This window comes from Finegoldia dalianensis, from assembly GCF_046255015.1.
GTDB classification, from domain to species: Bacteria; Bacillota; Clostridia; order Tissierellales; family Peptoniphilaceae; genus Finegoldia; species Finegoldia magna.
This window is the reverse complement of the sequence record NZ_JBDLBQ010000001.1, coordinates 403,701-461,371: the sequence shown is the minus strand read 5'-3', so window position 1 is coordinate 461,371 and position 57,671 is coordinate 403,701. Positions and strand designations below refer to the sequence as shown.

Below are 57,671 nucleotides of genomic sequence, written 5' to 3'. Positions count from 1 at the left end.
TGGGAGCTAAATTTCTGTAAATATCATCTACAGTTGGATGAATATGATGATTTTCCAAATAATCTAAAATTACAATTCTTTGATATGTAGGTTTAATACCATTGTCTAGTAATTTTGTTCTTAAATAATTTCCATTGTTTTCCATAATAATTTCCTTTCAAATAACGCTTTTTATTATATCAGCTAGAAGATATACAAGTCAAACCACTTGAAATATATTTGACTTCAATGTAGAATATATAGGATAAAAAATCAAAGGAGTGTTTTATGAAAAGAATTATTGGAGTAGACGAAAAAGTATCTCCAAAGATGCTAATACCTCTAAGTATTCAACATACTTTCGCTATGTTTGGAGCGAGTGTATTGGTGCCTATAGTTTTGGGGATTAATCCTAGTATTGTTTTATTGATGAACGGTATAGGTACACTGTTATTTATTTTGATAACAAAAAGAAAAGCACCGGCGTATTTGGGAAGTAGTTTTGCCTTCTTAGGACCTGCAACCATAATAATTGGACAATCGGGATTTCGTTATGCACAGGGAGCTTTCGTTGCAATAGGACTTATGGGATGTATTTTAGCATACATAATTTATAAATTTGGAACGGATTGGATTGATGTTGTTTTGCCACCTGCTGCTATGGGAAGTGTTGTAAGTTTGATAGGATTTGAACTCGCACAAGCAACTGTTTCTGGTGGTAAGATCGGTGCAAATATTATGACGGATACAAGAACTACAAACGATCTTATAGTTTTCTTGGTCACATTGTCAGTAGCAATCTTAGGTTCTGTTTTATTCAAAAAATTCTTAGCTACAATACCGATATTAATCGCAATTATAACAGGTTATATTGTAAGTGTAACATTAAAAATGGTCGATTTTACACCGGTAATGCAAGCATCATTATTTACATTGCCTAAATTTCAACTTCCAATATTTGACCTAAAATCTATAATCACAATGTTGCCTGTAATTTTGGTAATAACAAGTGAACACATTTCACACCAAGTAGTTACAAGTAATATCATAGGAAGAGATTTATTAAAAGAACCTGGCCTTCATAGATCGATTTTTGCAGACAACTTTTCAACTGCATTATCTGGTTTTATAGGAGGAGTTCCAACTACAACTTACGGTGAAAATATCGGCGTAATGGCAATTACTAAAGTTTATTCAGTTTATGTAATTGCGGGAGCAGCTTGTATATCAATTTTAATGGCTTTTATTGGACCATTATCAGCACTTATTTCATCAATACCAGGAAATGTAATAGGTGGAGTAACATTCTTACTTTACGGTATGATTGGAACAAGTGGTATCAGATTATTAGTAGACCAAAAAGTAGATTACTCACAATCTAAAAACTTAATATTAACTTCTGTAATATTTGTAACTGGACTTTCAGGATTGAAAATAAACTTCTTGGGAGTATCATTATCAGGAATGGTTCTAGCATCAGTTGTTGCAGTAGTATTGAGCTTATTATTCTATGTATTTGATAGATTGGGAATAATGAATGATTAGTAAGTATAATTAGTGGACTTTTCTTAGTTCACTAATTTTTTTATTGAAAAATTGCATTCGTATCATTTTTTCGCAAGTTTATGTATAATTTTAGTATGAAGGTTTTAATTATAGAAGACGATAAAATAATTTTAAATTCACTTAAAAAATATTTAGAAAATTGGGAATACGAAGTGTTCACAAATTCTGGAATAGATATTATGGAGGATGTCAAGAATATAAAACCAGATATAATATTGATGGATATTATACTTCCTAGTTTTAACGGATATTTTTGGTGCGAAAAAATACGAAAAACAACTGATATTCCAATAATTTTCATATCTTCAAAATCAGAGGATTTGGATATAATAATGGGAATGCAGATGGGAGCTGACGATTATATTACTAAGCCATTTAATTTTGATGTATTAATGGTTAAAATCAACGCCGTAATGAAAAGATATTACGGAAACAACATCATCAAAAGCGTTTTGGAGTTTAATGAAGTCATGCTTTTTGTGAATGAATTCAGATTAGAATTCGATGACAATGAAATTAACCTTACAAAAACAGAAATGTTAATTTTAAAATCGCTATTTGAAGCTAAAGGTGAAATAGTCACTAGGGAAAAATTGATGGATAAATGTTGGCAAAATGATTTTTTCATAGATGATAATACTTTAGCTGTGAATATCAATAGAATAAGAAAAAAATTAAACAAACTTGGCTTGGACGATTTCTTGTTGACTAAGAAATATTCAGGATACTATTTAAATGATGGAAGAAATTAAAATGGATAAATTAGTGTGCTTTTTGAAGAAAAATCTCAATTCTATTTTGTTTTTTGTGTCAATAAATGCTATTTATTTTATGGTTGTTTATTTGAACAATGTAGACCTAAAAGTGTTTTTACAAGGTTTTGAAATCTGTTTGATAGTATTTTTAATTTATTTGGTGATTAAATACTTAGATTTTGAAAAGGAATTGTCAAAAGATGAGAAAATAGAAGATTTGGAAATTCAAATTGAAAATATTAGAAATCAGTATATTTCTTGGCAAAAAGATATCCAAGAATATTTTTCTATGTGGGTACATCAGATTAAAACACCGATAACTTGCTTGGAAATTCTGACAGATGATAATAAAGAAATGAAGATGCAACTAAAATCAATCGACAACTACACGAATATGGCTATAAATTATTTGAAGTTAAATTTGCACGAAAAAGACATGGATATAAGCGTTGTAGATGTGGATAATTTACTGAATATTTTGGTCAAAAAATACTCACTTTTGTTTATAAACTCACATATTAGCTTGGATTTTAGAAAACACGACATAAAATGCATTACAGATAGCAAATGGTTAAGTGTTTTATTGGAACAAATCCTCTCTAATGCGATTAAATATTCTGAAAATTCACAAATTATCATAGATTCATTCAAAAAAGATAATTCAGTTGTGATTTTAATTGAAGACAAGGGAATAGGGATTCCAGAAGAAGATATCAATAGAATTTTTGATAAAGGATATTCGGGATTTAATGGAAGATTGAAACAAAAATCAAGTGGTTTGGGTTTGTATTTGGCGAAATCTATCGCAGATAAACTAGATATTAGATTGAAAGTCGACTCTGTTGTAGGTCAGGGTAGTAAATTTTATATTATTGTGAATAACTAATCTTACAATTTTGTAAGATTGAATGATTTTTGTTAGTTTAGATAAATGCTACTTTTTCTAAATTCATTTAACATATAGTTATGGAGGGTGTTATGAATATTTTAGAATTAAACAACGTAAGAAAAGTATACAAAACGAAAAATGTTGAAACAGTAGCATTAAAAGATGTGAATTTTTCTGTAGAAAAGAATGAATTTATAGCGATAATGGGAGAATCAGGCTCTGGTAAAACAACTTTACTTAATGTAATATCAACATTAGATAAGCAAACTAATGGAAAGGTTGTGTTAAATGGCAAGGATATATCCATTTTAAAAGAATCGGAAGTTGCAAAGTTCAGAAGGGAAAAGCTGGGATTTGTATTTCAAGATTTTAATTTATTGGATATTTTCTCAAACAAAGACAATATATTTTTGCCGATGGTGCTTTCAGATTATAAGCCAAAAGAAATGGAGAAAAGATTATCTGAAATTCAAGGTTTGTTAGGAATTGAATCTTTTGTGGGCAAATATCCTTATGAGGTTAGTGGTGGACAAAAACAAAGAATTGCTATTGCAAGAGCTTTGATTACAAAACCAGATTTGATATTGGCTGATGAGCCAACAGGTGCATTGGATTCAAAATCATCAGATATGATACTTGATTTATTCACAAAAATTAATAAATTAGGACAAACTATATTGATGGTAACTCATTCTGTGAAGGCAGCCTCGTTTTCAGATAGGGTAATATTCATAAAAGATGGTGTCGTGTTCCATGAAATATACAAGGGAAATAGCGACAACAATGAATTTATGGAGAGAATAAATGAATCCTTGACAGTGTTAAATAATCGAGGTGTAGATAATGAATTCTAAATTATCTACAAAGTTTGCCATTAAAAATTTAAAAGCAAACAAAATCGTAAATATTCCATATATTTTGTCAACGAGTATTATGGTGGCGATTTTATTTATTATGATATCTCTATTAGATAATAAATACGTTATGCAAAAAGACCAATTTGGAGCGATAATAGTTTTCGGATCTGTTATTATTGCGATATTTACATTTGCGATTATTATGTATGCGAATAGGTTTTTGATAAAAAGAAGATTCAAAGAATTCGGATTGTACCGTGTTTTCGGATTGGAGAACAAGCATATCAATAGAATTTTGCTAAAAGAAAAGTCGATATTTTTTGTGATTATTTCAATCCTAACAATTGTTTTTGGGATTACATTGGGAAAAGTATTGTTCTTAGCCGTTGGAAAATTGATGCAAGAAAATTTCAGCATAATGCAGTTTGGAGTTTCAACCAAAGCAGTTATATTATCACTACTATTTAATCTTGTAATTAGCGTGTTAACATTTATCTTCGATATATTAAATATAAAATCAGCTACAACCAGGGATTTATTTGCCAAAGGACAAAAATCGGAATCTGAACCAAAAGTTAAAGTAATATTTTTCATTCTAGCAATAATTCTAACTGCAATTGGTTATTACATTGCATTGACTATTGAAGGAAGCTTTGAAAGTTTGCTGATGTTTTTCGTGGCAAGTTTACTTGTATTGTTTGGAACGTACTGTGGCTTTGTTGCAATAACAATTTTTGTACTAAAATTGATGAAGAAAAACAAGAATTTTTTCTATAAATCGAAAAATTTTATTACAGTTTCTGGAATGCTTTACAGAATGAAATCAAATGCAGTCGGATTAGCTAGTATTGCAATTTTGTGCACAGGAGTTGTAGTATCATTGTCGACTACAATGGCGATCTACAACAGTGCAGAAAAAGTTGTCGATTCAACTGTAAACAGAGATTACAAATTGACTGGAACGATTATACCAGATAAGGATTTTTCTAAAAATATCGAAAAAGAAAAAACTAGATTGAAAAATTTAGTCACAGAAAAAACAAATCCTAAAAATGAATATTATCAAGTTAGTACAATGATGTTTGCAAACCTTGAAGGTAATAAATTCACAAGAATTGGAAGGAATAATGACAAGCCTATCTATATTATGATTCAAACGTTGGATTCATTTAACAATAAGTTTTCCAAAAATTATTCTTTGAAAGACGGAGAAATTTTATTAAATTCAAATTACATGAAATATTTAACATCAGATAAGATAACATTAGGAAGTGTTGATTATAAATTCAAAAAAATAGATGAGCTTGAAGGAAGAAATATCGCAGTGGATATGTTCTACGTCGTAGTGAAAACTGATGAGGATTTGGTAAGATTTTGCAATGATTTCAAAATGCCAATGGAAAATGATGCAGGATACAAGCCTTTAGAAGTAAATGTATCTTACTTTTTGGATTCAGAAAAAAATCTAGATGGAAAAGAATTTATCTCTAAAGACAGTTCTCTTCAATTTGTATCTAGACAAGAAACAAAAACTGGAGTGTACAGTATGTTTGGAGCGTTCTTGTACATTGGTTTCATCATAAGCTTTGTTTTATTAATTGGAACTTCGATCATTGCATATTACAAACATTTGTCAGAAGGAATTGAAGATAGAAAAAACATTCAAACAATGAAGAAAGTCGGATTGTCAAACAAAATGATTAAAAAGACATCATCGCAACAAATATATTGGATGTTCTTCTTACCGCTTTTTGTGGCAGTGATTCATTCTGCAGTTGCATCTAAAATGTTGTATCAATTGTGTGGGCTTTTTGGAATAAGAAATATATCTGAATTTGCTATTCCGTTTGCGATATCAGTTGCCATAATAATTACAGTGTATTTCGTAATATTTAAAATAACAAGTAACGTCTACTATAATTTGGTAAGCGAAGAAGAATAAACTGGGGGAAACTCCAGTTTTTTCGTTGTATGTTTTAAAAAATAATGGTTTCGTGATAAAATAGGAATATCAATTAAGAGGGGTTTAAAATGAAAGTAGTTAGAACTGAAGATGCGGTAGGTCATATTTTACCGCACGATATGACTAGAATTGTAAAGGACGTGGTTAAAGAGAGAGCTTTTAAAAAAGGTCACGTTATTACAGAAGAAGATATTCCTGTTCTATTAAGTATGGGCAAGGAACATATTTATGTTATGGAATTGGAAGATGATGATTTACACGAGAATGATTGTGCAATTATTTTGAAAGATATTTGTATTAATGAACATATGCATTCATCTGATATAAAAGAAGGCAAGATAGAAATAATTTCTGATGTGGATGGATTTTTGAAAGTCGACAGAGATAGGTTATTCAAGTTAAATTCAATTGATGACATATCCATTGCAACTGTTCTTGGCAATCAACCAGTAAGAAAAGGACAAAAAATTGCTGGAATGAGAATTATCCCGCTTTTCACAAAAGAAAAAATAATGGACGAAGCGAAGAAAATAATGAATGGAGTTCCTATTTTGGAAATCATTCCATTTGATAAGACAAAAAAATGTTCAATCATTACAACTGGATCTGAAGTGTACAAAGGTCTAATCAAAGATCAATTTGGACCTGTGTTAAAACAAAAAATGAAGGATTACAATTGTAAAGTAATAAATCACGTCATAGTCGACGATAATAGTGAAAATATTACACGAGAAATCAACAAAGCATTAGAAAACAAATCCGATATAATTTTGGTTTCAGGTGGAATGAGCGTCGATCCAGATGATATGACACCAAAAGCGATAAAAGATTCCAAGGCAGAAGTGATAACTTATGGTTCTCCTGTACTACCAGGAGCGATGTTTATGCTAGCTTACAAAAACAATACTGCAATTATGGGACTTCCAGGTTGTGTGATGTTTAACAAATCTACAGTTTTTGATATCATCTTGCCTTATATTTTTGCGAATATTAAAGTTACAAAGGATATGATTAATAGTTTGGGTTATGGTGGATTTTGTATGCAATGTTCAGAGTGTCACTTCCCAAATTGTGAATTTGGTAAAGGGTTATGATAGGAAAGGTAATAAACAAGAAAAAAATATATTTATCGGCAGCAATTCTTGTAGCTTCGTTGATTTTTGGGATTTTCATTAGAAAGCAATCGGGTCTTTCATTTGAACCGAAAATAATGAATTTTGCACAAAATCTTACAGATAATTTTACTTTTTATATTTTCAAGGCATTCACAATACTTGGAAATTTCAGCACGTATTTTTTGATATTGGCTATTAGCTTATATTATTCAAAACGTATTGGCAAGAATTCATTTTTTTCAATAACATTAATTTCTTGTTTAATTGGCCTTGTAGTTATGAATTTGTACAAATATAGTTTTGTGAGAGTAAGGCCGTTAGATTTTTTCAAAATAGAACAAGGTGGTTACAGTTATGTTAGCGGTCATAGTTTGGTAAGTACAAGCTTTTATTTTACTTTGAGTTATTTGTTATGCAGTTTGAAAAATTACAAATTCATTTATTTGAGAATAATTCCATTTGTAATTGCTTTTAGTAGGTTGGTTGTGGGAGTACATTGGCCAACAGATGTGTTTTTTGGAATGTTAGTGGGATATGTGTGTTATCTAGCTACGATTTTTGTGGCAGAAAAATATATAATAAAATCAAATAAAAATCTTGATGAACTATAAATTTATTTTTATGGTTCATTTTTTATTGGAGGTCTTCCTACTATACATTTGAACTTGGTTGGTATAAAATTTAATATGAAGTATTAAAAGGAAGGATTTAAAATGGATAAATACGATTGGTTTGTAATAATATGTAGTATTGTTCTGTTATCGATTACTTTTTTTCTTGGATTTGTTGTATTAAAAGACAATGAAACAAATTTGGATAGAAGATTAAAAGAACATTTTACTAAAATGGGACACAATTCCCTGATTGCGATGATGGCAAAAATCACAAAATTTGGTAACGTTGAAACACTTATGATTATAAGTATACCTATTGTGTTTTTTACTGTGAGTCAACACAATTATGTATCAGCATCAGCTATAATAATGAGCGTTATGCTTAGCGTTATTGCAGTTCACACATTAAAATTTGTGTTCAGAAGAAAAAGACCAAAAGTAACTAGCGGGATCAATTATATGGGATATTCTTTTCCAAGTGGTCATTCTTGCGTTAGTATGAGCTTTTATTTGACGATTGCTTATGTGCTAAGTTATGGGTACAAATTTTTCTTCGTGACGATGTTAATTGCCATTGTGTTTGCTTTTATGATTGCCATTTCCAGAATTATTTTGGGAGTACATTGGTTTACGGATGTCGTAATAGGTAGTTTTATTGGGCTAATATGTGCATATTGGTCTATATATATGTTCAGAATGAATTATTATTTTACATTTATTTTTGGTTAGGAGTGAAATTATGAGTACAATTGAAAAATTAAGAAAAGACAAAATGTTAGCTATGAAGAACAAGGATAAAGTTAAATCGGGAGTTATTTCTTTGATTATGAGCAACATTTTATTGGAACAAAAAGAAAAGAAAAGGGATTTGACAGACGAAGAACAATTAGCTTTTGTAAAAAAAGAATTGAAGCAAACAATGGATACATTGGAACAAACTCCAGAAGACAGAGTTGAAGCGATTGAAGAAACTAAGACAAAAATTGAAATTATCAAATCATATCTTCCAGAGCAATTATCTGAAGATAAATTAAAAGAAATCATAGAAAAATTTATGGAAGAAAACTCCCTTGAAAAATCAAATAAATCAAGAGGACAAATAATGAAATACATTATGGGAGAATATGGTAAATACACTGACGGTAAGACTGTTAACGAAGTGGTTGAAGAAATTATAGGTGCATAGTGGATAAGAATACTGTATTAAATTATTTTAGAGATTTTTCTAAAATCAATAGATGTTCAAAGCATGAAGAAGAAATCGCAGATTACTTGGAAAAGTTTGCTCATGACAACAATTTAGAGTGCAAAAGGGATAAGTTCAACAATATCTACATTAAAAGAGATTCAGACAAAAGTTTAAAAGACAAACCAGGAATAATTCTTCAAGCGCACATGGACATGGTTTGCGTTTCGGATGAAGAGTATGATTTTGACAATGGAATTAAAATCATAGAAATGGATGGCTTCATGTTTGCGGACAAGACAAGCCTTGGAGCAGACAATGGAATTGGCCTTGCCATAGCTATGGCTACATTGACATCCAATCACAAACTTCCTCAAATAGAAGCTGTGGTGACTACAAGTGAAGAAGTCGATATGAGTGGTGCGATGAATTTCGATTTTGATTTGTCTGGAAAATATTTCATTAACATAGATTCAGAAGATGAAAATGAATTGATTGTAGGCAGCAGTGGTGGAGAAAATGTCAATGTTGAAATAGACAAGAATTACGTTTCAGATAGTTTGTCTAATTTTTACAAAATTTCTGTAAAAGGACTTAAAGGCGGACACTCTGGAATGGAAATTGATAAGAACCACAAAAATGCAATCAAGGTTGTGTTTAAATTCTTGGAATCATTAGATGATTATTATATCTGTGATTTCAAAGCTGGATCAAAGGACAACGCTATTCCTACAAATGCAGAAATAATCTTATCTACAGATGAATCCATTGACTCACTTAACAAAAAATCAGAAGAATTTATATCTAAGGTTGATTTGGAAGATTTTGATAAGGATTTGAGGCTTTTAATTGAAGATGTAAGTCCCCAAAAATGCTTAGATAAAAATACAACAGAAAATTTCTCTGGTTTAATTGGAGAATTAAACTCTGGTGTGATTTCTTACATTGAAGGACTTGATGAAACAGTCGAAACATCTTGTAACTTGGCGATTGTAAATTCTTTGGACGATAAATTCGAAATCATATTATCTACGCGATCTTCAAATCATGACAAATTAGTAGCGCTACGAGAAGATATAGTTTCAAAAGCGAACAAACACAATGCAACTGCCTTCGATTACAATTATTATCCTACTTGGGAATTCAATGAAAAATCAGAGTTGATGGAGGTTGCAAAGAAAGCTTTCTCAAAAGTAAACGACAAAGAAGTAGATGTTAAAGTAATCCACGCTGGACTTGAATGTGGAGTGTTTGCAGAAAAATATAAAAAAATTGACTGCATTTCAATTGGACCTACAATGTACGATGTACACACAACAAAAGAAAGATTAGATATTGAATCTTTAGAGAGATTTATTAAATTCTACAATGAAACTTTGAATATGTTGACTAATTAGTTACGCTGTATTATAATAGTATTACAGAGATACAATTAGGAGGTCGTATGAAAAATAATAAAAAGTTTGCAATTATTTTAGCCATAATTGCTTTAGCCTGTGTTGGAGGATTGGTCTTTAAATTAGTTAAAGCTAATAAGAAAAACGAAACTAAGTATAGCTTGTATACAGTATCCGCAGGAAGTGATTTGGTGTTTAGTGCAATATCAAAAACGGGCGATGTACAACAAGTTTATAACAATCAAGCTTATGGTGAGGTTGAAAAAGTTCATGTGAAAACTGGTCAATCTGTTAAAAAAGGAGATTTATTGATTACTTTTGTAAACAAAGAAGTTGAAAAACAAATTGATCAAATGGAAATGCAAATAGAGCAAGCCAAAAGCCAAGCAAATTATGCATTAGAAGATAGAAATAGCGCATACAAATCCTACAATAAATTGGTAGAAAAATACAACGAAACTTTTTCTCCAGAACTAGAAATGCAAATTGATCAAATGGAACCTACACTCAATCAATCAAATAGAGCTTACAAACAAGCACTTGATCAAGTAGAGTTGCAAAAGAAACAGCTTAAAGATTTAAAAGAAAGTTCAAGAAAAACAATCAAGGCTATAATTGCTGGGACTTGCAAAGTTAATGACAAAAACATCGATAATCCGATGAGTCAAGGAACATTGATTGAATTAACTAGCGATGAAAATATAATTGAAGGAAATATTTCTGAATACGACTACAATAAATTAAAAGAAAATGATGAGGTTGAAGTAATTCCTATTAATGGGGATGAAAAAACAAAAGGAACTGTAGTAGAGATTTCCAATACTCCAGAAAGTCAAGCTGGATCATTTGAAGCTAATCAAATGCAAAACATGGCAGAACAATCTGGAAGTAATTCTTCAAATTTTGTATTTAAAATAAAAACACAAAAACCTATACACATTGGATTCAACGTTCAAGTAAGAAAAAAATCAGATAAGATTGAACTTGCAAAAGACATGGTAAAAGAAGAAGATTCTAAATACTATGTGTTTGAATACAAAGATTCAAAAGCTGTGAAAAAAGAAGTTCAACTAGAAAAAAATACTAATTCTTATACTGTGATTTCTGGATTGAAATCTGGTGACAAAATTATTTCTAAAGTAAAAGATTTGAAAGATAATCAAGAAATAAAGGTTGAAGATTAGTCATGATAGATTTAATTAAAATCAATAAGTTTTACAATTCAGGAGAAAACAAGCTTCACGTTCTAAAAGATGTTAGCCTTAACATTAATAGTGGTGATTTTGTCGCAATAATGGGTGAGTCTGGTTCTGGAAAGTCTACGTTGATAAATATCCTTGGATTTTTGGATAAAAAATTTACAGGACTATATAAGTTTGAAAATGTTGAGGTAGGCAAATTTACAGATAATAAATTGTCCGATCTTCGCAATAAATCCGTGGGATTTATCTTCCAACAATTTCAACTTATTCAAAATTACACCATAGCTGAAAATGTAGAACTACCTTTATTGTATCAAGGTAAATCCTATAAATACGCAAGAGAAAAAGCATTGGAAGCTTTGGATTTGGTAGGAATTAAAAATCAAGCAGACAAAAGACCGAAACAGCTTTCAGGTGGACAACAACAAAGAGCAGCTATAGCACGTGCCATTGTTCACAATCCGAAATTTATTATAGCAGATGAGCCAACAGGTGCGCTTGATTCAGAAACCAGTAAGGAAATAATGGCGCTTTTTAATGAATTGAATCAAAAACTCAAAATCACGATAATAATGGTTACTCACGATAAAAATATTACACATAATTGCAACCGAAAATATTTTATGTTAGATGGTGTTTTAAAAGAGAGGGATAGTTATGAAGTTTAATATTTTATTAAATACTGCCTTCAAAGATATCATCAAAAACAAAAAGCGATCTTTACTGACTATGCTTGGAATTATTATAGGGATTGCAGCAGTAATAACTATTATCGCAATTGGTAGAGGATTCCAAGATTACGTTGTTGATAGTTTAATGGGTGGAGAAGGAAAGGAACTTAGCGTTGCGTTTTATTTCCAGCCTGAAAATCCAACAAATTCAGTGGGAAGCAATACATCCGTCTTAACAGAGAAAAATATTCGAGATATTTCACAGATTACAGATGTTCTAAAAGTTGAATCTGATCCAGAAAAATTTCAAAATGATATGGTAAATGTTTCTATGCAAAAAAATGACGGGAAAATTGAAAGTGCATTTGCCAAACCTGTCGAAGAAACTGAAAGTAAAATAGTAAAGGGAAGAGCTATTACTAAACTGGATGGAGATACAAACCAGAAAGTCGCCGTTATAACTCAAAAATTAGCTGATGAAATATTTGAAGATGAAGATCCGCTCGACAAAACAGTTCTTGTAAAAAATGATTATTATGTTATCGTTGGAATAAAAGAAAATAATGCTGCAACAAATTTGTTTAGTTTTGGAAATGATGTAGATATACCAAAAGGGACATTGGAATCTCGTAAACCTAAAAATAATAATTCAATATCTATGATTAATGTTATTCTGAAAAATGGTACAAAAGTTCAAGACAAAGCAAAAGAAATCCAAGAATATCTTGAAAAAAATGGTCCAATGAAAGATGCAGGATCATATAATTTTGTCGATATTGCTCAACAAATTGAAGGTATTAGTAATGTGTTAGGTTCGGTCACTATATTTATATCTTTAATAGCTGCTATTTCTCTTCTAATTGCAGGAATTGGAATGATGAATATGATGTACATTTCAGTAGCTGAAAGAATCAAAGAAATAGGAATTAGAAGGGCAATTGGAGCAAAGAAAAAAGAAATTTTGTATCAATTTATGTTAGAAGGGATTATTGTAACTGTTATTGGTGGAATAATTGGATACATTATTGGAATGATAGCTGCATTTATTGCATCGAAATTCTTGCCATTTCCAATCAAACTAGAACTGATGCCGGTTTTGATATCTTTAGGAATATCTTTGGGAATAGGAATTGTGTTCACTTATTCTCCGGCAAATACAGCGGCAAACAAAAATGTAATAGATATTATTTAAGATTAGAAAATGAGTTTATTAATCAATAAGCTCATTTTTTATTTGATTTTTAGCATAAAATCCTATATATTTTTAGTGGGTGATTAAATGATATTAATGATAGATAATTACGATTCATTCACATATAACATTGTTTCTTATTTGAGAATTTTGAAAGAAGAAGTTATTGTGAAAAAGAATGATGAGATAAATTTGGAAGAAATCAAACAATTAAATCCGGAAATTATAGTGATTTCTCCAGGGCCTAAAACTCCAAAAGAATCCAAAATTTCTCTTGAAATATTTGAAAAATTAAAAGGGGAATATCCAATTCTTGGAATTTGTTTGGGCCATCAAGCATTGGCTTACTCAATGGGGCTTCGCATTATAAAAGGGCCACGTCCAATGCATGGGAAAATGACAGAGATTAAACATGACGGCAAAGGAATATTTACTGATATTCCAAATCCTGTAAAGGTTATGCGTTATCATTCGTTAATTGTTGATGATAGCAAATTTGAAAATGGAATGTATGAAGATATGGTTATAACATCAAAGACTTCTGATGGAATAATTATGGGATTTAGAGATTCGAAAAATAAGATAGAAACTGTTCAATTTCATCCTGAAAGCGTGGGAACTGATTTTGGCTTGAAAATCATTGAGAACTTCTTAAAGGAGGTAAGAAATGATTCATTCTAAAAAAATCAAATCAGATGTAACCGTTCTAGATATTTTATATAACATTAAAGATAAGAGTTTACCTTTTTTATTAGATAGTGCAAAGGGAAGTTACAATCAAGGTAACAAATCATATATAGGATTTGATCCGGAAATTGTTTTAAAATCAAAGGATAACAACGTTGAAATCAGTGGTCTTGTAAACAAAAAAGTTAATGATAATCCGCTAAATCAACTCAAAATATTGATGGATGATTTTTTTGAAGAAGATGATAATCAATTTATTGGTGGAGCGGTTGGACTTTTATCTTATGATTTTACAAGTTCTAATTGCAATGTAGTTTTAAATTCTGAAAAAAATACCGAAGTATACGATGCTTATTTTGGAATTTATTTTAAAATAATAGAGTTTGACAATAATACACAAGAATACACGATTTATTACTTGGATGATACAGATATTAGAGATGTTGAAGCTGCATTTGTAAAACCAGATTATGTAGATAAGGAATATAAAACATCTGAACTTATAAAAACTATAACAAAAGAAGAATATTCGAAAAGCTTTGATGACATAAAAACAATGATTGAAAATGGTGATGTGTACGAAGTTAACTTGACGCAACAATTCATTGTAGATACGACTAAAGATAAGTTCGATATTTATAAGAAACTTCGCGAAGTTAACAAGGCAGACTTTATGGCTTATATGGACTTTGGGGAATACTGCGTTTTATCTTCATCTCCAGAGAGGTTTTTTGATTGTCAAAATGGATTTGTTCAAGCTAGACCTATTAAGGGAACCATTCGAAGATCTGATGATAAAGATGAAGATGAAAAATTAAAAAAAGAATTACTAAATAGTGACAAAGATATTTCAGAATTATTGATGATAGTGGACTTGATGAGAAATGATTTGGGAATGAGTTGTGATGCTGAAACTATAAAAGCTATTAGCAATTATTCGTTGGAAACTTATGAAAATGTTCATCATTTAGTAGCTACAATTGTTGGTATATTGAGAGAAGATGAAGATGTGTTTAGCTTAATCAAAAATATTTTTCCAGGAGGATCAATCACGGGTGCTCCAAAACTTGCATCAATTAAAGCGATTGACATGGTTGAAAAATTCAACAGAAATATTTACACAGGATCTATTGGCTACATTTCATTTAATCAAAATTGCGATTTCAATATTTTAATTAGAACGATTTTAAAAATAAAAGATCGCTGTTATTTTTCAGGTGGTGGTGCTATAACTTGGGATTCTGAAATGAATAGCGAATATGATGAAACAATTCAAAAATCAAAAAAAGTGTATGAGGCTTTGATATGAACGATGGAATAAAATACGGTAAGGGACTTTTTGAAACGATAAAAGTAGTTGATTTTAAGCCGATTTATTTGGAAGATCATATTGAAAGACTTGAAAATTCAATGAATTTTCTGGGAATAAATACGGATGAATTAAGAGACAACATCTACGAAAAAATACAAAATATTGATTTGAATGCAGATTGTTTGAGGATAATGGTGTTGGATAATAATGGCGATTATGATTTGTTCATTAACACTAGAAACACAGATTATTCCGAGTTAAAGTACACACAAGGATTGAAATTAAAAGTTCTCAATCAGTTAAGAGATAAAAACAATCCTCTTGTATATCACAAAACCAATAATTACTTACTGAATGATTATTTGCACAAAGAATTATTGAAAGATGGGTTTGATGAGGGGGTTTTTCTAAATCAAGACGGAAATGTAACAGAAGGAACGTACACAAATTTGTTTTTTATTCAGGAAAATACAATCATCACGCCTCCTGTAACTGATGGTATGTTGCCAGGAATTTTTCGCAAAAAACTTATAGAATTTTTGGAGACAAATGGTTATAATATACTTGAAAAGTCAATTAAGCTAAACAATTTGCAAGATATGGATTGTTGTTTTGTCACGAATTCTTTAATGGAAATGAGATTTGTTAAACAAATTGATGAGATAATGTTTTCAAAAAACAATCTGTTTTGCGAAATATCAGAAAAACTTATGAAAGAAAATTAATTTACAATTTTAAAATGACGTATTTTTGAAATCGGAGGAGTTTATGGATCATGACTACAAAACCTACATGAAGTTGGAAAATCAACTTTGTTTTAAACTTTATGCAGCTTCTAGAATGGTGACAAGTACATACACACAATTTTTGAAACCTTTAGGGTTGACCTACACTCAGTACATTGTGTTATTAGTTCTCTGGGAAAAAGATGGAATTACTGTAGGAAAGTTGTGTGAAAAGTTATATTTGGATAACGGTACTATCACGCCTGTTATCAAAAAGATGCAATCACAAGGTTATCTTGAAAGAGTACGTAGCTCAAAAGACGATCGAGTTGTAATAATTTATCTAACAGATGAAGGGAAAAAATTACAAGAAAAAGTAAAAGATATTCCAAAATTAATGAATGGTTGCTTGGAATTACCTGATGAGAAAAAAGTTCAATTATATGATTTACTACAAGATTTTTTGAATAATAACAAGATAAAATAAAGTAAAAAACGATCCAATATTTATGTTACCATTAATATTAGATCGTTTATTTTAATTAACTCTAGATAATAATAATTTTACGATTTCGCTGTTATCATCTAATTTTATAGCTGGTATAGTTCCAACTTCTTCATTAGTTGTGCCATCTTCATTAAGACCTTGTCCAAGAGGGTACTCCACGATTAATCCTGTATTAGGAAGTGACTTGTAAGTGTGAACTATATTCAGACCATTTCCAGAAGTTGTTTCTCCTACAGTAGTTGCAAACTTCGTTCTGTTGGCTATTTGACACACGAAATCAGCACTGTTTCTGGTATTTTTGTTTTGCAATATATACACATCGCATTTTTGGTCTTCTGATTTTTTTATTGCTAGTTTAAAATTAGTAATGTATTTTATACTTTTTTGATTATCGTTTATTTTGATGTTCGCCACATTTTCTGTAGTTTTAAAGCTGATATCATTTCTATCTAGAATATTTTTTGATATAATAGGTTGAGTTTTATTTGCGACATTAAACTCAAATTTAATGTCTGATTTTAGTAGAGGTTTGATTATCACATTAATCGCATAATCTAAATTATCGGAATCATTATCTCTCAAATCTATTATGATTTTATTTTTCTTTTTATTAGTTTTCAAGATACTGCTGAAAATTTGGGCGTCCTGTTGAATATTTACTGAATCAAAGTCTGATACTTTTACATATAATGCATCTTTGTAATTGTCAATAGAATACGCTCTGAAAGTTTTTTCAGGAATTTCTTCAGTCAAATTAGAATATCTCTTCATTGATAAATTATTTAATATTTGATTGTGATTATCTTGTTGTAGAATTTCATTAAAAGTGTGTTTATCTGCTATTCTAACATTTGAATCATAGAGCTTTTTCAAAATATCATTGTACAAATCAAATACTTCTTGTGTCGACATTTCGTCTTTCTTCTTGCCTGATTCCAATTTTATTTTAGATTTAAAGTTGGGTTTTAAAGATAAAAAGTCGATATCTTTGTATTTTTTTGTTTGTGGTAAATTCATATATGAACTTTCAATTTGATTACATAATTCATCAAAATCTTTGAGTATGTATTTTTTTGGAATTATTTGACTGTATTCAGCTGGCCTAGAATTTATGTATTTGTAACCGAAAAAGCCAAAGATAAGTAATAAAACCAATAAAAATATTTTATTCGCAATTTTATTTCCTTTTCTTTGTTTATTCGCTCTATTATGTGATGTTTTCATTTCTCACCTCTTTTTAATCAGTATAATATAAAAAAAAGAAAGGGTCAATTGAATAAAATAATAGAAACTGGGTATATAAATATAGAAAGAGAAAAAGAGGTTAGTTATGAATAATGTTTTACTGATAAATAGAATAATTCCAACAATTGATGACGATAGAATTTGCAACATTACTTTTGTAATTGCAGACATGCATTTACAAGAAGTTCACGACAAAATAATTAAGGTTATTGACTCATCAGAATATATGGATTTAAATAACACCGAAATAAATTACAATGGATTTACTACCAAACAAAAAGCAAAATTGATTCCTGAAATTATGAAGCTATTGGTAGAAAATAATCTTAAAGTTTACGGTGTTTATGATTTGTATTCTTAAATTTTAAGTAAAATGATTAACTAACAGTCACATAAATTAAATTATAAGGAGTATGATAAAATGAACAGAGAAGAATTATTAAACAAAATTAACGAACAATTAGTTTTTGAATTACAATCAGGCTATGAATACAAACAAATGGCTTCTGAATTCAACGAAATGGATTGGGATGGATTTGAACACTTCATGGAAAAGCAAGCTCATGAAGAATATGAACACGCTGAATACTTCAGACATTGGTTACAAGAAGTTGGATATAAGATTGAATATAAAACAATTGAAGCTCCAAAAGCTGACTACGATAAAGATGTATTAAGCATTTTCAAAGCTGCTTTAGAACACGAAAAAGAGGTTACAAGAAGAATCAGAGAATTATTTGATGCAGCTCATGAAATCAAATTCTATGAAGTATACACTCTTCTACAAAAATTCATTGACGAACAAATCGAAGAAGAAGCTACTTTTGATAATATCATAGCAAAACTTGAAAGAACTGAAAACAGTAATGCTGGTCTTGCAATATTAGACAAAGAATTAGGACAAAGACAATAATTTAGATTAATCATGACCACCCGTAAAACGGGTGGTTTGTTCAAGGGCTATAAGCCCGAGTGATACCAACCAGCGTCTCAAGGCGCTGGTTTTCACTCCATTCAAACCTAACTGTTTTTGCCACTTTAGCCTATCCCTGAAAGGGATTTTTAATTTCTATTTCCCAAACGGATCTGTATATTCTTTTACACTCAATTTATCAAGTGCTATATCATGTTGCTCTTGTTCTCTTATATATTTTGCTATTGTCTTTTCATTCAATCCCACTGTGCTCACATAATATCCTTCTGCCCAAAAATGACGATTGCCAAATTTGTATTTTAAATTCGCATGTCTGTCAAACATCATTAGGGCACTTTTCCCTTTTAAATATCCCATAAAACTTGATACTGATAATTTTGGTGGAATGCTTACTAACATGTGTACATGATCTGGCATCATATGCCCTTCTATTATTTCTACTCCTTTGTATTTACAAAGTAATTTGAATATTTCTATGAGACTTTCTCTATATTGATAAAATATCACTTTTCGTCTATACTTTGGAGTGAAGACTATGTGATACTTGCACATCCATTTTGTGTGAGACAATGAATTAGTTTTATTTGCCATAAAATCACCTCTTATTATTTTAGGTCTGAACAACTCTATTATAATACTTGGTGATTTTTTTGGTATAACCTAAGAACGCCTACCCGCATAGCGGGTAGTTTATTGTTTCGTTCGCAAGCGAACTCAACTGACTAAAGTCATCAATCAAAGCGACTTTTTGAAGTCGCTTTTTTAGTGCAAATAAATTAAAGTTTTGTTATAATAAGTGTTATATTTCTTAAATATTTAATGGAGGTGAATATGAAAATAATTAATTCTGATTTGGAAAAAATCGCTTTTTTGAAAGAACAATATCCTGATGAATCTCTACCAGAAATTGCTTTTTGTGGAAGAAGTAACGTTGGTAAATCATCTTTTATTAATTCTATTTTGGATAGGAAAAACTTAGCAAGAACTTCCTCTAAACCTGGAAAAACGCGTACAGTTAATTTTTACAATGCAAATAATGAGTTTAGATTAGTAGATTTACCAGGATATGGGTATGCGCAAACATCAAAATCTGAAAAGAAAAAATGGGCGCAAGTTATAGAAACTTATTTAAATAATAGAAGAAATTTGTACGAAGTATTTTTAATTGTGGATATTAGACACAAACCAACCGTTCAAGACAAAGAAATGTATAATTGGATTATTCAAAGTGGATTTTGTGGGTTAGTAATAGCTACAAAATTAGACAAAATCGGAAAAACAATGATTAAAAAGAATTTGAATATAATAAAAAAAGAACTCAACATAGATGATGATAACCTCATCTACGAATACAGTTCAACTTCCAAGACAAATAAAAAAGCTGTTATGGAACAGCTTGAAATGATTCTAAAATATGGTAGTGGTATTGAAGAATAAAAGTAAGTAAACCCCAAGTGATTGGGGTTTTGTTTTTAAATATTTTGTGTGTGGCAATAATTTTATGTCATGTATGAATTATTATTGCCAATCATATAATTTTGTTGGATTATTCGACAACTGAGAAGTCATCTTTTCCAGCGCCACAAATTGGGCAAACCCAGTCTTCAGCTAAATCTTCGAAAGCTGTTTGTGGTTGAACACCTGCGTCTGGATCTCCTTCAGCTGGATCATAAATATATCCACATACGTCACATACATATTTTTTCATGTTTAATTTCCCCCTTTAAGATAATTACCTGTTATCAGGTACAAATTATATATACCCACTGAAAAAAATTCTAATCATTTTTCGGTTTTTATTTATAATTCAAATATTTAATGATAAGTTGTTAAATTTATTGAACATATGGGTATATAAATATTGGGTGATAATATGTATATGTTTAAGAGGCAATTTGTCAGCGATAGGACAATTGCTACTAAAAATATTCATACTATGCTCAGACTATTAAGAAAAGTTGTACCAGATGAAGAACTACTTTATGATATACGATTAATAACTAATGAATTGATTTTTAATGGACTAGAACATGGTAACCAGTTTGATATAAATAAGAAAATAACCTTCAAAATAAAATTGAATGATGATTCGATAAAAATATGTGTACAAGACGAAGGTACAGGGATTGATTATTGTTCGAACAGTTATTTTAATAATGATATTTATGTCAGAGGTAGAGGATTATTTATAGTAAGTAAATTAGCTGACGAATTAAAAATTAAAGAGAATTGTGTTGAAGCAAAGCTATTAGTGAGACCTAATTAATTAGTGATCTAATAGCTTGTTTTATTGCAAAAAATTATTAAATGTGATTTTACACAAATTTTTCTTTTATTTTTTTCAATTTATGATATAATGAAGTGTCACAAATTAGAGGGAAGTGGAATTTTGAAAAGAGAAGATGTAAGAAACGTAGCAATTATTGCCCATGTTGACCATGGTAAGACAACTTTGGTAGATGGGTTATTGAAAACAAGTGGTATTTTTAGAGAAAATCAAGATGTACAAGATCGTGTAATGGATAGTAATGATATAGAACGTGAAAGAGGAATTACTATTCTTTCTAAAAACACTGCAATTGACTACAAAAATCATAAAATTAATATTATAGATACTCCGGGTCACGCTGACTTCGGAGGAGAAGTAGAACGTGTATTGAAAATGACGAGTGGAGTTGTGCTGGTAGTGGATGCTTTTGAAGGACCTATGCCACAAACAAAATTTGTATTGAAAAAAGCTTTTGAATTAAATTTACCTACAATTATTTGTATCAATAAAATTGACAGAAAAGAAGCTAGGGTAGATGAAGTAGTAGATGAAATTTTGGATTTATTTATTCAATTAGATGCAGATGAATCCTATTTGGATTCTCCATTTGTATTTGCTTCTGCTAGGGAAGGATTTGCAACTGATGATTTGGAAGAAAGACCAGAAGATATGACTGCCTTATTGGACAAAATCATAGACTACATTCCAGCTCCAGAAGGAGAAGAAGATGCACCATTTAAGCTTTTGATTTCTACAACTGATTTTAGCGATTACGTTGGTAGAATTGGTATCGGTAAGATTGAACAAGGTAAAGTAAAAGTTAATGATAGCTGTGTTATAGTAAATTACAATAATCCAGATAAGAAAAAGAAGATTAAAGTAACTAAGATTTACGAATTCGATGGATTAAACAGAGTCGAAGTTAATGAATCTAAATTCGGTTCTATCGTAGCCTTAACTGGTGTAGAGGGAATAGAAATTGGAGACACATTAGCAAATGAAGAAGATTGTGAACCTATTGAATTTGTAAGCATTTCAAGTCCTACGTTGGCGATGAATTTCTCAGTTAACAATTCTCCATTCGCTGGCAGAGATGGAAAGTTTGTAACAAGTAGACAAGTTCGTGCTAGATTGTACAAAGAATTAGAAACGGATGTAAGTCTAAAAGTTGAAGATACTGATTCTACAGATACTTTTAGAGTTAGTGGTAGAGGAGAACTTCACTTATCTGTTTTAATAGAAAATATGAGGCGTGAAGGATTTGAATTCCAAGTTTCAAAACCAGAAGTTTTATTCAAAAAAGACGAAAATGGAAAAGTTCTTGAACCAATTGAAATAGTTACAATTGATGTTGAAGAAGGATTTGTTGGTACTGTAATTGAGAAATTGGGAACAAGAAAAGGTGAGTTGCAAGATATTTCAAATACTTCTAGCGGATATACAAGGCTTACTTTTGAAATTCCTTCTAGAGGTCTTATTGGATATCGTCAAGAGTTTTTGAGCGATACAAAGGGTAATGGAGTTATCAACACAGAACTTAAAGGATATGAGCCTTATAAAGGCGAAATTCCAAAACGTCAATTAGGTTCATTGATTTCATTTGATACAGGAGTTGCTACAGCTTATGGATTAAATTCAGCACAAGACAGGGGAATTTTATTCGTACAACCTCAAGATGAAGTATATGAAGGAATGGTTGTAGGGTCTAATGCAAAAGGATTAGATATTGAAGTAAATATATGTAAGAAAAAAGCACAAACAAATATCAGATCTTCCGCAGCAGATGAAGCATTAAAACTATCTCCTCCAAAAATCATGAGTTTGGAAGAAATGATGGAATTTGTTGAAGAAGATGAATTAATTGAAATTACTCCTCATCATTTGAGATTGAGAAAGAAGATTTTGGATACTCAATTAAGATACAAATCAAAAAAATATAATAAATAATTTTAGCGGGAATTTATCAGTTGATAAGTTCCCTTTTTTTAATTTAAAATTTTTAAAATAAAATTAACAATAAAATTGAATTGTCGAGAATAAACACTAACATTAATGGGTATATAATGTATATAAAAATATAAAGTATCATAATTTTTCTATTTAATTAGTATAGGGATGTGTATTAGAAGTTTAATTAAAAAAAACATTTGCTTTAGTTAGAAAAAGCGTGTATACTTAAATTATCAAATGCATTATATTATATTTTATTGATGGGTAAAGGTTACCCAAAAAAAAATTTTAAGGAGTAAAACTATGGCTGAAATTAATATCAAGGATAACACATTAAATGAGTTTTTCGATGCAATTATGATGTTAAATGGAAAAGAGGAGTTACAACGTTTTTTTGAAGACGTTTGCACAATGAGAGAGTTACATTCAATTTCACAAAGATTAGAAGTAGCAAAATTACTTAAAATAAGAAAAACTTATAGCGAAATTGAAAAAGATACTGGCGCATCTACTGCGACCATTAGTAGGGTGAATAGATCTTTACAAAACGGTGCTCAAGGTTATGAACTTGTATTAGATACTTTAATAGCAAGAAATTTGGAAGAAAAAAGAAAAAGAAAACAAAAATAACTTTTTATCCGCAAACTTTATTTTGCGGATATTTTACTATGACATAACATTTTGGGTATATAGTAAATAAGAGGTGATTTAATGAAAATTACATTTTTAGGAGCTGCACAAGAGGTAACAGGATCTTGTTATCTTGTGGAAACTGAAAAACACAAATTTATGGTTGACTGCGGATTGTTCCAAGGAAGTAAAGAGTTAGAACAAAAAAACCATGATGAAATAGACTTTAGTGAAGCGGAGTTTATGATTTTGACGCATGCTCATATTGATCATACAGGAAGAATTCCATTTTTATATAAAAATGGCTTCAGAAAACCAATCTACTGCACAAAAGCTACAAAAGATTTGGCAGAAATAATGCTAATGGATAGTGCCAAGATTCAAGAGAGTGATGTTGAATGGGAAAATAGAAAAAGACAAAGATCGGGAAAAAAACTTTTAAGTCCACTTTATACGACGATAGATGCAATGAGTTGTATTTCATTATTTCAAGGGCGTTACTATAATGAGGTAGTTAAAATAAATGAGGACATAAGTGTTGTTTTCAGAGACGCTGGTCACATGCTTGGATCGTCAAGTCTTGAAATATTTATCACTGAAAATGGCAAAACTACAAAAATTATTTTCTCAGGAGATATAGGGACTTCAAATAATCCTATTTTAAACAATCCATATGTTTTATCTGGTTGCGACTATTTAGTTATGGAATCCACTTATGGTAATAGAATTCACGAACCTTACAAAGAAAGTGTACATTCTTTAATTGAGATAATTGAAAAAGTGTCATCAAGAGGTGGAACTGTAATTATTCCTAGTTTTGCAGTTGGAAGAACTCAAGAAATCATTTATGAATTAAACAGTTATTACGATTATCAAATAAAAAATCATTATGAGAAGAAAGTCCCAGTATACGTAGATAGTCCTATGGCTATCGAAGCGACAAAAGCATTTATGAAAAATACCGATTTGTTTAATCAAAAAGCAAAGGATTATATTTCAAGTGGAGATAATGTATTCGAATTCGAAAACTTACATTACGTTAAAAATGTAGACGAATCGAAAATGCTTAATAGCGTAAAATTCCCTAGAGTAATTATTTCTTCTAGCGGAATGGCTACAGCTGGACGTGTTCGTCACCATTTGAAACACAACTTGTGGGATGAAAAAAACGCAGTTGTTTTTGTTGGGTATCAAGCGCAAGGATCACTTGGAAGAATTTTATTAGATGGTATAGATGAAGTTAAACTTTTTGGCGAAACAATAAAAGTCAACGCTGAAATATATAATTTGGGCGGATTTTCAGGTCATGCCGATCAAAACAATCTTATGGATTTTGTAGACAATATGAAAGTAAAGCCTAAGAAAATCTTCATAACACATGGTGAAAATGAGGGAGCAGAAACTTTATCTAATTTGTTAAAAGAAAAGTATAATGTTGAGGCTGTTATCCCAAAAATTTATTCAACAGAAGAATTTGAAGCTGGAAATTACAATATAGAACAAGAAATATCTACAAACCGAGAAAATAATGATTTGTATGCCGAATTAGAAAAGATAAAGAAAAAAATCGATCGATTGTATGAAAATAAAGAATTATTCGACCATAACAATATGGATTCTGAAGAATACAATCAACTTAACAATCAAATTTTAGATTTGAAGAATAAAATCATGACAATAAACATGATAACTGGAGAATAAGTCTGTATAAAAGGCTAATTAAATAGCTGGGAGAAAATATGGAAAAATATTTTTATCAGGGAAATAATGAAACGGATGTATATTTGTTTCATGAAGGAAACAATAATAATTTGTACAAATTTTTAGGATCTCATATTTACTCAGATGGATTTGGAACCTACACCAGATTTTTGGTGTGGGCTCCTAATGCTAAGCACGTAAATTTAGTTGGAGATTTCAATGATTGGGACGATTATTCACTTCCGCTTCAAAAATTACACGATGAACAAATCTGGGAGATTTGTATTAGAGATGTTAAAATCTTTGATTCATATAAGTACAGAATAGTAACACAAGATTCAGGAGTTTTATATAAAGCGGATCCATTTGCATTTCATAGCGAATTAAAACCTAAAACAGCAAGCAAGGTTTATGACATTGATGGCTATAAATGGAGTGATAAAAAATGGCTCACAAAAAGAGAAGAAACTGATATATTTCACAGTCCTATGAGTATCTACGAAATAAATCTTTCTTCATGGAGAAAACATGATGAAAATTATCTCTCCTACGTTCAATTAGCAGATGAACTTGTATCTTATATCAAAGAAATGAATTACACACATGTTGAATTTATGCCCTTAATGGAACATCCATTTGATGGATCATGGGGATATCAACTTACGGGTTTATTTGCAGCGACTTCTAGATTTGGCTGTCCAAAAGATTTGATGTATTTGATTGACAAATTACACCAGAATGATATTGGAGTTATCATGGATTGGGTGCCGGCTCATTTTTGTAGAGATGATTTTGGACTTAGAAAATTTGACGGAAGTAATTTATTCGAAAAATCTGACCAATACTTAGCTGATAATGATCAATGGGGAACGTTGAACTTTGACTTTTCAAAAAAAGAAGTGGTGAATTTTCTTATATCTTCTGCATTATTTTGGCTCAAATACTATCATTTGGATGGAATAAGGGTTGATGCAGTTGCTTATATGATTTATTTGAACTTTGGTGGAAAAGATATCAAAAACGAAGATGGCGGCTATGAGAACAAGGAAGCTATCGAATTTATTAAAAAATTAAATCAAACAATCAAAAAAGAATTTCCAAGTGCTTTTGTCATTGCAGAAGAATCAACTTCATGGCCAAATGTTACGAAGTCTGTAGAAGAAAATGGACTTGGTTTTGATTTTAAGTGGAATATGGGTTGGATGAATGACATAATCAAATATATGAAGATGGATCCAATCTTCAGGAAAGACCATCATAATTTATTAACTTTTTCGATAATGTACACCTTTAATGAAAATTACATTCTACCATTTAGTCACGACGAAGTAGTTCATATGAAAAACTCAATGATTGGTAAAATGCCTGGAACTTACGATGAAAAATTCGATCAAATAAGACTTTTGTATTCGTTTATGTTTGCTCATCCAGGTAAGAAACTTTTATTTATGGGTAATGATATAGGACAATTTGATGAATGGAATGAATACAAAGACATCACATGGGAAGTTTTGGAATACGAAAAACATCAACAATTAAAACATTTCATGAAAGATTTGAATAAATTTTACAGAGATAATAACGAGTTTTATGATTTGGATACTAGCTATTCAGGTTTTCAATGGGAAGATGTGAACAACGCAAATGAATCTTTGATTATTTTCGAGAGAATAAATTCTAAAAACGAAAAAGTTATTTGTATTTTTAATTTCACACCTGTAAAAAGAGAGAAATATCCTGTAGGTGTCGATTATTATGCGCTTTATTCAGTTGTACTTAACTCTTCCATGAAAAAATATGGTGGTAATTTGCTAAGGAATAAACCTTATTATTCCAAAAATAACGGACACAACGACAGAAAATTTTCTATCAAAGTTGATATAGAACCATTTTCTGCGATGTTTATAAAATTAAATAAACTTAGAAATATCAATATAAAATAGGAGGGCGTATGAAGGCGCGAAATAGAGTTGTCGCTATGCTTTTAGCGGGAGGACAAGGTTCAAGACTAAAAGCATTGACAAAAAATGTTGCAAAACCAGCAGTTTCATTTGGTGGAAAATATCGAATAATTGATTTTGCTTTGAGTAATGCTGCAAATTCAGATATAAGAGATGTAGGAATATTAACACAATACAAACCATTCAAATTAAATTCACATTTAGGAAATGGATCTAGTTGGGACTTATCCAGAAATTCTGGCGGTTTAAGAATTTTATCTCCATTTGCCACAGAAAGTGGTGGTAATTGGTATGAAGGTACAGCCAATTCTATTTACGAAAATATGAATTACTTGGATGAATTAGATGCAGAATATGTTGTTATTTTATCTGGTGATCATATTTACAAAATGGATTACAATAAAATTTTAAAATATCATAAGGATAAGAATAGCGAACTTACAATAGCAGTAATGGAAGTAGATTGGAGCGAAGCTAGTAGATTCGGTATTATGAATACCGATGAAGATGGGAAAATTGTTGAATTTGAAGAAAAACCAAAAAATCCAAAAAGTAATTTGGCTTCTATGGGAATATATATTTTCAATTGGCATACTTTAAAAAATTATTTGATTGAAGACAATGAAGATAAGAATTCGAAACACGATTTTGGAATGAATATAATTCCTAAGATTATAAATGATGGACTAAATGTTTTTGCATGGAAATTTGATGGCTACTGGAAAGATGTGGGAACTGTAAGAAGTTATTGGCAGGCCAATTTGGATTTATTAAATCCTGATAATAGACTTGACTTGTACGATACTAATTGGAGAATTTACACAAAAAACAGAAATCTTCCTCCTCATTATGTTGATGAAGTTGCAGAGGTCAAAAAATCTTTAATTAATGAAAATTGTTTGATTTACGGAAATGTGAACAATTCCGTTTTGTTTTCTTCGATAACTGTAGAAAAGAATGCAGAAGTTCATGATTCTGTTATTTTAAGCGATACCGTTATCAAAAAAGGTGCAAAACTTTACAACTGTGTAGTCGCAGAGTCCATGACTATTGAAGAAAATCAAGTAATTGGTGAAAAAAACTCCGACAAAATCTTCTTGGTTAGCGAAGATGGAATTGAAGAGTGTTAGGAGGAATTTATGCAAAATTGTATTGGAATTATATACGGCGGAAAAAGTAGACAAGATTTTGGATATTTAACAGATTCCAGACCAGAATATATGCTTCCTTATGGAGCAAGATATAGAATTATAGATATTGCATTGAGTAACTTTGCAAACAATGAATTTTCAAATGTTGTTTTGTATGGTGGCAAAATTATGAGGTCAACTCTTGATCACTTGGGAAATGGTGAAAGTTATGAATTGAACAGAAGACGAAATGGACTTGTTATTTTTCCTCCAACATTTGAAAATGCAGGTAAGGAAATTGTAGCTTATAATGAAACTAAAGATTTTTATTTGAAATCAAAAGAAGATGAGTTGTACTTCTACGATCCAATGGTTATTTTTAGAGAAGATTTTTCGACTTCTCATGATAGATTTATAAAAGAAGATTTGGACATATTATTGTTCTGCAAAAAGATGGACAATGCAACGGGATTATTCATCGGTGAGACTAGATTAAACTTGGATGATGAAGGCAATTTAATCAGCATAGGAACGAATCAAGGAGTCGATGATGAATTTAATTTGATGACTAACATTGGTTACATGAAAAAAGAAGTCTTTTTGAATTTGATTCACGATGCAGCTAAAAATTCTAATTCTAATGAATTAATTGATGTTATTATTTCTAATTTGGATAAATTAAAAATCGGTGTGTACATGATTGACGGATATGTTGAGGTAATCAGAAATTTGACTCAATTTTACGATGCGAATTTGAAATTATTGAATGCCGATATTTACAATAATGTATTTTTCAAAAATGGATTGTTGTTAACAAAATCAAAAGACGAGCCGTCAGCATTGTATGGTGATTCTGCTTGTGTGAAAAATTCATTGATAGCAAACGGAGTCAAAATAGATGGTAAAGTAGAAAACTCAATTATTTTTAGAGGCGTAGAAATTCAAGAGGGTTCTGTTATCAAAAATTCCGTTATTTTCGAGAGAACTGTTATAGAAAAAAATGCAGTAGTTGTAAATACGATTACTGATAAAGGAGTTTTGATAAAAGAAAATGTAACTGCTGTTGGTAATCCAAATTATCCATACGAATTAAAAAAGAATGCAATACTAGAAGATAAATAGGGGAATGTAAATGAAGATATTATATTGTGCAGCAGAGGCTGATCCGTTTATAAAAACTGGTGGACTTGCAGATGTAGCAGGGACACTTCCACTTGAAATGAAAAAGCAAGGTCATGATGTAAAAGTGGTCATCCCTTTGTACAAATTGATAAATGAAGAATACAGAAAAAAATTTGAATTTGAAGGAAGCTTTTATGTAGATTTAGATTTTAAACATCATTATGTTGGTGTGTTCAAATACATTCATAGAGGCGTGGAATTTTATTTTTTAGATAATGAGGATTATTTTAACAGAGATAATGTGTATGGAGAAAATGACGATTGTGAAAGATTCGTATTTTTCTCTAAAGCCTGTGTTCAATTGTTAAGATATATCGATTTTGATTGTGACATTATCCATTCCAATGATTGGCACACAGCAATGGTAAATGTTTATGCTAGAGATTTTGCTAAAGGAGATCCGTTCTATGAGTCAATCAAAACTGTTTTTACAATTCACAACCTAAAATATCAAGGTGTATTCAGTTCAAATTCACTTAGACAAACAGATTTATCACCTATGTATTTTTCTGAAGATGCGTTGAAATTTTACGATGCAATTAACTTTATGAAAGGTGCGATAGTTTTTAGCGATAAAGTTACAACTGTTTCTAAAACTTATGCCGATGAGATTAAATACTCATTTTTTGGAGAGGGTTTGGATGGTGTTATCAGACAATATCACTACAAAATATCTGGAATTACAAATGGAATTGATACAACTATTTGGAACCCAGAAAAAGACAAATATTTATTTAAAAATTACTCACTGAAAAATATCAAAGATAAATCCGTGAACAAAAAAGCATTACAAAGAATGTACGGTTTGGAAGAAAAAGATGTGCCTATATTCGCCATGGTTACTAGATTAGTTGAAAACAAGGGATTAGAACTTGTAAGATACATTATGGATGAGTTTTTGACGACAGAAGATGTACAAGTGATAATTCTGGGAACAGGTGATTATTCGTATGAAGAAATGTTCAAATATTATGAGTGGAAATTCCCGGATAAATTAAAAGCAAATATTTATTATAATAATGAAGAATCACACAAGATTTATGCAGGAGCAGATTTCTTGATGATGCCATCAATATTTGAACCTTGCGGAATATCTCAATTAATTGCTATGAGGTATGGAACAATACCAGTAGTGCGTGAAACTGGAGGATTGAGGGATACTGTTCAATCATTTAACGAATTTAGCAAAGAAGGAAATGGATTCTCCTTTACAAATATCAACGCTCATGACTTCTTGTACACATTGAGACGAGCTATATCTTTTTATTACAATGATGATTTCAAAATAATTCAAGAAAATGCTATGAAGTCAAAAAATGATTGGGAAAAATCTGCAAAAGAATACATCCAACTTTATGAGGAGATCATTAAATGATTGATATTTCCGAAGATCGATTAAGAAAGCTATTGCAGATAAAATTATCGTATAACTCATTAGGCGATCTTCAAGATGCGGATGTCTATGAAATTAGAATAGCATTAAATGAAGTCATTAAAGAAATTATTTCTGAACAATACACAAATATAACTACTAACAAATCTTCTAGAACATATATAGTGTCGTTTGAACTAATGGTAGAAAATTTGTTTGAATATTATATTGAAAAACTCAATTTAAAAACTCCATTACAAAAAATATTACAAGAAAAATATGAAGATATTGTAAATATGGACAATGATCTGCACTTAGGACAAAGTTATATAGGAAGATTCTCAGTAGATTTGTTTGAGAAACTTTCAAAACAAGGAAAGTTTTGTAAAGTGTATTCTATTTTTTACAAAAATTCACAGTTTAAACAACAAATAGTCGATGAAAATCAAATTGAGACAGTATTTAATAATCCAAAAACAAGCGTAGTTTTTAAAAGATTTAGTGAATACGACATAGAATTAGATAATAATAAAATTAAATCACAAATATACGATATTCCTTATATAAATTGGAATACAAATTTTATCAGATTATTTGCACCAAAAGCTAATCCCAATCTTAATTACGAAAATTTTATTCGCGGAAAAATTGAGGAGATTTATTCTGAGGAGAACAAACTAGACTCAATTTGCCAATTTGTTTACACACCTCAGATTGACGAATTTGGAAAGTATATTAAATTCTTACAACAAAAATTTCTTGCAGATTCAATAGTGGAAGACATATTTAATGACGAAATCAAATTTTTCAAAAATCCAGATAATATCGAAGACCATATTCAAATTAATATCGTTGAAACAAATGTTGCTCTGGTAATAATCGCGTTCTTGCAAAAATTATTGGATTTTGGATATGATTTTGAAAAAGCTTTGGAAAAATCTAATAAAATTTTCAAGTATTATAATATTAATCTGCACAGAGAGTCATTTGAATTAATGGATTTGAGATTTTTGTATCAGTTTGATTATATTAAAAATATTATCCATTTGCTAAATGAAAATGCTCAGAAAAATGGGTACGCACAAATTATCAAAGACAATTTTCTAGATTGTTTTAATCTTATTGCTTTCGTAACACATTCTATAATGGTTGGGTCTGATTATCAAAAGAAATATCTATTGAATAGCAAATATGTGAATATCAACAAAAACGTTGAAGTTAAAATTGTGACAGAAACCTATGGGTTTAACGACGATTTATTCTATAAAAGTCTGGAATGTGATAATTTGTATTCTAGCAAACTAAAATATAAGAAAAAACTTGTAGAAAAGTACAGTTTAGAAAATATAAATGATAAGAGCATTTTTAATATGCAATTATCAGATTTTCACGAGGGTAAGAGACAAGCTCTAAATGTTTTTTATATTTTGTATTTGTACTTAAAACTAAAAGATAATGTGAATACGATAATTACTCCTACGACGTTTTTTATTGGTGGCATGAGTTCATTTGATTATTTATTTTGCAAAAAAACAATTAGTTTGTGTCTTGGTTTATCTAAGATAATTAATTCGGATAAGCTAATTCAAGAAAAAATAAAATTAGTGTTTGTCGAAAATATTATGCTAGATCAAATGCCAGATTTCGCCAAAGCTTGTGATGTTTTCAATTATATTCCATATAAAAACTTCGATATTTCAAACACATATCCTTACGCATTTATGAATAACGGTTCAATTATTTTGACAAGTAATTCCAATGTTTATGAAAATATGAGTCGATTAAAAGATATTGGAGTAATCAAGTTTGATGAAGAAAATTTCGCAAATACAGAATCCAGTTGTATGGATTTTATATTAAAAAATATCGAATTATTAGAAAACAAAAAATTCATAGATGAATTTTATGAGATTTATAATTTGATTCTTAAATACAACGATAGTTTTAATGTGATAAATTCTTTTGATAATTTTGTGGAAGTTAATGAAAAAATTCAAAAATGGTATTTGAATGAAAATTTGTGGAACGGTTTAATGATTAAAAATATAGAAATATCCAAAAAATTCGGAATTAACTATTTAAAGGATATTTAGGAGTTATAAATGTATGATTTAGGGTTTAATTATAACAAAGAATATACAGTTTTTAAGATTTATGCTCCCCAAATAACTAGTGTAAAATTATTGTTGTACGAAAATTACGATGATGTAAGATACAATTCTGTTGATATGAAAAAAAGTTATGGATATTTTGAAGTCAAGGTTGAGGGAGATTTGAATGGAGTATATTACAAATATCAGCTTGATGAAAAGTTTGAAATTGTAGATCCATTTTGTAAAGCTTCTTCAATCAACAGCTTAAAGTCATGTGTCGTAGATTTGAATTCCACAAATCCAGTAGGGTTCATAGATGAACAATACAAAATAGCAAATAGGAATGAAGCTATAATTTATGAATTGTCGATAAAAGATTATTCTTCAGATATTTCTAGCAAAGTTGATGAAAAGTATCGCGGAAAATTTTTGGGACTGGTAGAAGAAAATCATGTTTCAGGAATAAATCATTTAAAAAATTTGGGCATAACACATGTTCATTTAATGCCTGTATTTGATTTTGTGGGGGTTGATGAGAGAAATTCAGAAAAATTTTCTGAAGATAATTACAATTGGGGTTACAATCCTGAAAATTATAACTGTATTGAAGGTAGCTTTGCTACAGAAGCAAAAAATCCAAAGAATCGAATTTTTGAATTGAAAAAAATGATTCAAACTTTACATGCAAATAATATCGGTGTGATTATGGATGTGGTTTATAATCACACTTTTAGAAATAAAGATCATCCATTTAATTTGATTTATCCACAATTTTATAGACGCGATAATAATGGAGATTTTACAAATGGATCTGGTGTTGGTAATGAATTAAACACAGAAGATGAATTTGTAAGAGATTTTATTATTCATAGCTTATTATATTTTCAAAAAGAATTTCACGTTGATGGTTTCAGATTTGATTTGATGGCTCTGATAGATTCAGAAACAACTGATAAAATCGTAAGTGAACTTCGAAAAGAAGATGATAATGTAATTATTTACGGAGAGCCATGGATGGCAGATGAATCTCCACTACCAAAAAACAGAAGAACCACTTTTGGTAGTCAAAAAGGAAAAGATTATGCGTTATTCAATCCTTTTTTTAGAAATGCCATTAAAGGTGATAACGATGATATTTCTACAGGTTTTGTTCAAAAAAATGTAGATAAAATTAGTTTGGAAGTAGGAATTTGTGGATCGATTTACTATGATGAAGAAAGACGTGGGTTTTGCAAAAATTCTAATGAAACTATTAACTATTTTAATTCACACGATAATTTAATACTTCAAGATAAATTACTTAAAACAAATGCAGATATTGTAACATCTACAAAACTTTGTTTTGATTTGATAATGCTAAGTCAAGGGATACCATTTTTCCATTGTGGAAATGAGTTTTTGAGAAGCAAATTGATGTTTAAAAATACTTATAATCTACCACTTGATATTAATGCAGTGAATTGGAAGTTGAAATATGATAACAATGAAATATACCAATATGTAAAATCGTTAATTGAATTTAGAAAAAGACATTCAGAATTTAATCTATATGATGAAAATGAGATTAGAAACAAAATCAAATTTTATGATTTAAATGATTTTTGTATTTGTTTTAGTATTAAAAATGATAAAGGATTTTTGCTTGTTTTTATAAATTCAGGGGAACAATTCGAATTTGATTTGAGCAAGTATTTTAAACATTTTGTAAAATGCACGAAGATATTTGATGAAAAAATAATTGAAACAGAGGTAAGCGGAAATATAATTTTGATTGGAGAGAGAAAAAGCGGGGTATATTCAATAAGTATGGAGAAATAATGGATACTAGGTATGAACTTAAATATGTAGATAAAATTTTGAGTATAGAAGGATTCTTTGGTGGAGATCAACAATGGTTTGAAGATGTTTTGCATTCAAAATATCTTACTAAAAAAGGTTGTTCAGTAATTGCTGTCACAAATTTTCTTATCTACATTGCAAATACAAAAAAAGAATATGCTAAGTTAGTTCCAGAAAATTTTATCGGCAGTCCGATAAATAAGACTGATTATATAAAATTTGCTGACAAGTTATCTACATTTGTTAAACCTAAACTATATGGCGTTCCATTTTTATTTCCAATGAACAGTGCTATTCGAAAGTACGCCAAGAAAAACGGAGTGATCCTTGTTGTACAAAACTACAATTTTACTTGGAATATCAGAAATATAGTGACATATATTATTGGCGCAATCGCAAATGGATATCCAGTTTTGATGTTGACGTTAAATCATAAAAATCCTGATGTTAAATTTCATTGGGTTACGATAACTGCGATTTATTATGATGATAGTTGGAAAATTGAATGCTCAAACTGGGGAACAAAGAGAGTGTATGATTTAGAAAAATGGTTTAAAGAAAAATCTTTGTACAAAGGTTTAATTTATTATCAATAGGAGGATTTTATGGATTATTTAAAAAAATATAATGAATGGTTAAATGATGAGTGTTATGATCAACAAACCAGAGACGAATTGATGTCAATAAAAGATGATGATGAAGAAATAAAAGATAGATTTTATAAATCTTTAGAATTCGGTACTGCAGGTTTGAGAGGAAAAATCGGGGCAGGTACTAATAGAATGAATAAGTACAATATAATGAAAACAACACAAGCACTTGCTGATACAATCAAAAATTACGGAGATGAAGCTTTGAAAAGAGGAGTTAGCATTAGTTATGATGTTAGAAAATTCTCCAAAGAATTTGCAGAAATATCAGCAAACGTATTAGCCTCTAATGGAATAAAAGTTTATTTGTCTGACGATATTAGACCAACACCGATGTTGTCTTATTCTATAAGAAAATTCAATTGCATTTCAGGAATTATGATTACAGCATCTCATAATCCAAAAGAATACAATGGATACAAGGCTTATTGGGAAGAAGGTAGCCAAATTCTTGAAGATAAAGCTAATGAAATTTTGAATAATTTGGATAAAATCGAAAGTTTTACTGAAGTGAAGATAGGAGATTTTGAAAAATTAATAGCCGATGGGAAGATAGAATATTTTGGAGAAAATTTAGATAAAGATTATTTTGATGATGTTCTAAGCCTTACAATTAATGACGATAATATTGATAAGAATGTTAAAATCGTGTACACTCCTTTAAACGGAACCGGAAATAGATTTGTAAGACATATCCTAGATGTTAGAGGATTCAAAACTGTTTATGTTGTAAAAGAACAAGAAAATCCAGATAGTAACTTCACGACTGTTCCTTATCCAAATCCTGAAAACCCAGAAGCATTTGAATATGCTATTAATTTGGGAAAAGAAGTTGGAGCTGATTTGTTATTGGCTACAGACCCAGACGCAGACAGAACCGCTGTCGAAGTTTTAAGTAATGGAGAATATGTCTTCTTAGATGGTAATAAAATTGGAGCATTATTGACTAATTATATTTTAAGTCAAAGATACGAAAAAGACGATTTGCCAGAAAATCCAGCAGTTGTTAAATCAATTGTAACAGGAGATTTGTCTGCTAAAATTGCAAAAAAATACGGCGTTGAAATGATTGAAACATTAACCGGATTCAAAAATGTTTGTGGAAAAGCTAATGAATACGAAAAAACTGGAGAAAAATCTTGGGTATTCGGATATGAAGAAAGTATTGGTTATTCCTATGGAACATTTGTAAGAGATAAGGATGCTGTAAGCTCTTCAATGATGATTTCAGAAATGTTAGCTTTTTATAAGAAACAAGAAAAGACATTGATTGATGTTTTAAATGATTTGTATGAAGAATTTGGATATCATGAAAATTCACTTTCTTCTGTTGTGTTAGAAGGATTAGATGGTCAAGAAAAAATCGCAAGAATTATGGAAGAATTCAGACATAATCCAATTAATGAAATAGGTTCTACAAAATTAGTTGAAACAAAAGACTACGATGTAAATTACAAAGATTATGGAACTCCAAGATCAAATGTTTTGAAATATTACTACGACGATGGATCATGGTATGCTTTAAGACCTTCTGGAACTGAACCGAAAATCAAACTATATATTTATTCTGTTGCAGATTCAAAAGAAAAAGCTGAACAAAAAGTTTTGGATATTGAAAAAATAGCAAAAGAAAAAATGATGAATGTTAAATAATTTAAAATATCACTTGCCCTTTCATTCTTGGGTAAGTGATATTTTTTAATTGGTAAATATTGAGATTTTTTGATATTGTATGTATAATATACTATATTAAATTCTAGGAGAGAAAAATGAGAGAACTTGAAGAAAGAATAATGAAAGATGGTCAAGTATTACCAGGAAATATACTTAAAGTAGACAGGTTCATTAATCACATGATTGATCCTGTTCTTTTTGAAGATTTGGCAAATGAATTTTATGAAAAATATAAGGATAAAAAAATAAACAAAATACTTACGATTGAAGTTAGTGGAATTGCAATTGCGTATGCATGTGGGATTAGATTTAATTGTCCTGTTGTTTTTGCAAAGAAAACAAGTTCAAAAACTTTGGGAGATAATTGTTACAGAACAGAAGTGTTTAGTTTTACTAAAAATAGAAGCTACGAAGTAATGGTTTCAAAAGAGTACTTAGATGAAAATGATCATGTTTTATTAATTGATGATTTCCTTGCAAATGGTAAAGCATTGGAAGGTTTGATTGATATTTGTTCACAAGCGAATGCAACTGTTGAAGGAATTGGAATCTTGATAGAAAAAGTTTTTCAAAAAGGTGGAGACAATTTAAGACAACAAGGTTACACTATAGAATCATTGGCGAGAATTAAAGGATTCACTGACGATTCTGTTATATTTGAGGATTAATTTTGACAAATTGTAACTTTATTATTCATTTTTTAAGTCCAAAATATGATATATTAGATTAGGATACAATGTGAAAGGATGGGAGCCTATGAAATACATTATTGACATATTGGACGCATTCTTTTCTATACAAATTACTCCAAATTTAAAATTATATAATTTAATTTCTATGTTTTTTAAATATTTGTTTGTAATAATAATTTACTATTTTATTTTCAACATAATCAAGATGATTTATTTGGACATAAAAGGAACAAACAATATGAATTACAGTTCAAATACTTATTTAAAACTAATTAATAGAAAAGAAAATTTGCCTTTTAAAATACAAGAGCATTATTTTATAGGAAGAACTGCTAATATAGGAAGAGACGACAGCAATCAAGTTGCTTTAAAGGATAGGTTTATATCGAAGAGACATGCACGTATTTATAAAGAAAAAAATAATTATTATATCGAGGATTTGAATTCTGCTAATGGAACTTTTTTGAATGGACATAAATTGATAAATTCTGCAAGATTGAACGACAAAGATTTGATAGATATCGGACAAATTGAATTTATGTTTGTAAATGGTGACAAAGATGCAAACTAAACGTAAGAAAAATAGCAGATTTAAAGAATTTATCGATAATTTAAAACCAATGCGTGTAAATAGTAAAATGATAAAGCCAGTTTATTTGATATTACTGTTTAACATATTTGGTTTTTTTCTAGCTTTGGGTTCAAACGAAAAAGGATTAGATCCGAAAGCTTTAGCTTATTTTTTGTTTGCTACAATTTTAATGTTTTTGGCAAATAAATACGTAACGAGAATCACTAAAGGTGATGGATATATATTACAAATCGCTTGTATGCTATTTAGTATTGGTGTAATCGTGATTTATAGGCTTAATCCTTATGAAGGATTGAAGCAGATAATGTGGTTTACCATAGGGATATTATTGTTTTTTGGAACATTTTTTATTTTAAAAAGCTACAAAAAATGGTACAAATTCACAGCACTTTATTTGATAGGTTGTGTTGTGATGTTTCTATTGACATTACTTCTTGCTGAAGATAAATACGGAGCTAGAAACTGGATTAGCATATTTGGAGTTGGATTCCAACCATCTGAAATTACAAAAATTTTGTATGTATTTTTCTTAGCTAGTTATGACTATAACACTGATTTGTTAGATAAGATAAATATAAAGTCAGCGCAAAAATACAAAAAATATCTACCTATAATCAAAAGATATTTCTTGATGATTGTTGTGTATCTGTTTATTGGGATGTTTTTCTTGCAAAAAGATTTGGGAACTGCAATGATTTTTTACGGGTTATTTTTAGTTTACCAAATTGTAAATCAAGAAGACATCAGATTAATTTTGTTAAATTTACTCATAGCTATTGCCGGAGCGGTAGCTGCATATATGCTTTTTTCTCATATACGAATAAGAGTGTCTACATGGCTAGATCCATGGAAGAATATTGATGGAATTGGATATCAAATTACACAAGCTTTGTTTGCGATTGCAAGTGGTGGATTTTTTGGAACTGGACTTGGATTAGGAAGACCTGATGTAGTTCCTGTAGTCACAAGTGATTTTATTTTCGCAGCGATATGTGAAGAAATGGGGACTTTCACAGGAATGGGTGTAATAATGTTGTTTTTGATTTTGATTTATAGAGGAATGAAAATTTCTTTGTATCAATCAAATAAATTTTACAAGATTGTGGCGCTTGGAATTTCTGTTATTTTTGCAATTCAAGGTCTTGTTATGTTTGGCGGTGTTATGAAGTTGGTTCCTTTAACAGGAATTACTATACCATTCGTAAGTTACGGTGGTACTTCAATGGCGATGTCATTTATTTGCCTTGCGATTTTACAATTCTGTTCAACTGATCAAGGAGAGGAAGATATTTATGCAAAATAAAATGAACAAAAGAATTATTGTGGTTTTATCTTTCTTGATGACTTTGTTTGTTTTGTTGGTTTTGTATTTGACTTATTTCCAGATAGTAAAAGCTGATAAAATTGCAAACAATGAATACAATAAAAGATTGTGGGTAGATGAAGATAAGGTTGAACGTGGAACAATCTATGATAGAGATAAAAATGTTTTGGTAGAAACCAAGAAGGATCAATCTGGGAAAAATTATAGATTTTTTGATTATGCCGATATTTATGGAAATATAACTGGATACAATTCAAAAACCTACGGTACAGCTGGTCTTGAAAAATCATACATGAAAGAACTATTAAACATTAACAAAGATACGCCTTTATCACAATTGAGAAATATCGTAAGCTCAAATAATAAAGGTAACGATCTTGTTTTGACCACAAATTCCACTCTACAAAAACTTGCATACAATTTATTAGACGGCAAAAAAGGTTCAATCGTAATGATGAATCCGACAACTGGTGAAGTTTATGTAATGGCAACTTTTCCTTCATATAATCCAAATGAAGTTTCATCACAATGGCAAGAACTTTTAAATAGGGAAACATCTCCACTATTAAATCGTGCAACACAGGGAATGTATACTCCGGGATCGGTTTTTAAAATAATTACTGGTAATGCAATATTAGAAAATAAAGACAAAGTTGACAAAGTTGTAGAAGATAATACTGGTACAATTGAGTTTAACAAGTACACTATTTCAAATAATAATGGCGCTGTTTTTGGAGAGACGGATTTGAGAAAAGCGCTTAAAAAATCATCGAATGTGTATTTTGCATCGCAGGGTGTAAAATTAGGCAACAAAATTTTAGAAGATAATGCTTCAAAATTTATGATTGGCAAGAAAATTCCTTTTGATTTACCAGTAGCAGTAAGCGTTAATGGATATTCTAAAACAAAGAGTAATGCAGATATTGCAACAACAAGTTTTGGTCAAGGAGAAACTTTGGTGACTCCATTGAATATGGCGATGGCAATGAGCGCTGTAGCAAATGATGGACAAATGTTAAAACCTTATTTGGTTAGTCAAATAATAGACTCAGAAGGCAAAGTAATTAAAGAAACTAAGCCTGAATTATTATCTGAAGTTGGCAATAAACAAAATATGGAAACATTGAAAGATTATTTGAGATCTACTGCAGAAAGTTACGATACACTAAATGTTAGTACATCTGTAATCGCAAAATCAGGTACGGCAGAAATTAAAGATAAAACAAGTACCCACGCTTGGTTTGTCGCTGCTGCACCGGCAAAGAAACCAAAATTTGCGATAGCAGTTATTTTGGAAGATGATAACTCTTATGGTGTAAAAACTGCAGGACCTATAGCTTCAAAAATGCTCAACGCAGCAATTAATGAATTAGGATTAGAAAAATAAAACAAAACATGGATAGCTTTGATGATTCATTGCGATCCATGTTTTTTTATTACTTATAAGAATTTGTCTTTGATATTTAACCAATACCAGTCTTTTAAGAAAACTAATTTATTGATATACTGATCTGAATAAGTGAAGTTTACATAATCTACATTGTCATAACTTCTATTCAATCCATCGGCTAAAACGATGGAGCTTTTTCTGTCGAAATTGTGATCTCTAAAATACAATGTAACGTTACTTTTTGATGGAACAACGAGGGAATTTAAAAGAGAACGGTATGCTTTTGAATTAATTGGGGCAAGAGGCGTTACTTGAAAACCATCAAGCCCGTGATACAATACGGATCCACCTGCTGAGAAGTTATACGCAGTTGATCCAGAAGGAGTGGATACTATTATTCCATCTCCTGCAAAGGACTCTAAGTGGTTATCATCGATGTATACATCCAAATAAACAATGGATGAGTCATCACTTTTTACCACAAATTCGTTCAGTGCTTTATGTGTATAAGTTTTGCTACTATTTCTGATAGCAGTCTTTGATTCGAGTAGGGAAATTTTTTCAATTCCATAATTTTCATTAATTAAATCTGAAATGAATTTGTCGATATTTGGAATAAGAATTTCTTGATAAAAGCCTAAGTGACCGGTGTTTATTCCAACAAAAGGAATAGTTGAAAATTCGTATTTGTGAACTGCTCTTAGGAATGCTCCATCTCCACCGATACAAAGATTAATCAGCGCATTTTCATCAAAATCGAATGTAGGTTTGAATCCTTTCTGTTCTAATTTTTCCTTTACAATTAAAGCTGTTTCAAGTGATTTTTGGTTATCGTTTACATATATATTTATAATTTTGCTGTTTTTGTTCATTTATACTAAAAACTCCTAATATTTGATATAATTTTATTATACCAAATAACTGGAGATTTAAACAATGACACAAATTAGTTTTGATGTAGATAAAAAAATAAGGTTAGATGAGTTTTTGAAATCAAATCATATTTCCAAAAATTTATTTCTCAGTATTTACAAAGATGATATTTTTATAAATGGGAAACATGCAAAGAGAAATTCTAAATTAAAACCAGGTGACAAAGTAACCATCAATCTTAGAGATGAAGAGAATAATTACAAACCAATAAATTTGTACATTGAAGTTTTGTATGAAGATGATGATATTTTTGTATTAAATAAACCTGACAAACTTACAATGAATACAGAAGGAGTAGAAAGCTTAGCGAATTTTGTGTCTTATTTATTTGAGCAAAGAAATATTAATCAAAAAGTTAGATTTATCAATAGATTGGATCAAGATACATCAGGTGTTGTAATGGTTGCTAAAAATAAAATAGCTCAAGCCTATTATCAAAAAACTTCGTTTGAGAAAAAATACTTGGCAATCGTAAAAGGAAATCCTAAAAATCAAAAGATACAATTAAACTTAAAACGCGATGGAATTAAAACAGAAATCGATGAAAACGGAAAAAATAGTGTAACTATTTTACAAAATCTTAAAAATTATGGGGATTATTCATTGGTTAGTTTAAAGCTTTTGACAGGTAGAACTCATCAAATAAGAGTAAGTATGGAATATATTAATTGTCCAATAGTCGCAGATAGTTTGTACGGAGAAAAAATAGAAGGATTTTCACAAATGCTACATGCAAATGAAATAGAATTTGTTGATATGAAAAGAAATAAGCATATTATTACGACAGAAATTCCACAAAGATTTAATAAATTTTTGAATAATTAATCTTACTTGAAAACACTTTTATGTTGTAGTATAATTAAATTAACCTCAGAAGAGGAACCCTGAAAAATTAAACCGACACACACTATAAGGGATGACGGACGTTCAATAATTGATGACGAGCCCTCTTTGAAGGGATGTCAGATGTTTGAGACAGTCAACCCACCTTCACATACTGAAGGTCATTAATTGATTAGGGTCTTCTGAGGATATTTTGAAAATAAAAGCGATTTCGCTTATTAGCATGGGACAAAATCTCATGCTTTTTTCTTATGTGTTTAATTTGAGATTATCTATTCACTAAAGTAGTATGAGAATGTATAATATATGATAGATAAGGTGAGTGATATTATGAAAGATTCTAATTTAAAGAAATGCCCAAATTGTAATTCATTTGTTGGCGTTGAAGATAGATTTTGTAGAGTTTGTGGTCATGATTTTTCAAAAGATGATGATTTTTCTTCTGAAGGAAAAACATTTGAGGATTTTTTGTTAGAGGCTTCTAAATTTAGAAACGAAACTCAAAATCACGATCTTGGTTTTATAAAAAAAGAAGAAGATAGTTCAACAGATAATGAGAAAAATTATTCTAAGATAGATAATGGCTCTAATCAAGATACAACTGACAGATTAAATGTAGTGGATATTGAATCTGAATCATTGAAAAAAGAAAGAGAAAAAGCATTCCAAGAAACAAATACAGATTATGATGATTACTACGAATATCATGATTATGATGATGAAAAATCATCGATATTTAAGAAAATTATATTTTCAATTATTGGTGTGGCTTTATTAATTGGTATTGTATTTGGTATTAAATACATAAAACCTATGTTCCGAGAAAATCTTGCTGGAAAAACTATTACAGCTGAAACTGTAAAAGCTAAATTTATTCAAGCAGTACAAGCAAAATCCTCAGAACAAATGATAAGTATTGTAAAATCATCAAATCCATCTGTGCCGTTCAGAAACAAAGATGCTGAAGAATTTATTAGCGAAATAAATTCTAATCCTGAGCATCAAACAACTATTTTGAAATGGTTAGAAGATGATGAAGCAAATCTAAAATCAGATAAATCTTATAAAAGTACTAACCCATTAAAAATGGTAAAAGGAAATGACGGATATAAAATTTTGATTGATCCTATAAAATTAACAATAGAAAATCCGGAAAACGCAAAGTTGAGTTTAGAAAATGCCTCACAATACGCATTTCCGGGAAAGAAAATTTTATTAATAGAATCTAATGATTTAACATTGAGACAAAATTATGATTTATCCTTTTTCTCAAAAAATAATGCGATTAATTGGGATATTGTAGACATAAATAAAACATTACATGATTTTGATGTATCAAGTGGAGAGAAAAATTATGAAATCAGAAAAACAATAGATGATGATTGCCTTGTATTTGTAAATGACAAAAACACTGGACTTACTACAGATAAATTTAATGAAAAAGGCAGAAAGAATTTAACAGAGGACCAAGATTTTGTAAGAATGGTTGCTAAAGGTAAAAATGGTTTATTAAAATCGCCAAAACAAACTGTAGGCTGGGAAACGTGGGTTAGATTGTATTTGAAAGATTAAATTTAATAAATAATTCACTAATAATGTTTGAGAATTTAAATTAGAGGGTATAAAATAATCATAAGAAAATTTATTTAAGGAGATGTTATTATGAGTTTAATGGATTATTTAGAACATAAAAGAAGAGAAAAGGAAAGACAAATCAAATGGGAAATTGCTAAACGTAAATATGAAGATGAAGCTAAAATTACTTTAGGTACAGTTATTGGTGCTTCATTAGGTTTAGCAGCAGGATTATTATTGGCACCTAAATCAGGTGAAGAAACTAGAAAAGACATCAAAAAATTTGCAGAAGAAACTAAGAAAACAGCAGTAAATAACTTTAACGATGCAGTAGATACTGTAAAATTAACTGCTGACAATGTAACAGACAGTGTTAAAGACAAATATCAAGATTTCCAAGATAGAGGAATGACTGAATTAAATAGAGTTTCTGATCAATTCGATGAAGTTAAAACTGATTTGGGAGTTCTTGGTGAAGATCTTAAAGATGTAGTAAAAAAAGACGGAAAAGTAATCAAAGAAGACGTTAAAGATACTAAAGACCAAGTAAAAGATTCTGCAGAAAAAGTTGGAGATTCTGCTAAAAAAGTAGCAGAAGAAGCAAAAGACGGTGCAGAAAAAACTGTTGAAGAAGGAAAAAAACAAGCAAAGAAAACCGCTGACACTGCAAAAGAAGAAGCAAAAGAAGTTAAAAAAGAAATCAAAAAGTAGGTAAGAAATGGTAGATGCTTTATATATATTTAAAATAATATTATATATTTGTTTATCTGGATTCTTAATTGCTTTAATCGTATTTTTGTTCAAACTTACTGACTTAATAAAGAGCATAAAAGCTGTTTTAGCAGATAACAAAAAGGATATCGATAGATCAATTGGTGAAGTACCACAAATATTAGATAATGTAACTGGTATAACTAACAAAGCCGATCGACTAATAGGTGATGTGTCTCCAGATGTAAGAAATATTACAAACAATGTAAGTAACACCTTATCACACGTTGAGTCAGTTTCAAGCAACGTATCAAATACTGTGGATTATGTTGCTGAATCTGTAACTGATACTGCAACTAACATTAAATACGGATTCTTAAATTCTACAGATTATGTTGGTTCTGCAAGAGATATTATTAATTTCGTAAAAAGTTTAGCTAAAAGATAATTAAATAAGATTTTATAAGCCAATCGGAAAATTTCTGATTGGCTTATCGTAAATCTTTAAAAATTTTTATAATTCATGAAAACAATTGTAGAAATTGTTAAAATCCTATTGAAAAACAGTTAATTTTTTGGTATGCTATTAAGGAAAGATGGGATAGAATGAAAAAAATAAAAATTATCTCAAATCCTTCATCAGGAAGTCAAACACACGCAAGAGATTTAACAAAACTTATTAATTATTTAATTGAAGATAATTTTGTAGTTCAGCTTTTTAAAACAAAAGGCAAGAATGATGCATATAATGAGGCGTTAAACACATCTTCTGATGAATGGGATTTGATAGTTGTTTCAGGCGGAGATGGAACGGTTAATGAAGTTGTTCATGGAATTTGCGATAGCGAAAGCGATATTCCTATTACGATTTACTCCACAGGTACAGTAAACGATTTCGCAACTTACTTAAACTTGCCCTCAACACCTTACAAATTATATAGAATGATTAAAACTGGGAAAATAATTAAAAGTGATGTTGGAAAAGTCAGCAATGAAGACTCACACAGGTATTTTATCAATGTTTTTGCAGTTGGAAATATTGCTTCTGTTAGTTATGTTACCGATAAAGCTCAAAAAGCGATTTTTGGTAGGCTGGCGTATATTGTTGAAGGGTTGAAAGAACTTCCTAACACATTAAATCAACCTATGGAATTGAAGATTAAAACAAATGATGACTATCTAGAAGTAAAATCTCCTATTATGATTATTTCGAATTCAAATACTGTAGGTGGTTTTGAAAATATTTGCCCACAAGCAAAAATTGACGATCAAAAACTAGATGTTTTAATTATTAAGCATTCCCGTCTTAAAGAAGTTGCTCAGATTTTAATAGATGCTTTTAGTTCAAAGCATATTTACTCTGAAGATGTATTATATTTTCAAACTGATACTTTAACCATTGAATCCAATCAAACAGTTCCAGGAGATGTGGATGGAGAATATGGTGGGAATTTACCAGTGAAAGTTGAGATTAATAATAAACCAATAAATATTTTAGTAAGGAGCGATTAAATGTCATCACCAACAATTAAAGACGTAGCAAAACTTGCTGGAGTTTCGATTTCTACAGTATCTAGAGTTATGAATGATTCCAAGCCGGTTAGTCCAGAAGCGCGTAGAAAAGTTTTAGATGCAATTGAAAAACTTGATTTCAAACCAAACGAATTGGCAAGATCTTTAGTAATGAAAAGATCAAATTTAATAGGCGTAGTAGTGAAAGATATCGGCATTCCATATATGGCACAAATTGTAAGAGGTGCTGAAGAAATTGGAAGAATGTACAAATACGATATACTATTGTCTTCTACATACGGCGATTTGGAACAAGAAAAGAAGATTATAGACTTCATGTTTACAAAACAAGTAGAAGGAATAATTTTGATTTCAGAAGACATTGAACCAGAGGTTATATTCAAGTTGAAAGATCAAACTGTTCCTTATATTCAATTGGATAAATTCTGGAATATAAAAGACGTGCACACAGTACAAATCGACTACAAAGAAGCCATGATAAATATGATTAATCATATTTATGATTTAGGTCATAAGAAAATTTTATTCGTAAAAGAGAATCAAGATACTGAAATAGGTCAAGAAAAACTTAAGGGATACAGACAAGCTTGTGATGATTTGAAATTAGAAAAAATTGAAATTTCATCAGAAGGAGTTTCAGTTAAAGATGGTTACGAAGCAGGAGATAAGATTTTCGAAATGAAAGATTCGAAAGACATAACTTGCGTAAGTTTTAGTGAAGATGCACAAGCAATAGGATTTATAAATTATTGCTATGATAATAACAAGAAAGTTCCAGAAGATATTTCCGTATCTGGATTTGGCGATATACCAATGACAAGTATTTACAGACCTACTCTTACTACAGTTCAAGAACCTTATTATGACATAGGTGCTGTATCTATGAGAACTTTAGTAAAGGTTTTGAAAGAAAATAAAATTATCAACGAAAAGGCAATATTAGGTTCTCAAATAATGAAGAGAGAATCTGTAAAAGATATCAATTAAAATATTTTCCTGTTTAAAAAATCAATTAATAGGATATAAATAAAGTAGTCATAGGAGGATTATTATTATGGTAGAACAAAATGTTATAGTAAAAAACGAAACTGGTTTGCATGCTCGTCCAGCTGCATCTTTGGTACAGTTTGTTAAAAATTTTGATGGTAAAGTTGAACTTATTAAAGATGGTAAAACAGCTAACGCAAAATCTATTTTCAACGTTATGGCTTTAGGTATTTCTCAAGATACTGAAGTCACTGTTAGATTAGATGGTGAAAACGAAGAAGAAAACTTAAAAAAACTAGTTGAATTTATAGAAAATTTAGAAGACTAATAAAAGCAAGAATTCATAGCCGTCACTATTGTGGCGGCTTTAGTTTATCAGGAGGTATTATGAGTTTAATTAAAAAAGGTATTATTGCAAGTGAAAATATTGCTATTGGCAAAATTAAACTTATGAAAAAACAAGAAGTTAAGATAAGTAGCCAAAAAATTTCTGATGACGAAATTAAACTTCATGTTGATAAATTTAATAAAGCTTTGAATGATTACAAAACAATATTATCAGAAACAAAAGTTGACAATGATACACAAAAACAAGTAATAGAAGCCCATTTGAGTATGTTGGACGATCCTTTTCTTTCAGAAAGTGTGATTTCAAAAATTAATGAAAATTTTGCAAGCGACAAAGCTTTAAATGATACGATTGATGAAATGGTTATAATGATGCAGTCGCTAGACAATGAGTATATGAGAGAAAGAGCGTCCGACTATAAAGATATCGGTCAACAATTACTGTACAAAATTAAAGGAATTGAAAATCAGAAACTAGACTCATTAGAACCTAATACTATTTTGGTTTCAAAAGAACTGACTCCTTATGAAACATCAATAATTGATAAAGATAATGTTGTTGGATTTTTAATGGACTTGGGAGGAAAAACTGCACACACTTCAATTATTGCGCAAACCTTAGGCATTGCTTGTCTCGTTGGCATGAAAGATATAACAGAAAATGTTAAGGATTCTCAAACGGTTATTATAGATTCATATAAGGGAATCTGTATAATTGATCCTGATGAAGAAACTCTTTTAGAATACAAAAATAAAAAGTCTGAATTGGATGATGAAAAGTCAAGGCTTGAAAAAAACAGGTATAACAAAGCAATTACTAAAGATGGAAGAGACATTGATGTAATGACAAATATCGGAAATATTGAAGATTTAGAAAAAGGCTTAGAATCTGGTGCTGAAGGCGTTGGTTTATTTAGAACAGAATTTTTGTATATGTATAATGACAATTTCCCGACAGAAGATGAACAATTTGAATCTTATAAAAAAGTAGTTGAAATTTTAGACGGGAAATCCGTAATTATCAGAACTTTAGATATTGGTGGAGACAAAGAACTTCCTTATTACAAGTTTCCTAAAGAAGATAATCCATTTTTAGGTTGGAGAGCTTTGAGATTTTGTTTTGATATGAAGGATGTTTTTGATGCTCAAATCAAAGCAATATTGAGAGCTTCTGCATTTGGAAAAATAAGGATTATGCTTCCTATGGTTATTTCAGTAGAAGAAATAGAAAAAGCACTTGAAATAATTGAAAATAATAAAGATGAATTGAGAGATAAAAATATTGATTTCGATGAAAATATAGAAGTTGGTATAATGATTGAAACGCCAGCAAGTGTTATTGTCGCCGAAGATTTAATAGAATACATTGATTTCTTTAGTATTGGAACTAATGACTTGACGCAATATGTCTTAGCAAGTGATAGAGGAAATGATAAAATTTCAAGTCTTTATAACACATACAATCCAGCAGTTCTTAGAGCTATCAAAAAGGTTATTGATGTTAGCCACAAACACGGAAAATGGACTGGAATGTGTGGAGGATTTGCCGGTGATACTAAAGCAACGAAACTTCTTTTGGGTATGGGATTGGATGAATTTTCTGCGCCAGCAGCTTCAATTCCAAAAATAAAGGATGTTATCGCCAACAATTCATTTGAAGAAGCAAAAATTTACGCAGATGAAATTTTACAAATGAAAAAAACTACAGATATTGAAAGAAAAATATCTGAATAAATATTTTGTTTTAAAATTCTGATTATTAATGATAAAATTGTATTGGTGATTATATGGAAATCAAAGAGTTACAATTTTTTAAAGATAAAAATATTTACGATTGTGAGTTACAAGATGATAAGTACATTGTAAATACAGATTCTGGTAAATATATCGTTGAAATATACGAAGGGGATTTGGAGTCTTTTTTGAAATACAACCAACAAAATAATTATTTGTTGTATGAGTTAAATGACAAATTTGCAAAGATTGAAGATAGTGGATTTGAAAATGGTTATACTTTTGTGATTAAAAAATTCATTCAAAATCTTACAGATCAAATCTCTGTTGAAAAACAAATACAACTTGGAAGTGAAATAGGCAAAATTCTCAGAAAACTTCACGAAAATAGCCAAATTAACGATGATACTACTTGGTCGAAGATTTTTAATTATAAAATAAATAATCTTATATACAATTACTCAATGACTAACTTCAGAGGAGATAAGGATTATATTGTTTTTGATTACATTGAAAATAATAGATATTTAATTGAATCTAGAAAGTTGAGCAATATTTATTTATTTGATAATTTATGCTCTATCTATGCTGATGATAATAATTTGAATTTTGTATCGAAGAATGTAAGTTACATGGCAGACTCTTTCTTTGAGTTTAGAAAAATCAACGAAGTAGATGAGAAAAATAGGATTTTCTATTATTCTTTATTAAAATCTTATTTTAATGGTAAAATTCCTAGATTATTTTACAGAATTCTTGCCATATACACTATTTTGGACATTCTGGAACCAAAATTAAATGGAGAAAATGATGTTGACTTGACAGGAGAATTCGATAGAATATTAAGCATTTACAATGATTTTGATTGTATAATTCCTGTGTGGATTAAGGAAACTGAAGGAAGGATAAGGGAGCTTAGTGATGAAGGTAAATTGTAAGTTTTGGTTTGAAGATGACAATGGCAAGAAGTTTTTCGGTAAAGGAAATTATCTTCTGCTAAAAGAAATTGACAAGACAAAATCTCTTAACAAGGCTTCAAAAAATCTCAAAATGAGTTACAGTAAAGCTTTTAATATTATAAAAAATAGCGAAAAAATTTATGGAGAGAAGTTTGTGGATACCGAAATTGGAGGAGCCAATGGCGGAGGATCGACATTAACAGAAGTTGGTGAAAGATTAATCAGAGAATATGAAAAAGGTATGTCAAATTTTACCAGAACTAGCAGCAATTTAACAGAAAAAATTACAAAAAATTCCTAAAAAGCTTGTATTTTTTATAAAATCAGTGTAATATATATTTATCGAAGTGTCTTAATAATTAAAATCTCAATGTTTAGCATTGGGATTTTATATTTGGATACTATTTTTAATTTATAAAAGGAGTTAAAATGAAGAAAGTAGTTTTAGCATTAGGTGGAAACGCTCTCGGAAATTCACCTGAAGAACAAATCAAAGCTGTTAGAAAAACAGCTGTATCTATAGTTGATTTAGTTGAAGATGGTAACGAAGTTATCGTTTGCCATGGAAATGGTCCACAAGTTGGTATGATTAATTTGGCTATGGAAACTGCTCATAATTCTAATCCACAAATTTCTAACATGCCATTTGCAGAATGTGTTGCTATGAGCCAAGGATACATAGGATATCATTTACAAAAGGCTATCAAAAACGAATTATCAAAAAGAAACATGAAAAACGCAGTGTCTACTATAATTACACAAGTTAAAGTGGATAAGAATGATGAAGCTTTTGCTAATCCAACAAAACCTGTGGGATTATTTTATTCAAAAGAAGAATCTGAAAAACTTGCTGCAGAAAGTGGATATACTTTTAAAGAAGATGCAAATAGAGGATACAGAAGAGTTGTTCCATCTCCAAAACCAATTGATATTATTGAAAAAGAAGAAATCAATACTTTGATTAAAGAAGATTTCATCGTTATTGCTGGAGGTGGAGGAGGAATTCCTGTCGTAGAAAATTATGGACAATTAGAAGGTATAGGAGCTGTTATAGATAAGGATTTCACTTCAGAAAAATTGGCGGAAATTTCTGATGCAGATTTGTTAATCATTTTAACTGCAGTAGAAAAAGTATGCATTAATTACGGGACAGAAAATGAAGAAGGCTTGGATGAGTTAAACTTATCAAGAGCTCAAAAGTTAATAGAAGAAAGACAATTCGCAGAAGGATCTATGCTACCTAAGGTTAAGGCTTGCTTGAGTTTTGTCCAATCAGGTGAAGGTAAAACTGCTTTGATAACTTCTTTGGAAAAAGCAAAAGAAGGAATCAATGGTTTAACAGGAACTAGATTTGTAAAATAATAATAGTACTTCCAAAACAAGAAATTGATTTGTTGTTTTTGGAAGTATTTTTTTAATGCTCTTTAAATTAGTTTGAATTTAATATAGAATATAGTTTGATGAAATTAAAAGGAGAGTGTATATGGAAAATAATTCGAATTCATTATTTGATTATTATGGCAAACCTTCCATGCTTAAATCATTTCCGATAGCTATGCAACACTTGTTGGCAATGATTGTGGGAAATGCGTTGCCATCAATAGTCTTGGCGAGTGCTTTGAAATCAAGTGAACATGCAATTACGGATGCTCAAGCAATTTATTTGATTCAAGCAGGAATGTTTATTGCTGCAATAGCGACATTATTACAATTGTATCCAGTTTTAAAATTTGGTGCAAAATTACCAGTTATTATGGGCGTTAGTTTTGCTTACATTCCAGTTTTATTATCAATTGGAAAACAATATGGAATAGGTGCTGTGTATGCATCACAGTTGGTTGGTGGTATTGTGGCGATATTCACGGGAGTATTTATTGGGAAAATTAGGAAGTTCTTTCCTCCTATTGTTTCGGGGACAGTTGTATTAACAATTGGGCTTAGTTTGTATTCGGTGGCTGTAAATTACATGTCAGGTGGAAATGGACCTATGCAAGGAGAAATCAGAAACTGGGTTGTAGCGATTATAACTTTGTGTGTTGTTTTGTTTTGTAATATGTTTATGAAAGGTTACATAAAATTAGCGGCAATTTTGGTTGGAATTATTGTAGGATACATAATATCATTATTTTTAGGCATGGTTAAATTTGACAATGTTGTTAGTGCTTCTTGGTTTATGCTTCCACAAATTTATCCATTCAAATTTCAATTCCATTTGGATGCTATATTGACTATGTCAATTATGTACATTGTAAACTCTGTTCAAGCAGTTGGAGACTTAACTAGTACAACTATTGGAGGAATGGATCGTGAACCTACTGATGTAGAATTATCTGGAGGCATAAAAGCAAATGGTCTTGTAAGTGTTATTGGTGCATTCATAGGAGCGCTTCCAACTGCCACATATTCACAAAACGTTGGAATTGTTTCTATGACAAAAGTAATTGCAAGAAAAGTTTTGTTGATTACTGCTAGTATGGTATTTGTCTGTGGATTAATCCCAAAATTTGGAGCATTGATGCTTTCAGTTCCACAAGCTGTAATCGGTGGAGCAACTATATCAGTATTTGCACAAATAGCCATGAGTGGTATGAAACTTATAACTTCAAGCGAAATGAGCGTAAGAAATACAACTATAGTTGGATTGGGAGTTGCGCTTGGAATGGGTATAACACAAGTTGGACCAAACGCTGTGAGATATTTCCCACAATGGTTCAGAATGGTGTTTACAGCATCACCTGTAGTTGTTGCAACTCTAATAGTATTTTTCTTGAATATTATTATTCCAGAAAAAACATTAGAACAAGAAGAAAAAGAAAGAAAAGAAATAGACTAAAAAATCCCTCGTGAGAGGGATTTTAATATTTCATATATTTTTTATCGATATATCTTTTTAGTACGAATGAAAGATGAGAATACAACGTGAATCCTTTATAGTATAATAGCGCTTTTTCATTTCCACAATATAAAATTTGCATAGGATCAGTGTCTGGAACATAAGATTCTAATTCTTCATCGTTCAATGTATGTGCAATATTTTTCATTAAAATAGGCGATTGTCTTATAGCATACACACCAGCTTTTGGTAAGTTAGGATATTTGTCGATACTAACACAATCTCCAACGGCAAATATTTTGTCCGAGATTCTCATATACTCATCGGAAATCAAGAAGTTTTTATCGGTTGTATTTAAATTTCCAAAATCAACATTCACACCGCTAGAACCAATGCACATTATCAATTTATCAAAATCTATATCTATTTCATTAATAGAAGATACATTTTTGTTTTCGTAAACTTTTATACCTTTTTTACTTAATAACTTTCTAGCTTTTTTATTAGCTTTGTCGCTAAATCCTTCCATATTCACACTGCCTCTTGTTACTATGGATATATTCTTGTCGGGATAAATAGTTTTCAGCACTAAAGCTAATTCCAATCCACTTGCACCAGCTCCTAATATAAGTATATTTTTATCAGTGTCTTTGATTTTTTCTTTTAAATCAATAATTGTATTGATAGGTTTTGAATTTATTACATTTTCTCCAGTTCCAATAGTTTTTTGAGTCGCTCCTAAATTAATACTCAAATAATCGTAGTCTACTGTGTGATTTTTTGCAATAACCTTTTTGTTTTCATCGTCGATTTTTATGATTTTATCGAAAATCAAATCTGCTCCGTATTTTTCACAAACTTTTCTTACATCAAAGCATATCTCATCATGAGAGTATACTCCTTCCAAAAAACCGGTATACATACCAGAATAATACTGGTATTCGTTGTCTGTTATAACAGTTATATTAATATCTGGATATTTTTCTTTTATATTTTTGATTACAAAAATATGTCCGTGACCACAGCCACACAAAACTAAATTCTTCATTTTGTCTCCTTCAGTACATTTTTTATTTATAATTATATATATCATATCAAAAAAGTAAAGCAATGTTAAATTCATTTTTCGTTTGACAATATTGTTAATAATTGCTAAGATTATATTGTATAGAAGGTATCTATATTTACACGATAACAACGTTTACGTTATCAAATGAAAATCGATAAATTTTTATTAAGTTTTTTAATTGTAAGCAAATGTTATCACAAAAATTTAAGGAGGACATTATGTCAAAAGTTTACAAAAAAATAATTGCTTTATTTCTTTGTTTAAGCATGGTTTTTGCAACTGCATGTGGTGGTGCAGGCAAAGATTCATCTGATAATGGAAAATCATCAGATACTAATGAAAAGAAAGAACAAGTAAAGGTAACTATGGTTACTGACCAAGGTGGAATTAACGATAAATCTTTCAACCAATCTGCTTATGAAGGATTTAAAAATGCGAAAAAAGAAGGATGGTTGGATTTCAGATATATCGAATCACACAAAGAAAATGATTATGCACCAAATATGGAAACAGCATTGGATGATGAAAGTGATGTAATATTTACAATTGGATATGCATTATTTAAAGCAACAGATGCTGCAGCAAAAGAAAACACAGACCAAAAATACGCAATAATCGACAATGCAAACGTAGAAAAAAGACCAAACATGATTGGGGTTTTATTTGCAGATAACGAAAACTCATTCTTAGTTGGATACATTGCCGGTATGACAACTAAAACAAATAAAGTTGGTTTTGTTGGTGGTATGAAGAGTGATGTAATCGACAGATTTGAATATGGATTCAAAGCTGGAGTAAAGGAAGCTGAAAGACAAAAGAAACAACCAATTGAATTCCAATCACAATATGCTGATAGTTATGCTGCACCAGATAAAGGTAAATCAATTGCTAACTTAATGTACCAAAAAGGTGTAGATGTTATATTCCACGCTGCAGGTGGTACAGGTTATGGTGTTATTCAATCAGCTATTGATAATAACAAATATGTAATCGGTGTTGATAGAGATCAATCTGAAGATGCTCCTAAAAACATGTTAGTTTCTACTGTTAAAGGTGTAAATGTTGCTGTACAAAAAATCTCAAAAGATATTAAAGACGGCAAGTTTGAAGGTGGAAGCACAGTAACTTATTCATTAAAAGATGGAGATGCTGTAGACATTGCTTATGCTAAAAATGATTTAGTAGCACAAGATGTTAAAGACAAAGTAGAAAGCTTAAAGAATGACATCAAAGAAGGAAAAATCAAAGTTCCACAAAACGAAAAAGAATTTACAGAATTCGGATTTGATAAATAAGGTTGATAACAGGGATTGAAAAATCCCTGTTTTTATAACTGTTTTTAAGAATGAAAGGGAAAAACATGAACGATGAAAAAAACATTGTTGTAGATTTAAAAGACATATCAAAATCTTTTGGCAGCAATAAAGTACTTGATAATGTAAATTTCACGCTCCATGAAGGAGAGGTTCATGCTTTGTTAGGTGAAAACGGAGCTGGGAAGACAACTCTAATGAATATACTTTATGGGTTGTATGAACCTACATCTGGAAGTGTTACAGTAAAAGGAAAAACTTTTGATCAAATGACTCCTAAATTAGCAATACAAACTGGTATAGGAATGGTGCATCAACACTTTATGCTTATAGAACCATTTACCGTTTATCAAAATATTGTTTTAGGAAAAGAAATAACAAGTAAAGGTGGAATTTTGGATAATAAAAAATCCATCGATGCTGTAAAAGAATTGTCTGAAAAATACGGTTTGATGATTGATCCAGAAGCGAAAGTTTCTGATATTTCAGTAGGAATGCAACAAAGAGTTGAAATCTTAAAATGTCTATATCGTGGAGCGGATATTTTGATATTTGATGAACCAACAGCGGTTTTAACTCCACAAGAAATAGATGATTTTATAAAAATTGTAAAAAATCTTACAGAATTAGGAAAATCAATAATAATAATTACACATAAATTATCTGAAATTAAAGCAATGGCAGATTATTGTACAGTTATTAGACGTGGAAAATTTATCGATAAGTTAAACGTCAAAGAAATCGATGAAAATATTTTAGCAGAAAAAATGGTTGGTCGTGATGTAAGATTTAATGTTGAAAAAGAAGACCAAGAGCCAGGCGAAGTTGTATTAGATATTAAGGATTTGGTTGTAAAAGATTCCAGAAATATTGATGCTGTAAAGAATTTGAATCTTCAAGTAAGGAGAGGAGAAATTGTTGGCGTTGCAGGTGTAGATGGCAATGGCCAATCGGAATTGATTGAGGCAATCACTGGTCTTAGAAAAATAGAATCTGGACAAGTTACATTAAAAGGAAAAGAAATCACTAATCATTCTCCAAGAGATATTATAGATTCAGGAATGAATACCATACCAGAAGATAGACAAAAACACGGACTTATATTGGATTATTCTATCGCTGACAATTTAATTTTGGAAAATGTTAAAAAGAAACCTTTTAGCAAAGGATTAAAGCTAGATTTTGATGCTATAAACGACAATGCAAAACAATTAATCGAAAAATTCGATATCAGACCTAATGATTATCATCAAAAAACAAAAAATTTATCAGGTGGTAACCAACAAAAAGTAATTATCGCCAGAGAAATTTCCAATGATCCTGATTTGTTAATAGCAGCTCAACCAACCAGAGGATTGGATGTAGGGGCAATAGAATTTATTCACAAATATTTAGTGGATCAAAGAAACAAAAATAAAGCAGTATTGCTAGTTTCATTTGAATTAGATGAAATAATGGATTTGTCAGATAATATTGCAGTTATATTTGATGGTAAAATCGTTGGAGAAAAACCAGCAAAAGAAACTAATGAAATGGAACTTGGTAGATTAATGGCTGGAGGTGTTGTAGATGAAAAATAACAATGAA

The 57,671-nt window shown here is 30.0% G+C and carries 57 protein-coding genes (2 of these 57 cut by a window edge); 51 read left to right on the top strand and 6 right to left on the bottom strand.

Annotated features, from left to right (window positions below; all coding sequences use genetic code 11):
- Positions 1-145 carry the 5' end (the start) of a Fur family transcriptional regulator gene (locus ABDJ34_RS02375; RefSeq protein WP_094223612.1) on the bottom strand. 278 nt of this gene lie to the left of the window's left edge, so the window shows 145 of its 423 coding nt (coding positions 1-145); it begins with the start codon at positions 143-145; the stop codon falls past the left edge of the window.
- Positions 146-267: 122 nt separating this feature from the next.
- Here ABDJ34_RS02375 and uraA point away from each other — a divergent pair, with 122 nt between their 5' ends.
- From uraA to ABDJ34_RS02290, 17 genes are all read left to right on the top strand, one after another.
- Complete coding sequence (uraA, locus tag ABDJ34_RS02370; protein WP_412701237.1) at positions 268-1,524, top strand: uracil permease; 1,257 nt, start codon at positions 268-270, stop codon at positions 1,522-1,524.
- A gap of 95 nt (positions 1,525-1,619) precedes the next feature.
- The gene (locus ABDJ34_RS02365) at positions 1,620-2,297 is read left to right on the top strand and encodes a response regulator transcription factor (RefSeq protein ID WP_412701236.1); all 678 of its coding nucleotides are present in this window, start codon (positions 1,620-1,622) and stop codon (positions 2,295-2,297) included.
- 1 nt (position 2,298) lies between these two features.
- Positions 2,299-3,186: a sensor histidine kinase gene (locus ABDJ34_RS02360; RefSeq protein WP_308578423.1), complete on the top strand. Its 888-nt coding sequence runs from the start codon at positions 2,299-2,301 to the stop codon at positions 3,184-3,186.
- 92 nt (positions 3,187-3,278) lie between these two features.
- A complete protein-coding gene (locus ABDJ34_RS02355; protein WP_412701235.1) occupies positions 3,279-4,043 on the top strand; it encodes an ABC transporter ATP-binding protein in 765 nt (254 codons plus the stop codon).
- Complete coding sequence (locus ABDJ34_RS02350; protein WP_412701234.1) at positions 4,033-5,988, top strand: FtsX-like permease family protein; 1,956 nt, start codon at positions 4,033-4,035, stop codon at positions 5,986-5,988. The genes ABDJ34_RS02355 and ABDJ34_RS02350 overlap by 11 nt, the downstream gene beginning before the upstream one ends.
- An 89-nt stretch (positions 5,989-6,077) precedes the next feature.
- Positions 6,078-7,103 (top strand): molybdopterin-binding protein, encoded by a 1,026-nt coding sequence (locus tag ABDJ34_RS02345; RefSeq protein WP_412701233.1) that lies wholly within the window; start codon positions 6,078-6,080, stop codon positions 7,101-7,103.
- Entirely contained in the window at positions 7,100-7,735 is a 636-nt protein-coding gene (locus ABDJ34_RS02340; protein ID WP_412701232.1) for a phosphatase PAP2 family protein, read from the top strand. The genes ABDJ34_RS02345 and ABDJ34_RS02340 overlap by 4 nt, the downstream gene beginning before the upstream one ends.
- A gap of 102 nt (positions 7,736-7,837) precedes the next feature.
- Positions 7,838-8,467, top strand: coding sequence for a phosphatase PAP2 family protein (locus tag ABDJ34_RS02335; protein ID WP_002836795.1), 630 nt, complete (start codon positions 7,838-7,840; stop codon positions 8,465-8,467).
- A 10-nt stretch (positions 8,468-8,477) separates the two neighbouring features.
- Entirely contained in the window at positions 8,478-8,924 is a 447-nt protein-coding gene (locus ABDJ34_RS02330; RefSeq protein ID WP_412701231.1) for a GatB/YqeY domain-containing protein, read from the top strand.
- On the top strand, positions 8,924-10,321 hold the full coding sequence (pepD, locus tag ABDJ34_RS02325) for a beta-Ala-His dipeptidase (protein ID WP_412701230.1): 1,398 nt from the start codon (positions 8,924-8,926) through the stop codon (positions 10,319-10,321). Before ABDJ34_RS02330 ends, pepD begins: the two co-directional genes overlap by 1 nt.
- 47 nt (positions 10,322-10,368) lie before the next feature.
- Entirely contained in the window at positions 10,369-11,505 is a 1,137-nt protein-coding gene (locus ABDJ34_RS02320) for an efflux RND transporter periplasmic adaptor subunit (RefSeq protein ID WP_412701229.1), read from the top strand.
- Positions 11,506-11,507: 2 nt separating this feature from the next.
- Positions 11,508-12,191: an ABC transporter ATP-binding protein gene (locus tag ABDJ34_RS02315; protein ID WP_412701228.1), complete on the top strand. Its 684-nt coding sequence runs from the start codon at positions 11,508-11,510 to the stop codon at positions 12,189-12,191.
- Complete coding sequence (locus ABDJ34_RS02310; RefSeq protein ID WP_412701227.1) at positions 12,181-13,386, top strand: ABC transporter permease; 1,206 nt, start codon at positions 12,181-12,183, stop codon at positions 13,384-13,386. The genes ABDJ34_RS02315 and ABDJ34_RS02310 overlap by 11 nt, the downstream gene beginning before the upstream one ends.
- Positions 13,387-13,473: 87 nt before the next feature.
- Positions 13,474-14,067: an anthranilate synthase component II gene (locus ABDJ34_RS02305; protein ID WP_412701226.1), complete on the top strand. Its 594-nt coding sequence runs from the start codon at positions 13,474-13,476 to the stop codon at positions 14,065-14,067.
- On the top strand, positions 14,054-15,382 hold the full coding sequence (locus tag ABDJ34_RS02300; protein WP_412701225.1) for an anthranilate synthase component I family protein: 1,329 nt from the start codon (positions 14,054-14,056) through the stop codon (positions 15,380-15,382). Before ABDJ34_RS02305 ends, ABDJ34_RS02300 begins: the two co-directional genes overlap by 14 nt.
- Entirely contained in the window at positions 15,379-16,110 is a 732-nt protein-coding gene (locus tag ABDJ34_RS02295; RefSeq protein ID WP_412701224.1) for an aminotransferase class IV, read from the top strand. Before ABDJ34_RS02300 ends, ABDJ34_RS02295 begins: the two co-directional genes overlap by 4 nt.
- Before the next feature lie 43 nt (positions 16,111-16,153).
- A complete protein-coding gene (locus ABDJ34_RS02290) occupies positions 16,154-16,597 on the top strand; it encodes a MarR family winged helix-turn-helix transcriptional regulator (RefSeq protein WP_412701223.1) in 444 nt (147 codons plus the stop codon).
- 51 nt (positions 16,598-16,648) lie between these two features.
- Here the strand turns inward: ABDJ34_RS02290 and ABDJ34_RS02285 are convergent, their stop codons facing one another.
- Positions 16,649-17,842 carry a S41 family peptidase gene (locus ABDJ34_RS02285; RefSeq protein WP_412701222.1) on the bottom strand — a complete coding sequence of 398 codons (1,194 nt, stop codon included), beginning with the start codon at positions 17,840-17,842 and terminating at the stop codon, positions 16,649-16,651.
- 106 nt (positions 17,843-17,948) lie between these two features.
- Here ABDJ34_RS02285 and ABDJ34_RS02280 point away from each other — a divergent pair, with 106 nt between their 5' ends.
- Both ABDJ34_RS02280 and ABDJ34_RS02275 read left to right on the top strand, forming a co-directional pair.
- Positions 17,949-18,224: a hypothetical protein gene (locus ABDJ34_RS02280; protein ID WP_094203845.1), complete on the top strand. Its 276-nt coding sequence runs from the start codon at positions 17,949-17,951 to the stop codon at positions 18,222-18,224.
- Positions 18,225-18,284: 60 nt separating this feature from the next.
- On the top strand, positions 18,285-18,776 hold the full coding sequence (locus ABDJ34_RS02275) for a ferritin (RefSeq protein ID WP_227905108.1): 492 nt from the start codon (positions 18,285-18,287) through the stop codon (positions 18,774-18,776).
- 156 nt (positions 18,777-18,932) lie between these two features.
- On the opposite strand, the gene tnpA is transcribed toward ABDJ34_RS02275, so the two are convergent.
- Positions 18,933-19,388, bottom strand: a complete 456-nt coding sequence (tnpA, locus tag ABDJ34_RS02270) for an IS200/IS605 family transposase (RefSeq protein WP_002838224.1) — start codon at positions 19,386-19,388, stop codon at positions 18,933-18,935.
- 240 nt (positions 19,389-19,628) lie between these two features.
- On the opposite strand from tnpA, the gene yihA reads away from it, so the two are divergent.
- Complete coding sequence (gene yihA / locus ABDJ34_RS02265) at positions 19,629-20,234, top strand: ribosome biogenesis GTP-binding protein YihA/YsxC (protein ID WP_412701221.1); 606 nt, start codon at positions 19,629-19,631, stop codon at positions 20,232-20,234.
- A 109-nt stretch (positions 20,235-20,343) separates the two neighbouring features.
- On the opposite strand, the gene rd is transcribed toward yihA, so the two are convergent.
- The gene (rd, locus tag ABDJ34_RS02260; protein WP_002836766.1) at positions 20,344-20,505 is read right to left on the bottom strand and encodes a rubredoxin; all 162 of its coding nucleotides are present in this window, start codon (positions 20,503-20,505) and stop codon (positions 20,344-20,346) included.
- A gap of 171 nt (positions 20,506-20,676) precedes the next feature.
- On the opposite strand from rd, the gene ABDJ34_RS02255 reads away from it, so the two are divergent.
- The 16 genes from ABDJ34_RS02255 to ABDJ34_RS02180 all read left to right on the top strand — a co-directional run bounded on the left by ABDJ34_RS02255 (position 20,677) and on the right by ABDJ34_RS02180 (position 41,243).
- A complete protein-coding gene (locus tag ABDJ34_RS02255) occupies positions 20,677-21,063 on the top strand; it encodes an ATP-binding protein (RefSeq protein WP_225559831.1) in 387 nt (128 codons plus the stop codon).
- Between the two features lie 90 nt (positions 21,064-21,153).
- On the top strand, positions 21,154-23,013 hold the full coding sequence (gene typA / locus ABDJ34_RS02250) for a translational GTPase TypA (protein WP_154271807.1): 1,860 nt from the start codon (positions 21,154-21,156) through the stop codon (positions 23,011-23,013).
- A 306-nt stretch (positions 23,014-23,319) separates the two neighbouring features.
- The gene (locus tag ABDJ34_RS02245) at positions 23,320-23,646 is read left to right on the top strand and encodes a YerC/YecD family TrpR-related protein (protein ID WP_094207313.1); all 327 of its coding nucleotides are present in this window, start codon (positions 23,320-23,322) and stop codon (positions 23,644-23,646) included.
- A gap of 81 nt (positions 23,647-23,727) precedes the next feature.
- On the top strand, positions 23,728-25,347 hold the full coding sequence (locus tag ABDJ34_RS02240) for an MBL fold metallo-hydrolase RNA specificity domain-containing protein (protein WP_412701220.1): 1,620 nt from the start codon (positions 23,728-23,730) through the stop codon (positions 25,345-25,347).
- Positions 25,348-25,385: 38 nt separating this feature from the next.
- Positions 25,386-27,290 carry a 1,4-alpha-glucan branching protein GlgB gene (glgB, locus tag ABDJ34_RS02235; protein ID WP_412701219.1) on the top strand — a complete coding sequence of 635 codons (1,905 nt, stop codon included), beginning with the start codon at positions 25,386-25,388 and terminating at the stop codon, positions 27,288-27,290.
- Between the two features lie 8 nt (positions 27,291-27,298).
- A complete protein-coding gene (locus ABDJ34_RS02230) occupies positions 27,299-28,438 on the top strand; it encodes a glucose-1-phosphate adenylyltransferase (protein ID WP_316449938.1) in 1,140 nt (379 codons plus the stop codon).
- Between the two features lie 9 nt (positions 28,439-28,447).
- The gene (gene glgD, locus ABDJ34_RS02225; RefSeq protein WP_353316333.1) at positions 28,448-29,560 is read left to right on the top strand and encodes a glucose-1-phosphate adenylyltransferase subunit GlgD; all 1,113 of its coding nucleotides are present in this window, start codon (positions 28,448-28,450) and stop codon (positions 29,558-29,560) included.
- A 10-nt stretch (positions 29,561-29,570) separates the two neighbouring features.
- Positions 29,571-30,995: a glycogen synthase GlgA gene (gene glgA, locus ABDJ34_RS02220; RefSeq protein ID WP_094207308.1), complete on the top strand. Its 1,425-nt coding sequence runs from the start codon at positions 29,571-29,573 to the stop codon at positions 30,993-30,995.
- Entirely contained in the window at positions 30,992-33,085 is a 2,094-nt protein-coding gene (locus ABDJ34_RS02215; protein WP_412701218.1) for a glycogen/starch/alpha-glucan phosphorylase, read from the top strand. The genes glgA and ABDJ34_RS02215 overlap by 4 nt, the downstream gene beginning before the upstream one ends.
- A 9-nt stretch (positions 33,086-33,094) precedes the next feature.
- Positions 33,095-34,903, top strand: coding sequence for a type I pullulanase (gene pulA, locus ABDJ34_RS02210; protein ID WP_412701217.1), 1,809 nt, complete (start codon positions 33,095-33,097; stop codon positions 34,901-34,903).
- On the top strand, positions 34,903-35,520 hold the full coding sequence (locus ABDJ34_RS02205; protein ID WP_412701216.1) for a hypothetical protein: 618 nt from the start codon (positions 34,903-34,905) through the stop codon (positions 35,518-35,520). The genes pulA and ABDJ34_RS02205 overlap by 1 nt, the downstream gene beginning before the upstream one ends.
- Before the next feature lie 9 nt (positions 35,521-35,529).
- On the top strand, positions 35,530-37,227 hold the full coding sequence (locus ABDJ34_RS02200; RefSeq protein ID WP_412701215.1) for a phospho-sugar mutase: 1,698 nt from the start codon (positions 35,530-35,532) through the stop codon (positions 37,225-37,227).
- A 116-nt stretch (positions 37,228-37,343) separates the two neighbouring features.
- Positions 37,344-37,916 carry a xanthine phosphoribosyltransferase gene (locus ABDJ34_RS02195; RefSeq protein WP_353316327.1) on the top strand — a complete coding sequence of 191 codons (573 nt, stop codon included), beginning with the start codon at positions 37,344-37,346 and terminating at the stop codon, positions 37,914-37,916.
- 88 nt (positions 37,917-38,004) lie between these two features.
- The gene (locus ABDJ34_RS02190) at positions 38,005-38,511 is read left to right on the top strand and encodes an FHA domain-containing protein (RefSeq protein ID WP_154254571.1); all 507 of its coding nucleotides are present in this window, start codon (positions 38,005-38,007) and stop codon (positions 38,509-38,511) included.
- Complete coding sequence (locus ABDJ34_RS02185) at positions 38,501-39,835, top strand: FtsW/RodA/SpoVE family cell cycle protein (protein WP_094207303.1); 1,335 nt, start codon at positions 38,501-38,503, stop codon at positions 39,833-39,835. Before ABDJ34_RS02190 ends, ABDJ34_RS02185 begins: the two co-directional genes overlap by 11 nt.
- Entirely contained in the window at positions 39,825-41,243 is a 1,419-nt protein-coding gene (locus tag ABDJ34_RS02180) for a peptidoglycan D,D-transpeptidase FtsI family protein (RefSeq protein ID WP_412701214.1), read from the top strand. Before ABDJ34_RS02185 ends, ABDJ34_RS02180 begins: the two co-directional genes overlap by 11 nt.
- A 53-nt stretch (positions 41,244-41,296) precedes the next feature.
- On the opposite strand, the gene ABDJ34_RS02175 is transcribed toward ABDJ34_RS02180, so the two are convergent.
- Positions 41,297-42,118 (bottom strand): NAD(+)/NADH kinase, encoded by an 822-nt coding sequence (locus ABDJ34_RS02175; protein WP_002836745.1) that lies wholly within the window; start codon positions 42,116-42,118, stop codon positions 41,297-41,299.
- A gap of 64 nt (positions 42,119-42,182) precedes the next feature.
- Between ABDJ34_RS02175 and ABDJ34_RS02170 the strand changes: the two genes are divergently transcribed.
- From ABDJ34_RS02170 to ABDJ34_RS02115, 12 genes are all read left to right on the top strand, one after another.
- Positions 42,183-43,004, top strand: a complete 822-nt coding sequence (locus tag ABDJ34_RS02170; RefSeq protein WP_412701213.1) for an RluA family pseudouridine synthase — start codon at positions 42,183-42,185, stop codon at positions 43,002-43,004.
- A 348-nt stretch (positions 43,005-43,352) separates the two neighbouring features.
- Positions 43,353-44,594 (top strand): zinc ribbon domain-containing protein, encoded by a 1,242-nt coding sequence (locus ABDJ34_RS02165; RefSeq protein ID WP_412701212.1) that lies wholly within the window; start codon positions 43,353-43,355, stop codon positions 44,592-44,594.
- 90 nt (positions 44,595-44,684) lie between these two features.
- Complete coding sequence (locus tag ABDJ34_RS02160; RefSeq protein ID WP_353316323.1) at positions 44,685-45,308, top strand: YtxH domain-containing protein; 624 nt, start codon at positions 44,685-44,687, stop codon at positions 45,306-45,308.
- A gap of 7 nt (positions 45,309-45,315) precedes the next feature.
- Positions 45,316-45,756, top strand: coding sequence for a hypothetical protein (locus ABDJ34_RS02155; protein ID WP_094205903.1), 441 nt, complete (start codon positions 45,316-45,318; stop codon positions 45,754-45,756).
- Positions 45,757-45,914: 158 nt separating this feature from the next.
- Positions 45,915-46,820 (top strand): diacylglycerol/lipid kinase family protein, encoded by a 906-nt coding sequence (locus tag ABDJ34_RS02150; protein ID WP_412701211.1) that lies wholly within the window; start codon positions 45,915-45,917, stop codon positions 46,818-46,820.
- Positions 46,821-47,828, top strand: a complete 1,008-nt coding sequence (locus tag ABDJ34_RS02145) for a LacI family DNA-binding transcriptional regulator (protein ID WP_094207296.1) — start codon at positions 46,821-46,823, stop codon at positions 47,826-47,828.
- Positions 47,829-47,895: 67 nt separating this feature from the next.
- Complete coding sequence (locus ABDJ34_RS02140) at positions 47,896-48,156, top strand: HPr family phosphocarrier protein (RefSeq protein ID WP_002836732.1); 261 nt, start codon at positions 47,896-47,898, stop codon at positions 48,154-48,156.
- Between the two features lie 59 nt (positions 48,157-48,215).
- Positions 48,216-49,910, top strand: a complete 1,695-nt coding sequence (gene ptsP / locus ABDJ34_RS02135) for a phosphoenolpyruvate--protein phosphotransferase (RefSeq protein ID WP_412701210.1) — start codon at positions 48,216-48,218, stop codon at positions 49,908-49,910.
- A 53-nt stretch (positions 49,911-49,963) separates the two neighbouring features.
- On the top strand, positions 49,964-50,848 hold the full coding sequence (locus tag ABDJ34_RS02130; protein ID WP_412701209.1) for a hypothetical protein: 885 nt from the start codon (positions 49,964-49,966) through the stop codon (positions 50,846-50,848).
- Positions 50,832-51,170: a winged helix-turn-helix domain-containing protein gene (locus tag ABDJ34_RS02125; RefSeq protein WP_412701208.1), complete on the top strand. Its 339-nt coding sequence runs from the start codon at positions 50,832-50,834 to the stop codon at positions 51,168-51,170. Before ABDJ34_RS02130 ends, ABDJ34_RS02125 begins: the two co-directional genes overlap by 17 nt.
- Before the next feature lie 128 nt (positions 51,171-51,298).
- A complete protein-coding gene (gene arcC, locus ABDJ34_RS02120; RefSeq protein WP_412701207.1) occupies positions 51,299-52,231 on the top strand; it encodes a carbamate kinase in 933 nt (310 codons plus the stop codon).
- A gap of 121 nt (positions 52,232-52,352) precedes the next feature.
- Positions 52,353-53,702 (top strand): uracil-xanthine permease family protein, encoded by a 1,350-nt coding sequence (locus tag ABDJ34_RS02115; RefSeq protein ID WP_412701206.1) that lies wholly within the window; start codon positions 52,353-52,355, stop codon positions 53,700-53,702.
- Between the two features lie 22 nt (positions 53,703-53,724).
- Here the strand turns inward: ABDJ34_RS02115 and ABDJ34_RS02110 are convergent, their stop codons facing one another.
- Entirely contained in the window at positions 53,725-54,750 is a 1,026-nt protein-coding gene (locus ABDJ34_RS02110; RefSeq protein WP_353316320.1) for an NAD(P)/FAD-dependent oxidoreductase, read from the bottom strand.
- Positions 54,751-54,989: 239 nt separating this feature from the next.
- Here ABDJ34_RS02110 and ABDJ34_RS02105 point away from each other — a divergent pair, with 239 nt between their 5' ends.
- The 3 genes from ABDJ34_RS02105 to ABDJ34_RS02095 form a co-directional block, all read left to right on the top strand.
- Entirely contained in the window at positions 54,990-56,066 is a 1,077-nt protein-coding gene (locus ABDJ34_RS02105) for a BMP family lipoprotein (RefSeq protein ID WP_094207289.1), read from the top strand.
- 65 nt (positions 56,067-56,131) lie between these two features.
- The gene (locus ABDJ34_RS02100) at positions 56,132-57,664 is read left to right on the top strand and encodes an ABC transporter ATP-binding protein (RefSeq protein ID WP_412701205.1); all 1,533 of its coding nucleotides are present in this window, start codon (positions 56,132-56,134) and stop codon (positions 57,662-57,664) included.
- A protein-coding gene (locus ABDJ34_RS02095; RefSeq protein WP_353316319.1) for an ABC transporter permease crosses the window boundary here: on the top strand, positions 57,654-57,671 show its 5' portion. Its footprint extends 1,083 nt past the window's final position; only the first 18 of its 1,101 coding nucleotides appear in the window; its start codon is at positions 57,654-57,656; the stop codon falls past the right edge of the window. The genes ABDJ34_RS02100 and ABDJ34_RS02095 overlap by 11 nt, the downstream gene beginning before the upstream one ends.

Bases quoted from the DNA above. Each gene is read 5' to 3' on its own strand.
- uraA (WP_412701237.1), top strand. From the start codon at position 268: ATGAAAAGAATTATTGGAGTAGACGAAAAAGTATCTCCAAAGATGCTA.
- ABDJ34_RS02365 (WP_412701236.1), top strand. From the start codon at position 1,620: ATGAAGGTTTTAATTATAGAAGACGATAAAATAATTTTAAATTCACTT.
- ABDJ34_RS02360 (WP_308578423.1), top strand. From the start codon at position 2,299: ATGGATAAATTAGTGTGCTTTTTGAAGAAAAATCTCAATTCTATTTTG.
- ABDJ34_RS02355 (WP_412701235.1), top strand. From the start codon at position 3,279: ATGAATATTTTAGAATTAAACAACGTAAGAAAAGTATACAAAACGAAA.
- ABDJ34_RS02350 (WP_412701234.1), top strand. From the start codon at position 4,033: ATGAATTCTAAATTATCTACAAAGTTTGCCATTAAAAATTTAAAAGCA.
- ABDJ34_RS02345 (WP_412701233.1), top strand. From the start codon at position 6,078: ATGAAAGTAGTTAGAACTGAAGATGCGGTAGGTCATATTTTACCGCAC.
- ABDJ34_RS02340 (WP_412701232.1), top strand. From the start codon at position 7,100: ATGATAGGAAAGGTAATAAACAAGAAAAAAATATATTTATCGGCAGCA.
- ABDJ34_RS02335 (WP_002836795.1), top strand. From the start codon at position 7,838: ATGGATAAATACGATTGGTTTGTAATAATATGTAGTATTGTTCTGTTA.
- ABDJ34_RS02330 (WP_412701231.1), top strand. From the start codon at position 8,478: ATGAGTACAATTGAAAAATTAAGAAAAGACAAAATGTTAGCTATGAAG.
- ABDJ34_RS02320 (WP_412701229.1), top strand. From the start codon at position 10,369: ATGAAAAATAATAAAAAGTTTGCAATTATTTTAGCCATAATTGCTTTA.
- ABDJ34_RS02315 (WP_412701228.1), top strand. From the start codon at position 11,508: ATGATAGATTTAATTAAAATCAATAAGTTTTACAATTCAGGAGAAAAC.
- ABDJ34_RS02310 (WP_412701227.1), top strand. From the start codon at position 12,181: ATGAAGTTTAATATTTTATTAAATACTGCCTTCAAAGATATCATCAAA.
- ABDJ34_RS02305 (WP_412701226.1), top strand. From the start codon at position 13,474: ATGATATTAATGATAGATAATTACGATTCATTCACATATAACATTGTT.
- ABDJ34_RS02300 (WP_412701225.1), top strand. From the start codon at position 14,054: ATGATTCATTCTAAAAAAATCAAATCAGATGTAACCGTTCTAGATATT.
- ABDJ34_RS02295 (WP_412701224.1), top strand. From the start codon at position 15,379: ATGAACGATGGAATAAAATACGGTAAGGGACTTTTTGAAACGATAAAA.
- ABDJ34_RS02290 (WP_412701223.1), top strand. From the start codon at position 16,154: ATGGATCATGACTACAAAACCTACATGAAGTTGGAAAATCAACTTTGT.
- ABDJ34_RS02285 (WP_412701222.1), bottom strand. From the start codon at position 17,842: ATGAAAACATCACATAATAGAGCGAATAAACAAAGAAAAGGAAATAAA.
- ABDJ34_RS02280 (WP_094203845.1), top strand. From the start codon at position 17,949: ATGAATAATGTTTTACTGATAAATAGAATAATTCCAACAATTGATGAC.
- ABDJ34_RS02275 (WP_227905108.1), top strand. From the start codon at position 18,285: ATGAACAGAGAAGAATTATTAAACAAAATTAACGAACAATTAGTTTTT.
- tnpA (WP_002838224.1), bottom strand. From the start codon at position 19,388: ATGGCAAATAAAACTAATTCATTGTCTCACACAAAATGGATGTGCAAG.
- yihA (WP_412701221.1), top strand. From the start codon at position 19,629: ATGAAAATAATTAATTCTGATTTGGAAAAAATCGCTTTTTTGAAAGAA.
- rd (WP_002836766.1), bottom strand. From the start codon at position 20,505: ATGAAAAAATATGTATGTGACGTATGTGGATATATTTATGATCCAGCT.
- ABDJ34_RS02255 (WP_225559831.1), top strand. From the start codon at position 20,677: ATGTTTAAGAGGCAATTTGTCAGCGATAGGACAATTGCTACTAAAAAT.
- typA (WP_154271807.1), top strand. From the start codon at position 21,154: ATGAAGTGTCACAAATTAGAGGGAAGTGGAATTTTGAAAAGAGAAGAT.
- ABDJ34_RS02245 (WP_094207313.1), top strand. From the start codon at position 23,320: ATGGCTGAAATTAATATCAAGGATAACACATTAAATGAGTTTTTCGAT.
- ABDJ34_RS02240 (WP_412701220.1), top strand. From the start codon at position 23,728: ATGAAAATTACATTTTTAGGAGCTGCACAAGAGGTAACAGGATCTTGT.
- glgB (WP_412701219.1), top strand. From the start codon at position 25,386: ATGGAAAAATATTTTTATCAGGGAAATAATGAAACGGATGTATATTTG.
- ABDJ34_RS02230 (WP_316449938.1), top strand. From the start codon at position 27,299: ATGAAGGCGCGAAATAGAGTTGTCGCTATGCTTTTAGCGGGAGGACAA.
- glgD (WP_353316333.1), top strand. From the start codon at position 28,448: ATGCAAAATTGTATTGGAATTATATACGGCGGAAAAAGTAGACAAGAT.
- glgA (WP_094207308.1), top strand. From the start codon at position 29,571: ATGAAGATATTATATTGTGCAGCAGAGGCTGATCCGTTTATAAAAACT.
- ABDJ34_RS02215 (WP_412701218.1), top strand. From the start codon at position 30,992: ATGATTGATATTTCCGAAGATCGATTAAGAAAGCTATTGCAGATAAAA.
- pulA (WP_412701217.1), top strand. From the start codon at position 33,095: ATGTATGATTTAGGGTTTAATTATAACAAAGAATATACAGTTTTTAAG.
- ABDJ34_RS02205 (WP_412701216.1), top strand. From the start codon at position 34,903: ATGGATACTAGGTATGAACTTAAATATGTAGATAAAATTTTGAGTATA.
- ABDJ34_RS02200 (WP_412701215.1), top strand. From the start codon at position 35,530: ATGGATTATTTAAAAAAATATAATGAATGGTTAAATGATGAGTGTTAT.
- ABDJ34_RS02195 (WP_353316327.1), top strand. From the start codon at position 37,344: ATGAGAGAACTTGAAGAAAGAATAATGAAAGATGGTCAAGTATTACCA.
- ABDJ34_RS02190 (WP_154254571.1), top strand. From the start codon at position 38,005: ATGAAATACATTATTGACATATTGGACGCATTCTTTTCTATACAAATT.
- ABDJ34_RS02185 (WP_094207303.1), top strand. From the start codon at position 38,501: ATGCAAACTAAACGTAAGAAAAATAGCAGATTTAAAGAATTTATCGAT.
- ABDJ34_RS02180 (WP_412701214.1), top strand. From the start codon at position 39,825: ATGCAAAATAAAATGAACAAAAGAATTATTGTGGTTTTATCTTTCTTG.
- ABDJ34_RS02175 (WP_002836745.1), bottom strand. From the start codon at position 42,118: ATGAACAAAAACAGCAAAATTATAAATATATATGTAAACGATAACCAA.
- ABDJ34_RS02170 (WP_412701213.1), top strand. From the start codon at position 42,183: ATGACACAAATTAGTTTTGATGTAGATAAAAAAATAAGGTTAGATGAG.
- ABDJ34_RS02165 (WP_412701212.1), top strand. From the start codon at position 43,353: ATGAAAGATTCTAATTTAAAGAAATGCCCAAATTGTAATTCATTTGTT.
- ABDJ34_RS02160 (WP_353316323.1), top strand. From the start codon at position 44,685: ATGAGTTTAATGGATTATTTAGAACATAAAAGAAGAGAAAAGGAAAGA.
- ABDJ34_RS02155 (WP_094205903.1), top strand. From the start codon at position 45,316: ATGGTAGATGCTTTATATATATTTAAAATAATATTATATATTTGTTTA.
- ABDJ34_RS02150 (WP_412701211.1), top strand. From the start codon at position 45,915: ATGAAAAAAATAAAAATTATCTCAAATCCTTCATCAGGAAGTCAAACA.
- ABDJ34_RS02145 (WP_094207296.1), top strand. From the start codon at position 46,821: ATGTCATCACCAACAATTAAAGACGTAGCAAAACTTGCTGGAGTTTCG.
- ABDJ34_RS02140 (WP_002836732.1), top strand. From the start codon at position 47,896: ATGGTAGAACAAAATGTTATAGTAAAAAACGAAACTGGTTTGCATGCT.
- ptsP (WP_412701210.1), top strand. From the start codon at position 48,216: ATGAGTTTAATTAAAAAAGGTATTATTGCAAGTGAAAATATTGCTATT.
- ABDJ34_RS02130 (WP_412701209.1), top strand. From the start codon at position 49,964: ATGGAAATCAAAGAGTTACAATTTTTTAAAGATAAAAATATTTACGAT.
- ABDJ34_RS02125 (WP_412701208.1), top strand. From the start codon at position 50,832: ATGAAGGTAAATTGTAAGTTTTGGTTTGAAGATGACAATGGCAAGAAG.
- arcC (WP_412701207.1), top strand. From the start codon at position 51,299: ATGAAGAAAGTAGTTTTAGCATTAGGTGGAAACGCTCTCGGAAATTCA.
- ABDJ34_RS02115 (WP_412701206.1), top strand. From the start codon at position 52,353: ATGGAAAATAATTCGAATTCATTATTTGATTATTATGGCAAACCTTCC.
- ABDJ34_RS02110 (WP_353316320.1), bottom strand. From the start codon at position 54,750: ATGAAGAATTTAGTTTTGTGTGGCTGTGGTCACGGACATATTTTTGTA.
- ABDJ34_RS02105 (WP_094207289.1), top strand. From the start codon at position 54,990: ATGTCAAAAGTTTACAAAAAAATAATTGCTTTATTTCTTTGTTTAAGC.
- ABDJ34_RS02100 (WP_412701205.1), top strand. From the start codon at position 56,132: ATGAACGATGAAAAAAACATTGTTGTAGATTTAAAAGACATATCAAAA.